The following is a 57,671-nucleotide window of genomic DNA, read 5'->3' on the forward strand; positions in this document are numbered from 1 at the left end:
TCACCTATTGTTGCTATATATATTTCAATTTCCTTCTGTGGCGGAATAGGTACACCCTGACTCTCCATTTCCATTAATAGCCTTTCAATACCAATAGCAAATCCAACAGCTGGAGTAGACGGACCTCCGCAAGCTTGAACCAACCCATCATATCTTCCGCCGCCGCAAATGGTCCCTTGGGTACCTACATTTTCAGAAATGAATTCAAACACTGTTTTGGTGTAATAATCAAGCCCTCTGACTATGTTCTTATCAACATTGTAAACTATCCCTAAATTATCCAGGCCTTTTTTAAGACCTTCAAAGTGTGTACTACATTCTTCACAAAGGTTGTCAAGTATAGCCGGTGCACCAGCAGTAATGGTTTTGCATTTTTCCTCTTTACAGTCGATAATTCTTAAAGGATTTCTTTCAAACCTGTTATTGCATAGTCCGCATAACTTATCAAGGGATGGTCTGAAATAATCCATGAGTTTTTGATTATACTCTTTTCTGCAAATAGGGCAGCCAATACTATTTATATTAAGCCCTACATCTTTTAGCCCCAAGCTGTCAAAAAGCTGCTTTATAAGGCTTATAATTTCCACGTCTATGGATGGTCCCTTTGAACCGAAAGTCTCCACGCCAAATTGATGAAATTCCCTGTATCTTCCTTTAGCCATCTTTTCGTATCTGTATGCAGAAATAATATAATAAAGCTTTACCGGCTGAGGCAGAGATGACATACCGTTTTCGATATAGCTTCTCACTACGCCTGCTGTTCCTTCAGGCCTTAATGATATACTCCTGTTTCCCTTATCTAAAAAGGTGTACATTTCCTTCTGGACAATGTCTGTCGTATCTCCCACACCCCTTTGGAACAGCTCGGTATGCTCAAATACAGGTGTTCTTATTTCCTTATACCCAAAATTAGCACATACTTTGGCAATCTGGCTCTCTACATACTGCCATTTGTAGCTCTCTATAGGTAAAATGTCTTTTGTTCCCTTTGGCGTTTGTGTTAACATGTCTTCCTCCCGACTAATCACATTAATTTCCTTTTGTAGACATAAATAAAACCTCCAATCCCTGGTAAGGGACGAGAGGTTGTTTCCCGCGGTACCACCCTAATAAGCTTTATAGGCTCGCTTTAGCTCATTTAACGCTGAGGCAGGCGGATCTGCCTAATCAATTTCAGCAGACCGACTCCAAGGTGTTCGTTCACTATTCTTTTCCTAAAAGCACTTACAGTCACGATGCTTTCTCCCTTAAGGCAGTGTATAGCTACTTTTCCCTTTCACTGTCGTTCATAATTCATAGATATATAGTATATTTTAATTATGCATATAAATATTGTCAACATCTTATTTAAATTTAGTCATTTCTTAAGATAATTTTGATCTAATTGCATTATTAATATACATGAGCATAACAAGTGATCAATTTTTTACATAATAGTTTCTTTTCTTGCTACCATTTCATCAATCCTTTGTATATACTCATTAACACTTTTTACATTAAAAACACGTTCAATCCTGTTTTCTTCCGGATACACCATCTTTGTTACCGCACCTGCTCCCATAGCTATAATAGGCTGCTTTTCCTCCATAATCTGAATGTTATAAATGCTCTCATGACCCTCTGTACTATACCCTATATTTTCCAGGTTGCCCAATATATTTTTCTGCCTGTATAAGTAATAAGGCTTCATACCCATTCTATAGGCATATTCTGCTGCAGCACCAACCATTTCTTCTATTTCCCCGTTACTGATATCGGTATGGCTGGTTTTATCATCAATCAGCTTTGATCCTCTTTTTATAGATAGTGTATGAACTGTAAGACTATCAGGGGAAAGCTCTAATATTCGCTCAAGACTTTTATTGAACATTTGAGCTGATTCACCGGGAAGTCCGGCTATAATGTCCATGTTTATATTATCAAAACCTATCTCCCTGGCCTTCCTGAATGCCCACTCTATATCCCTTGCAGTATGGTTCCTGCCGATAGCTTTCAATACATCGTCATTCATTGACTGAGGGTTTATGCTTATTCTATCCACTCGGCTGGCCTTAATTATGCTTAGCTTATCAATATTTAACGAGTCGGGACGTCCTGCCTCCAGTGTAAATTCCTCGAGGTTGCCAGTATCAAAAGTACTTCCGACATAACTTAGAAGCCTATTTAAACTCTTCTCGTCTATTGATGTAGGAGTGCCTCCTCCTATATAAATACTTTGCACACTCCATCCATTTCTATTTATGATGGATGCTGTTTTTGCCATCTCAACCATCAATGCATCCATGTATTTTTTTACAATATCAGATGATAAACTTATAGGGTTTGATGTAAATGAACAGTACAGACACCTTGTGGTACAAAAAGGTATACCGATATAAATGCTAACTGAATTGGGGGATGCCAAATCAAGTATTGCTTTCTCCTTTTTTGCTACATTTAAAAGCACCTCTGCCTTATCCTCTTTTACCATATAGTAGCCTTTAAGGCTATCTGATATAGAATCCTCAGTATAGCTCATTTCAAGCATTTCATGGACTATTTTTGCCGGTCTTATTCCTGTAAGTATTCCCCATGGCATTGATTTTCCTGTCAGAAATTTAAATACCAAATATAATTGTCGTTTAAGTTCCATCTTTAATTTCTTTTTATGAATATGCTTTTTTATATCCCTAGGAGTTGAAACAGGAGCAATATTATTGCCGGAATTATATATATTTATACCGTCACGCCACAATTCAATATAAATTTTGTCATCATTTAAACTGTCTTCTTTCTTCTCTGCCAGGCTGCCATCAGCCCCAGCTATCCTTATAAGCACAAAAATCCCCTTAAAATCAGCAGGGAATTCATCGACATAAGCTATATCCTCATTATAAAAAAACAACTTAATAACATCTTCAACCTGATACTTAAAGTCATGTCCTTCCAGCTTTACACAAATCATTTTTATCTCCAAAGAAGTCTAAATAAAATTTATTAACCTTAAACAAGTTTTCATTCGCCAAGTATTAATTATATTAAAAGTGATATGATTTTGTATTACATATCTAAGACCATATTGTTTATTTTTTCAAAGCCTATGGTAGAAGCTTCATTGTGGCCTGGATATACCTGAATCTCATCTGGAAGTGTCAACAGTTTGTTTTTTATAGATTTAATTATATTGTCCCTGCTGCCCCCAGGCAAATCGGTTCTTCCTGTTGAATACTTAAAAAGTGTATCCCCTGTAAATAGAATATTACCTACTTTTATGCACATCCCCCCAGGTGTATGACCCGGCGTGTGTATTATTTCCAAATTGGTATCCGAAAGCTTTAAAACATCTCCGTCCTTAACTTTTATATCAGGTATTCCAAATGTTCTTCCTTCACCAAATACAAATGAACAGTTGAAAACCGGATTGGTTAAAAAATCAGCATCATCCTCATGTATGACTACACTGCCGCCCACCGCTTCTTTAAGATCATCAGTATGGCATATATGATCGATATGACCATGAGTCAACAAGATATATTTTATTTTCAGCTTATGTTCATCCACTCTCTTAATCACATAGGATGAATTAACACCTGCATCAATTATTAAGCCTTCCCCGTTTATTCCTAAAATGTAACAATTAGATTCAAACATACCATTTGGCAAACATTCTAAAATCATATTAAAACTCCCTTTTGCTATCAATTAGTAGTGTAACAGGACCATCATTTATAAGGTTTACATCCATCATAGCCTGAAATTTCCCTGTTTCCACCTTTATCCCATAACTCTTGCAATATTCTACAAATCTTTCATAGAGCATTTCTGCATCTTTAGGTCTGGCTGCCTTATCAAAGCTGGGTCTTTTACCCTTCCTGCAGTCACCATACAGGGTGAACTGGGAAACTATAAGAAGCTCTCCCTTTTGATCTAAAAGAGATTCGTTCATCTTTTCATTGGAATCCTCAAAAATCCTTAAATTTATTATCTTATCTGCAAGATACTGAATATCCTTTTCATCATCTTCATTTCCAATCCCCAAAAAGACCAGAAGACCTTTGTCAATTTTACCCATCAACTCACCATCAACTGTAACACTGGCCTTTTTTACTCTCTGCACAACCCCTCGCATGTCCTTTTCTCCGTTCTTTCCTTATGAAATCACTGTTTATTTCTTGTCACCTCAAAAACCCCTGATACCTTTTTCAATTTTTTAATTATCTTTTCCAACTGCTCTGTATCAATTATCTCAAGTGTAAGATTCATCACTGCAATCTGTTCCTTAGTTGTCCTGGCATTAATAGCTTTAAGAGGAATCCGTGACTCACCTATCACATTGGTTATTTCCATAAGAAGTGCAGTTCTGTCATTTGCCATAACTGTAATATCTGCCTTGTATGCCACATTGTTGGCAGAATACCAGCTAACCTCTATAATTCTCTCTGCAGTATCCGACGCATTAGTTACATTGAAACAATCCTTTCTATGAACCGATACACCTCTTCCACGTGTTATATACCCTATGATATCATCACCCGGAACGGGATTGCAGCACCTCGAAAGCCTGACAAGACAATTTTCTATGCCTTTAACAACAATACCATTTTCAGGTATATTCTTTTTCTTTTTCTCAGGCTTTTGGTTGTTGACCGGTTCAAAAAACTGCTCTAATTCTTCAGGCTTCAGTGTCTTTTTAAATTCCTCTTTTAGTTTGCTTATAACCTTGTTTATGGTTATGCCTCCAAAACCAAGGCTTGCATATAAGTCTTCTATTGAGTTGTAATTATACCTTTTTAATAGCAATTCAACCCAGTCCGGCTTAAAGAGCTGCGAATAAGTTAGTCCGTTTTTCTTTAATTCCTTTTCAACAATTTCCTTACCTCGGATTATATTTTCTTCACGTTTTTCTTTCTTAAACCACTGATTTATTTTATTTTTAGCCTGGGAGGTCTTAACTATCTTTAACCAATCTCTGCTTGGCCCATGGACATTAGAAGCAGTCAAAACCTCTACAATATCTCCATTATTCAATGAATAATCCAAGGGAACAATTTTACCGTTTACCTTTGCCCCCATCATCTTGTTACCAACTGCACTGTGGATGGCATAAGCAAAATCAATAGGCGTGGATGCTGCAGAAAGACTTATTACATCACCCTTTGGAGTAAAAACAAAAACCTCATCTGTAAAAAGGTCAATTTTTAAAGTCTCCATAAATTCTTTTGCATCCCGCATTTCCTTCTGCCATTCCAAAAGCTGCCTTAGCCATGACAATTTATTATCCAGATCACCGTCATTGGATTTGCCTTCTTTATACTTCCAGTGTGCAGCTATACCTACCTCAGCAATCCTGTGCATTTCCCATGTCCTGATCTGAACCTCAAACGGAACCCCCTCATGACCTATTAATGTAGTATGAAGTGATTGGTACATATTAGGCTTGGGCATGGCTATATAGTCTTTGAATCTGCCCGGCATAGGCTTATAAAGCTCATGAACAAGTCCAAGCACTGCATAGCAGTCCTTTACCGAATGAACCAGTACACGAACAGCGAAAAGATCATAGATTTGCTCTATTGTCTTATTTTGCTCATACATTTTTTTATAAATACTGTAAAAATGCTTGGGGCGTCCGTCCAGGTGGGCATCTATCTCAATTTCCTTGGTTTTCTGGGTAAGGGTTTCCATGATATCATGGATAAAAGCTTCTCTTTCTTTCCTCTTCTTTGCGATCTTCTCAACTAATTCATAGTATCCTTTGGAGTCTATGTACCGGAGGCTTAAGTCTTCCAGCTCCCATTTGACTCTTGACATCCCGAGCCTATGAGCTAAAGGAGCATATATTTCCAAAGATTCCTTAGCCTTTTCAAGTTGTTTTTCAGGAGCCATATACTTTAAGGTCCGCATGTTATGTAACCTGTCCGCAAGCTTTATCAATATTACACGGATGTCCTTGGCCATTGCCAAAAACATTTTTCTTAAATTTTCAACCTGTTGTTCTTCTTTAGTTGTATAAGGAATTTTACCAAGCTTTGTAACTCCGTCAACCAGATTGGCAATTTCCTCGCCAAATTTCCCCTTAAGTTGTTCAAAAGTACAGGTGGTATCTTCTATGGTATCATGCAGGAGTCCTGCTATTATGGAAGTGCAGTCCAATTCAAGCTCTGCCAAAATTATTGCAACCTCTACAGGATGAGTTATGTAAGGCTCGCCTGATATTCTCTGCTGCCCGTCATGTGCAGCCTTTGAAAGCTCAAAAGCTTCTTTAAGAAGCTCAAAGTCACAATGTTTATTATATTGCTTAACTTTTTCATATAATCGACTAAAGCCTTCGCTCATGAACCCTGCTCCTCCCAAATATTACAATAATCATTTTACAATTTGAAACAATTGAAGTTTTTTATATAAGCTTGAATTATCAAGGCTTGTTTTTCCTTTTATATCTTTATTGAAATCTATAGAAACATGGTAATCGTTTTTATAATGAGCTTTCAAAAGCCCTAATTCACCAAGTATTTCAATGCTTTTTTTCAGTTTAAAGTAGTTCATATTAATTTTATAATTTAAGGCAATCTTCCTAGCCAGGACAACCATATTACCAAGCAGTAAACTGTTTATAGAGTTTGCCCTTATATACCTGTAAACCACTTCAATATCCTGCCTTTTTAATTCTACATTCATTCCTCCTTGTTTGTCGGTCTTGGATAAAAGGCATATACATTCAGCTTCATGCCCTTTTAATCTATTATATACCAAATCTATATAACCAGGGACTGACCACAACCCATAAAACACTACTCTATCCGCATTAAAACTGTGCAAATGTTCAATACAAGGATTGATAACAAGTATTGTTCCTGCATCATCTTGATCATTAAAACAAGTATAACAGATATTTAATTTCTTTTTAATACACCCGTGCAAATTTTCGTGCATTTTTTTTATTTTTTTAGCACTTTCCATCGAATTTACAAGAATTATTGTTTTTTTATCATCATTAATGAATAATTTTACTTTATCTTCAATTTCCTCTGTGTCTTGGAATGCCATATCACAAACTTGATTATTTTGATAATTATCACCAACATTTTCAACTACAAAACCTACACATTTCTCCAGGCTGTTATAAAATTTTTGCTCACTCACAATGTCCTTTGAGTACTTTATGTCCTTTAAAACAAGCTGGGCCCTATCAACAGAATTCCATGTATTTTTATCCAAAGAGCACACTACATCAACAAAGTCTTCACTCAATAGATCCTTAGAGAGATTTCCCATATTGAATCCTATGCCATCAACTGTAAGGCCCTGATCTTCAAAAACCGCTTTTAGATGCTTATCATTGCCAACAGTCCTTAAATCAGCTATTCTGACATTCTCATACAAAAATAAAGGGCTGGGGTTTCCTACCCCGAAGGGTGACATCATCTCAATTTCCGAAATACTCCTCAAATTTATTTCATTCCTTGCAAGTCTTGCGTCTATTTTAACCTTGGGAACAAGATCTTCTTCTTTCATGTTATTATCAGCAAAATTGTTTAAAAGCCTATCAAATTCTTCAAGGTTTTCTTCCTTTAAGGTAAGCCCCGCAGCCATCTCATGACCGCCATAATTGTCTAAAAGGTTTTCACATGCACATAGAGCCATAAACATGTTGAACCCTTCTATACTTCTCCCTGAACCCTTTAAAATACCATTTTCACATGACAGTATTATGCACGGCTTATAATACCTTTCTGTTACTTTTGATGCTGCAATACCTATAACACCATGGTGCCAGCCCTCTCCTGATACTACCATGACTTTTTTATCTTTATATTTATTGTCCGACTCAATTTTATTCAATACTTCATCTATAATAGCAGATTCTATGTCCTGCCTTAATTTGTTTTCACTGCTTAAAAGGCCAGCGATTTCCATAGCAGTGGTCCTGTCTTTAGTCGTAAAAAGTGTTACTGCCCTTTTAGCATCACCCATTCTACCTGCCGCATTTATCCTTGGGGCAATTATAAAAGCAACCATCCAAGTGGTTATGTCATCATTATTCTTATTGCAGTGCTTCAATAATTCCATAAGCCCTATATTTGTTGTATTTCTCATTATTTTAAGGCCGTTACTTACTATTATCCTATTTTCACCTACAAGAGGTACTACATCAGCGATTGTCCCAATAGTTACAATATCAAGATATTTATAATAGATATCTCCAAGCTGAAGCCTATCACATAATGCTGCCACCAGTTTATAGGCTATACCAACACCTGCCAGCTCTTTAAATGGATATGGGCAATCCGGCCTTTTGGGATTTATAACCGCTAAAGCATCCGGAATCTCTTCCCTGCATTCATGATGATCTGTTATTATTATGTCAATACCATTACTCTTAATAAAGTCTACTTCCCTTATGGCTGATACGCCGCAATCAACTGTTATAACCAGCTGACACCCCAAATTAACTATAGTCTCAGCAGTATCAAAGGTTATGCCGTAACCATCATTTATTCTGTTTGGTATGAAAAAATCCAGATTAACACCTATACTACTTAAAAAGTTATATAAAACAGAAGTGCTTGTGACACCATCCACATCATAGTCACCATAAATTAAAATTTTTTGGCCTTTCTCTATAGCTTCTAAAATTCTCTCAACAGCCTTGTCCATATCCTTCATCAGAAAAGGATCATGAAGCTTATCTTTTGAAGGATTTAGAAAACTCTTTATATAATCCTTATCGTTAATACCCCTGCTTAAAAAAACTTTTGCCAGAAGCGTTGAGACCTGTGCTTCTTTAGATAGCTTTAAAACATCATCATCTTTTACTTCATTGCAAATCCACTTTTTATCAAACATCCAAAATCCACCTGTATTCCTAAAGAAAAATTCTAAAAAAATTACTTCACCCTAATTTAAGTGTGAAGTAAAATCTTATCCCAATTATAATGTATTTAATTTAAAGTTGCAACAAAGCCTTATTATTGTCATTTATTCCTTTCAAAAACAGCTGTAAAATAACTTGTTGTTGAATCGCTATATGTTTTTGCTATTCTTGCAGAATTGTCATGCCCTAAAAGTCTTAACCCATCGGTTCCTGCGTCCTTCATTACAGTAAGGAAAGTCATGATTGAAGGCGGTGAATCCATATTATCATTGGTCATTTGGCTTATAGCATTAATATCCCATGATTTTAAAGCTCTTAATGTAATTTCATCCATCTTGTCGGCCTTTTCTGGAGTAAGATAGTGTGAAAAATCCACCGATGCTATGACCAGTGCTTTCTTTTGGGAAATACTGCTGTAAATTTTGTGTCCCAGCTCAATGGACTTTTTCATTCCATAATTACCATGGAGTATAACAGGTACAATTTTTGCATCAGGCAGATAATATTTGATATATGGCACAATAGAGGATACCGAGTGTTCCACTTCAAGCAGCCTGGTTTTGCTCTCTGATGTCTTTATGCCAGTGATTCTTTTTATCAGATTATCATCGGGCTCTAAAACCCCAAAGGGTGTAGACCAGCTTTCCAAAGCAGTGTTAAGCATTTGGTTGCCTTCTCTTTTATGGTTTGGTCCGATTACTACAACGCAATCATAATTTCCATTTGATACAGTTTTAAAAAATGAAGCGATAAGATCACAAGCTAAAAGATGGTGTGGAACTATACCTCCTACAATATCCCCTTTATAAGACTCTTGCTTGTTTGCAATCCTTATGGATTGCATGAATTCAGCATCATTATAATAAATACATCTTATCATGTCCTTTATTATAGGTGTATCCTTGGTACCAATTTCAGGCACACCCCTTTCAGGGTCCTTTGTGCCGATAGGTTTTATACCTGCTTCAATGTTCCCGGTGGTTTTGCTGCATGCAGCAAAACCACCGGCTATAATTATTAGTGTTAAACATACAGCCATATATCTCAATAATTTATTCATAATATATCTACCTTGTTATTTTGACTTTTATCATATCTGAAATTCCGGCAGCACTGCTTCCATAATGCTTTATAAATGCATTATCTGAAGTAAAATCACCCGGCGAAACTGCTCTTGCAAAGTATTTTATTTCCTTTGGTTTTTCTTTGCTGTTTTTGCTGTAGTAAACAGTGAAGACAACCTTCTGTCCCGAAACTTCATCAGGATAATACCTGTTTTCCACATATTCCTTGCCCTCGACATATCTGAATCCGCAAGGCAGAACATCTGTTATCTCATAGAAACCGTCTGGTGCTGCTTTTGAAAACTCTGGTTTTATAGTTATTGATACTATATCAGATTGTTTGAAAGAAGTATCATTTTTCCCGTTATATTGCCTATTAAGCTTTACTAATTTACTTTCTTCCGTAATAGAGTCTTTTATTTGTCCCTTAAAGGTTGAGGTTACTGCAATTTCACCTTGAATATTGCTGAATTTAATGCCTTCAAGGCTCTTTGAAGTCAATTGAATCCTGAATTTATCAGCCTTCTTAAGCTCAACATCTTTTTTCTTACCATCAAGTTCATAGGTAAACCTACTGGTTTTTTGAGTATCAGGCACCGTATTCATTGCATAATTGATTCTTTCAAGGTTGGTTATTATATCTCTTCCCGAATTTTGAGAAATATACCTGTGAAGTCCTTCCTTTTCAGGGAGATCAAGCTTAAGGGCTACCAATGAGCATAAAGCAGTAATCTCAATTATATCGTCCTTACTAGTTCCAAAATCCATATATGCTAACGGGTCGATTTTCTTGAGCTTGCCCTCTGTTACCTTTGCATATTCCTCTCTGGCAGTCTTTATATCCCCCAACTCTGCAAGGGCCAGGCATAGATATATCTTATCCTTGTATGATATCCCTTTTGATGCCAACAAGTTTTTGACATCATATAGTACAGGCTCATTTAAAGATGCAAGCCCATAGAAGGATGCAGCTACATCTGTCGGCTGTGACTCTTTATCCTCTATTGTTTTATAGAAATACAGTTTTAAGCTGCTTTTGTCAAATTCATCCTCAGAAATAGCACATATTTTAGCAGATAACTCAGGATTGGCACTGTCATATTTAAGTAAAGCTATCCCTCCGTTTTCCAACTGATATTTGGTAAATTCAAAGTTTTCCTCCATGCTATTAACCTGAAAATATTTCTTCAAGAGATCCTGGGAAAGCTTCCTGCAAAGCTTTTGATCAACCCTTTCCCCCCATGTGCAATCTAAAGACCATAGTGTATCCGAAAACTCAGATATAGCTGCATTATAAAATTCAAGAGTCGTAAGGGTTTTGCCCCCTTCAATTTTCAAGCCGTCTGCAAGCTTATATGTTTTGAATTTTTCAGCTTCCAATATATTTTTAACAACCGAAAAGTCCTTTTTAATTCCATCATTGAAGTTTTTACATTTCACCTTAACGGTAACGGAATACTGTCCTTCTTTAAGGCTGCCAAGGGACTGGCTTGTAAAGAGATTTACCTTTCCAACTTTATTAAACTCCTTTTTAACTCCATTATTTCCTTCCAATAATACACTGTAAGTTACATCATCACCGCTCTTAACACCTGTTCCAAAAGCCCTCATTGTTAATTCAGGGTTATCATTTTCCATGAATATTTTATTAAAAATTATGTCTGCAAAAAACGGCAGCTTGACATTAATATTGGTCTTTCCGTTTCCTGCCTTTAAATCATCTGATACACCCTGGTAGGTAATTCTCCATGACGTAAGGTTATCAGGCACCTTAAAGTTTGCCTTAGCTTTTCCGTCCGCCCCGACTTTCACAGTGTCAAAATATGCATTATCTTTAAAGTCTGAACGGATGGTCTTATCTCCTCCCTCACCGCATTCTGCACCGCCAAACCTGTTTAAATCAGTGGGCTGATAGGAGAAATAGCTTGCTTCCTCCCCTTCAGAAATGTTTTTTGAGTATATGGCCCCTAATGTGTCTACAAATTGGTCCTGTATTGCAAAAAATGCTTCATCCACAACACTGATATTCACATCCGCAGGACAGGGGTTTCCTGATTTATCATTCACCTCTATATCAAGGTTAACTGTATCCCCAGGCTTGTAATCGCTTTTATCCGGCTTTACCTCTACATTAAGTTCTTTTTCAGAATAATCATATAAAATATTGGTGTTTCCTGCATCATATACATTTTTACCGTCAAAATATACCGCCTTTACATATATATTCGGAATTTTGTTTTTATCCATTTCGAAGGAGTATTTAAAGTCTTCGGATATGCTGTACCCTGCCAAACCCTTCCTCTGTACTACAAATAACACCCTTGTATCAGGCTTTTTACTAAGGCTTTCACCACCATACTTAACCTCAATCACAGCCTTTTCACCAAGTTTGTATGTGTTTTTCCCATCTTCAGTTACCAGGGAGTATGTTTTAAACTCGGAATTGTAAATGTTGTAGTAGTTATTGATGAATTTGATTTCCTCAATCATCCTGCCTTTGCCGTCGGCTCCTGTAACCTTTACATAATACACCCTATATTCCTTGGAATTCTTTTCAATAGGAACACTGAATTCGTATACGCCGTTTGATGTTGTAAAATCTTCCTCCTTTACAACACTTTCAACCTCTTTGTATTCATACTTTTTCTCAACCCTTTTATTTATGAAATCATAATATTCTCCTATAACTTTTTGCTCCCAGTGCTTTTCGTAAACTTTTGCCTTCAATCTCCTATCTGCAGCTTTCCCCTTATAAAAGCTTTCATCTTGATACACCATTTCGCCATGTTCTTTTGCTTTATCAATATCAATAAGGTTTGTTTCCACCTTTATCCTAGCTGTATTATTTGAAACCTCGGATTTTACCTCTACCATTGTATCCCTTGGAAATACTATTACAGAGCCTGATGAGCTTATAACAGCTTCTTCAGATTGGTTATTGTTTACAAACAAATTAAATGTAGTAGGCCTCCATGAACTGTCGATGTAAAAGCTTTCAGGAATAAAATTTAAACTTCCATGTCCGTCATCTCCACATGAGATAACACCATTTGAATGCCGATTAATACCGGCATCATAGTCAAGCTTTATCCCAGGAACCGGAGAACCTTCAAAAAAGCTGGCCTGTATATCAAAATTAACCTTTTCCCATGCTGCGGCAATCTTCTTATCAGGCTCAACGTTTATTCTATATGCAGGTTTGGTATATTCCTTTACCTCAAAAGAACTTTCAATAATAGTCCTTTTCCCGAATTTCAACATAATTGAATAGCTGCCCGATGCAAGATTATCCAAAGTAATCTCATCCTTTATGAAACCCGAAGGAGTAAGCATGATTTCCTTTGTTTGAAGGCCTGGAAGATCATTTTCCTCAAAGTAGGAGTAATCATACCTGTAAAGAACCAGCTCTGCCTTTTCGGGCATTGGCGTTCCGTCTCTAGGCCTAACCATCCCCCATATCCTGACTGTATCATTAGGCAGATACATTCCTCTATCAAGATACATATATGTCCAGTAAAGATCGTTTACAGGTTGTTCTCCATCTTTATTCATATACCAGTTGGTTTTGGTCACATATGCAAAGAACGTAGGTTTGTTTTTATTATTAATTTTAAATATGCGATAACCTGTATCCTCAGGAATATTAATCTTGCCATCGATAAAGGCAAGACCATCATCTCCCGAAATTGCCTTTTGATTTTCATCTGAGCTAACCGTTACGTCCCCCAATGGCTTACCTGTTATGGAATCATTGAGCCAAACCAGTGTTTTATCCCTGCACACTGAAATATAAGTTGATATATCACTTACCTGTAAAAGTGTTCTAAATGTTCTACTTCCATACTTAATCCTTATAAGATATTGCCCTTCAGGCATCTTTGCCGGAAAGCTTATATAGCTGTAATAGTAGTCATCATTTGTATTTTCCACTTTGGAATTGAAGGATGATATCTTTTCCAGCTTTAAGGAATCCAATTGATCATTACTGTTATCCTTTACGGCCCAGTATGGCAAACTGTTCATTATTTCCACAGACTTTAAAAAGTCACTGTCATTCTGGTACTTCAGAACTTCAATGGATACACTGCCGTCTTTAATCTTATCATATGTATTTACCTGGAGCACAGGAACAACATCTGACGCAAAATTGTATATGGCCTGTGAAAACCAAAACCCAGGTGCAGATTGTTGATTATTGTTTTGAGGATTATTGGTCTGGAATTTAAAAATATAATCCCTCTCCAGTTTATCCTCTCCATCTCTAAGCCCTAATCCCTTCTTTAAAGTAACTGTATAAATCATTCCAGGCTCAAGTTTCTCCGGTACAAAAACAGCTACCTTTTTATGGTATTCAAACCGTCCCTTAACCTTTGGACTTATTTCAAAATACTTGTCAAATTCCTCAAAATTCTCATGACTCATAGTAATCTCAATGCCGGTATTGGTTTCTACATTGGTAGCCATATCCCTTGGCAGGGTTCTGACTACCCTGAAGGTCTTTTTAGTCTGGAATGCCCAGGAATAATTATTTGAAGATTGGCCCTCAGGTATTCCATCTTGCGAAGGCTTAGGCTGAAGTGCTTCAAATTTATATACACTGTTGGGCACTAAAGGCTCATCCGCTTTAACACTGAATGAAGTTGCTGAAAGCTTCTTAACTGCAAAAGACACATTTGGAGTAATCTTAAGAGCCTTTTTAATATAACTCTCATCACACTCTTTTTCACTGGTCACTTTAAAACCTGAGTTAACCTCAACACCTGTTCCGTCATAGCTTAGTGGTTCAATATTAGTTATCTTTACAACTTTTTCAGCTTTTGTAGTCTGTGAATTAAAAGTAAGCTTTTCCTTGTAATCGGATTTAAAAAACAGCCTGTTAACTGCAAACGCTGTTATCGCAACAAATATGACAGTTGCAACAATAATTGCTGTAACGGCAAACTTATTGCTTTTATACAAATCTTTTATATTCATCAAATTCCCCTCCCATTAAATTTTACAATGCTTGATAATTCATTGCAGCTTATAAATAGAGTATATTATATTCTAATATTACTACAAATCTCCACATAATAATTTACAAAATAGTTAAGGATAATAGACAAGTTAATACTCACAGAAATATTACATGCAGACAAAAAGACCTGCATGATCTCTATAGAAGGTCTTCTTGGGTTAGTGTTTATACCTCTTATGTTAATACTTTTTTAGGTTTATAATGCTTTCATTTAGGTTTTACTCGTGCAGCAATAAGCCTCTTAACATCGCCAAGCACACACGTATCTTTCACCTCTACCATGAGCCAGCGTCCTCCGCAAGCAAAGGTTGTTCTAGAATATAAGTCTTTTATATACTGTGTAAAAGTACCTAGCATCATTTCAACTTCTGTTTCTTCCTTGGCACCTACTACAACCAATGCTATAAAGTAGCCTTCCATCGGATACAGGGTACACAATGACTTGCCGCTCTTTTGGTATTTTATATTCCAACCCGGCTGTGCTGCACATTTACTGTACGACATTTTAGGCTGAACATTATATGTACTTTCTATGTACGATAATAGTTTGAGCCATAAATCTGACCCTTGTCCGATGAACTGGTTAACATCGTCAACAGTCGGCCTTTGAGTGTCATTAAAAAGATTATTCCATTTCATAATCATCTTCCTTTTATATTTTATACTGATGCAACCAATACCATCATGAAAGAATTATTCTTATCAAAACTGCCTCCGTTAAAATCTCCAAAAAACTCTATTTTTTCATATCCATTATCAGAAAACACATTCTTTATATCGTCATACAGAAGGGGATAAAGCGGTATTTCATTATCATATTTTTGATTATCTACTGACAAAACAGTTTTAAAATATACTTTATTTTCCACTCTATCATACCTGTATAACCTCTCAAATGTCAACCCTGCTTCCTCATTAAAAATAGTCGGTAAAGACTTTATATCTTTTGAAATCACCCTGTCATAATTAATCACCTGGATTATTAAACTTCCATTACTACCGATAATATCCTTTACATCACTAATAAATTCTTTGATTTGGGTTAAATTGTCCAAATGCACTAAGGAATTACCAATACAAAATACAGTATCAAATTTATTGCCGTGGAATTTCTCCTTCAAGCCAAGCATATTTGCATGCAAAAATTTTAATTTGCCGTTCAAATTTTGGGCTTTGATTGCCAAATTTTCAATCATATTTTTATCAATATCCACTGCCGTTACATCGTAGCCGTGCTTGCACAATTCCATAGAATAACCTCCTGTACCGCATGCAACATCGAGAATAGATTTCGGAGGATTGCCTGAAGTCCTTCGTAAAAACTCTACTGTATTCATAGAGACAGGAAAAATATAATCATAATACTTTGAAATCTCTTCATAAAAAGCCATTACAAACACTCTCCTTTGTTTGAACAAATATATCCCAAAAGATATATATTGTTATTTTAAATACCATACATAGCTTCAATAATTTTATTTCCCGTATCTGTTTTAAAGTATTTCTCTTTAATCGATTTAATAGATATAATATCCAGAGAATCTTCATCAATATTCACTATGAAATCCGCTTCTATAAGAATTTGAAAATCAATGCCGTCTATCTTACTATAACTATGATGATTACCTATCAAGTAACAAACCCTGTTAATAATTGTTTGCTCCATTCCAATTTTCTTTAAAATCCTCTCTGCAATTGGCGGGCCTTCAATCTCCTGATACTTTCCTGCAGAGGAATTATATTTTCTTTCAGCTTCTTTTATCCCTATATCATGCAAAACCGCAGCAAGTTCTATAACTGTCCTTATTTCTTCTGTAACAGATTCCTTCCCACTTATAGTCTTAGCAAAACCATAAACTTTTATAGCATGATTTATCCTTCTAACATCTTGTTGGTTATAATCTATTAAACTTTCTAATGCTTTTGATATCATATAAATTTCATCCTCTCCTAATATTATCAATTGTAAAACTTAAGTTATAAATATCCTCCACTACACTTTGCGATTGGAAATAACATGTAAATTATATACCTTTTTTTGAGAATATGCAGTATCCTGAGATACGATAATGCATCGAATTTCTTAGATATAAAAAAACGCCTTACGGCGTTTTTATACATTAGTAAGTGAAATCTTTTTCTGTTCATCACACATTATCATTTTCCGTTTTTCATCAAGTATGGTAAGAAGTACTACCTTGCCATCCCAGAGATCCTCCACATGCTTCAATGTCTCATAAGCATAGCTTAATTCCAGTTCCCTTCCGTCATACTGGTGCTCCAATACCAATGTGTTGTCCTTCTGAACATATTCCAACACCTTTATGATGGGTATTCCCGACATACCGACTGAACTTGCAAGGGTATCCCTGATCTTCTTCCAGCCTTCTTCGTCTGCAACCTCGGATATTATATAGTCATTGCCCCTCTTATCATATTCAAAAAGATTCATCTCCTGGCACAATTCATAGTTTAGATAACGTCTTAGGAAGGACTGGTCTCTTTCCACTTCCCTGATTTCAAATATCTTCCTCGGATTATCCTGGTAGTTGTTTCTAATGTATTCAAAAATCTTAAACCCAACATAGTACGGATTAATTTGACCTAAATGAGGTCTTATAACCTGGTTGTGCCTTTTCAAAAACTCAAAATGAAGACCTTGGGAAAGTTCCAGTTTGTTAAGTATTGTATAATGCCAGAAGCTGGCCCATCCTTCATTCATTATCTTTGTCTCGATCTGTGGCACAAAGTAGGATGTTTCAAACCTTACTATATCAATAAGGTCACGCTCCCAGGAAGTAAGTTTACCATACCTGGAAACGAACCATAACAAGTCATCATCAGGCTCTATCGGTATCTTTTTGAAATCCGGCACTTCTTCAGGCTGTGTCTGTTTTGGCTCTAAAAGAGGGTACTCACTCCTAGGCTTCTGATACTTCTCCAATAGTGCTTTCCTCTTCTCATCCTCACTAAGACGCTTTATTCCTATCTCTCGGGGACATTGAAATTTTAATGCATGAGAAGCATTTAAAATTTTCTCAACCTTTGCATAACCGATGCCTGGGTCTGCAATGTATTCCCTGACCCTGTCTGCATGATTTTTGAAGGTTTCGATTGTCAATTCAGCTTTGGTTCCATCCCTGAAAAGTCTGTTGTTCTTAAAAAAATCATTGTGTCCATAAACATGGGCTATAGTAAGTATTTGAAGAAGCAGTGTATTGTCCTTCATGAGGTATGCCAGACAGGGATTAGAGTTTATAACCATCTCGTAAGGTAATCCTGTCAGGTTGTATTTATGCAAAGTTTTTATTCTTTCATAAGACTTTCCATAGCTCCAGTGCGGGTAGTGGGAAGGCATACCGACATAAGCCTCATAACCTATCATATCCTCATAGCTGCATATTTCGAATTCCTGCTCATAGTAATCAAGACCTACAGCTTGTGCTATCTCTTCTATTCGTTCATTCCACATCTTAAGTTCATTTATTGTATAGTCAGACATTTAAGACCCTCCCTACACCAAAGAATGCGTAAAACCAATTATCCTTACTCGGAAGTAATATTTCAATTTGTCCTTAATTTGTACCGTCTTTATCAAGCAGCTTCTTTAGGCCGGGCAGCACATCTTCCTTCTTTGTCATGGTAACAATTGAAAAATTCTTATGCTTCACACCCTTTTGATACTCACTTTTAATCGTACTTATAGAGGAATAATAGCCAGGTACAATCTCTCCATATCCAAAAAGGTTGGAAACCTCACAAAGCTTGTTTGCATATTCCACTGCTTTTGCATTATCTTCAGCCCAGTTATCCCCATCACTGCAATGGAATGCGTATATATTCCAGCTTGACGGATTATACCTCTGCTCTATGATTTCAAGTGCCTTTTCATAACCGCTGCTTATATAGGTACCTCCCGACTCACCCTTATGGAAAAACTCATTTTCGCTTACTTCCTTTGCAACTGTTGTATGTGCTACAAATGCCACCTCTACGTTAGCATATTTGAGCCTTATAAACTGATAAAGCAAAAAGTAGAAGCTTCTTGCAAGGTACTTTTTTGATTGGTCCATGGACCCAGAAACGTCCATAATGCAAATAACGACAGCGTTATAGTCCTTCTTATGTTCTTCCCTTACTCTCCAGTACCTTAAATCATCCTCAATAAAAGGAAACCTTTTAGGCACGTTTTCTGTATTTTGAACATCGGAATATTGATTTTGATCGATATTTTCATCAATATTCTCACCTGAGGATGATTTAGCATCCATTTCTTTCATGGTTCTTTCATATCCCTGCTTACGTTTTATTTTTTCAATTATAGAACGTTTTTTTGCAAGTCTGGGCGGGATTCCTTTCCTCTGGAAGCCTGAACGCTTGGCATACCTGATCGACTCAAGCTCCCCAATCCTTTTCCTGTCAAGATCAGGCAGGTTAAGATCATCGAAAAGGTAGCTTATTAGTTCATCTATGGTAATTTCTGTTTCGTAGTAGTCCTCACCTTCCTGATTGCCTGCCTGACCGGAGCCATTTCCCTGACCTTGGCCCTGGTCTTCACCCACCTTATCTCCCCTCTTTTCATTACCTGTTCCGCTTCCTGCTCCGGAAGTATTCTTCCCATATATGAACTGGTATTCCTTTATGCTTTTTATGGGGATCTTGATCTTTTTATCTTTTCTCTGTCCTATTATGCTTTCTTCTGCAATAATATTTCCAATATTCTTCTTAATAGAGTCCTCGACCAGTTGACGATGTCTCCGCCTGTCTTCTGCCGATCTGTCTTTGCCGCTGCTGCTAAACTCCTTGAAAATAGCCATTTTAATCACCCCATCATCAGGTAATTCTCAAAAATAATTTGATATATTATGCGATACACACATTCTTAATCTTTCCACAAATTGTTAGCTGCATATTTTAATATTACATTACAGCAATGGTCGCAATAACCGTAGTTTTTCATCTCTTCAACCATTGCATTGTATTTTTCGCTTTGTTCCTGATCCCTCACCTTGGCCATTGTAACAACTCTGCTTAATTCTCTTACAGACGCAGTAAGCTTTTTCTCTATAGCTTCCTTTAGCGGCTCATAACTATTGAAATCAAGCTTTCCGCCATTTCTAAGAACAAAAAACATATATGCAGTAACATCTGCTCTAAATCCTTTTGCTGCAGAATCTGTAATTCCGATTTGTTCTTCAATTGATCTTAAGAACCTCTCATCAGGTTCTAACTCTTCGCCAGTGTTCCGATCTTTTATCTTTGTTTTATTAACATATGCTTCCGCATGGTCAAGGTAGTTGTTAAAAAGGCTTTCAGCCTGCTCTCTGTAACCATGAATAAATGCCTTTGTTATTTCCTTCTCAAGTATCTTGTTATATTCTTTTCTGATGTTATCCTGTATGAAAGCCAAATATCTTGATTTGTCATCATCAGATATGGCAAGTTCCTTAACTGCCTTAACAAGGGTTTCCATTACCGAAATGGGATTTATACAATCATGTTCCGATTCCGATAAAGCAGTATCGATTGACTTCATTATAAACCTTGTTGAAATACCAGTCATACCTTCCCTTGCAGCTTCTTCACGAAGCTCGAATATATCAATCTTTCTTGCCATTCCCTTTTCAACAATCTCTTCACCATTATATATTTTCAGCTTGGTCATAGGGTCAACCTTAGCAGAAGGTGCAAGCCTTGTAAGAATAGCAAACATTGAAGCAATCTCAATGGTGTGAGGTGCAATATGAGCTTTAAATCTGCTCTTTTTAAGAATCTTTTCATAAATCTTTGTTTCTTCACCCAGTTCAAGGCAGTATGGTATTTCAATCTTTACAATTCTATCTAAAATAGCTTCATTAGTATGATCTGACTTAAATTTGTTCCATTCCGCTTCATTTGAATGTGCAAGAATTATTCCGTCAAAATAGATCATTGAACCTTTACCCGGTGACGGAACTGATTTCTCCTGGGTTGCAGTTATCATTGTGTGGAGGTATTCAGTCTCATTTTTGAAAACTTCTATAAACTCTACTATACCTCTGTTACCAACGTTAAATGCACCATTTAAGGACAAGACCCTTGGATCATCTTCTGGATACATGTCAATTTTCGATATATCAACCGATCCTATAAGAACTGATGTGTCCTGGTTATTAGGGTCTACAGGCGGTACTACGCCTATTCCTTTTCTCGATCTGATTGAGAACCCTACTGTTTCAACCGGGAACTTTTCATATTCGCCGTTAAATTCATTCTTAAGCCTGTAGCGGCATATAGGACAAAGGTCACCTTCTATTTTTACATTGAGTATTTCCTCAAATTGCTTTCTAAGATGTTTTGGAATCAAATGCAGAGGCTCCTCCCTTATTGGGCAGCCTTTTAATGCATATACTGGGGAACTCATTTCAAGAGCCTTTTTCAAAGCTTCCATAAGTGATGATTTTCCTGACCCAACTGGTCCTACAAGATATAGAACCTGTCTGGACTCCTCTCCTGCCATTGCAGCTGAGTGAAAATACCTGACAAGCTTCATTATTGTTTTATCAATACCAAAAAAATCATCCTCAAAAAACTTGTACTTTTTTACAACATCATTCCCATAAATTCTTCTTAATCGAGGGTTTTCATCAGTTTTAATGACTTCAACTCCCGGATTTGTTATAAGATTATACATTCTTTGATGAGCTAACATGGAAATATCAGGATTTTGTTTTAAAATCTCAAGATAATCCAGAAATACCCCTTTAAAAACACCGTTTTTTCTCTCTTCCCTATCCTTTTGAATAATGCTAGAAATATCTACCTTTCCCATAATAATTACCTCCTTTTTAATAGGATATGTTGGTTCATGTAGCATACAAACGCTGGTTCAATCTATATAAAATCACATCATCTTTTATATCAATTCCTAAGCAATTTATATATAAATTATAATATTAATAAAGGTCATTTATATTACCTTTATTAAATAAATATTTCTACATTTATTGTACTGGATGAATTAATATTAAATTACCTTAAATATTTACCGGAAAAGAAGAAACTTTAAACAAAAACTTCAAAAGTGCTTTAAATTTATAACAACTAATTGTTTTTTATATAAAGTTATCCTGAATTTACTATTGTTAATATAATAATTTTATCATATTTAAAGCAAAATAACTATATCCAACTTTGGTCTTTATGCTCAAATTTTACCATTATAACGGGTTTGTATTTAATGATATAATAATTTTGCCATAATCCCAGTTTTCGAAAGGTATGATTATTATTAAAACTCTAAAAGAAAAAATCAATAAATGTTTATATATATTAATAGCTGTCACTGCAGGATTATGCCTTTTTTTGCTGACTTGTTCCATAACCCTTGAAAAAAGTATTATGAATCCTGAATTTCATGATGAACTGCTAAAAAAACATGATTTGTATTCATATACCCAAAAACAAATAAAAAGTTCATTTGAAACCTTAAACCTTAATGCAGGATCCGATGCAGACTCCGACCAGATCTCAAACCTTTTGATTTCTCTAAAAAAGTCTATCACTCCGGATCTAATAAATATGAATTTAGATAGCCTTGTAGATGGTATGTTCCAATATCTTAACGGAAAAAGCAACTTTCTTCCCGACATAGTAATAAATACCGATTCTATAAAAGATAATATTAATCCTAACGATATGACAGACCATAATCAAAAATACTCATACGCATTGTCAAAAATAAAAAAGATAAACTTAAGTCTTATCCTTCAATATTTTGACAGAAGTGATATAACTGACAGTTTGTCAATAATAAAGCTGTACTTTTATATCATTAATACTATACCTATTTTTCTTGCCCTGCTGGCAGTAATGCTTTTTATTGTAGCTGCAGCTTTTTCAAAAAGCATAATTAAAATTGTTAAATGGCTAATACTGTTATCTTCTGCCTGGGCTGCATTATTGTTAGTGTCTGCCATTTTCATTATTTATAAAAGCCATACACTGGAAAATAGCATCTATCCAATTACTTCATCCATACCGCTTCCTGCTGATATTACATTATCCTATATAAATGATCTTCTGAAAGGTGTATGGTCAACCTTTATGGTCCTTGGGTTTATTATTGGTTTAATCTGCCTGTTTTTATTAACTATGCTGAAAACTAAACACATCAACCTTGCAGAGAAACAAATATCCGGCGATAAAACCAGGCTCTTTAGCTCTATTAAATACGGAGCCTGTATTTTCTTATTTATGTTAGTTATATCGGTATTAATAAATAAATCTTATATAGTTAAAAAGGAATTTCTAGAAAATAATTTCCCTGTAATTATTAATAAGCTTAAAAATTACAGCACTGTAACCAAAATTATTCCCGCCAAAGATACATCAATATACATGCTTCTCTTAAAACTTGTCGACAAAAAAGATAAGACACCTATAGCTGACATAAAAATGCATCTTACAGGTGAAGCCTCTTCACGCAAAATAAATAGTCTTGATATTGTTTCTGACGAAAACGGTGATGCCAGATATATCCTGGATAAAGGTAAATACAGGCTTAGCTTTGATTCAGAGAGCTTTCCTAAGTCATACCAAATGCCCTCATCTGTTTTTTTCGAGCTTAAATCAGCAGGAACAACCATAATATCAATTGAGCTTGATAAAAACCAGGATACCGCCTTAAATAAATGGGGCATCGCAGAAATTGAAATTTTTGATAATGACAATATTCCGGTTCATAATGTTGAATTATATGTTGAAGGTATCCCATCAGCACCTGGCAACCCAGATACCTTGAAGGCAGTGACAAATTCTGAAGGAATTGCTGTATTCAGGCTTAATGAAGGAACTTACAAAATCGGCTTTACAAATACAACCTTTCCGGCAAATTATAAAATTCCTTCTCCCATAGATATTAGTGTTATGGCTAACAGTATTGGGAGATACAGTTTAAGATTATCTTCGGAATGAACAATTTATTAGCAATGCCGGCCCATCCTGTAACAATAAAATATCGCCTGGAATATTATAAACCATATTAAATTAAATGATTAATCATTTAATTTAATATGGTTAAAAGTATTTTTTGCAGGGAGGAAAGAAATAATGCCTTATTTTGGATACTCATTCTCTAATGGAGGAAATGGAAAGAAGAGTAGTGAAAAGCCAAGCAATACCATACCCGAAGCACAGGAAATTAAAGGAACTTCAAATAATCAGGCAGCTAAAGAGTCTATGGAAGAGAAACCTTTAGAAATTAAAAAATCACTAAATGATATCAACCTATCAGCTGCAGAAATTCCTCTGACTTCAAATAAACCGGTTAATCCACAAATGTATGGAATGCCTCAGATGCCCTATATGCAAAATCCACCTATACATACCTGTCCATATTTAATGTATTCCCAAATGCTCCCGGATATCTATAACACAGCCCCTTTATATGCAATGACACAAGATTTCCAGAATGGAAATGCCATAAGGCCGGCTGGTGACCCTCCGCCTATATTGAGCGACAACCCTCCGGTCCTAAATATAGTTATGTTCAAGGAACTTACTGGATATCCCAATTATGGCAACCCTAGCAGAAATGCCGATATTCTTTATACTGGTAACAGGGGCACCTGGACATTCCAAATGCCGGGTTTTCAGCAGATACCATTTATTCGGTCTGCCCAGATAATAATACGTGCAGTGCTAGATGACCATAACAATGTTCCTATAAATAGGTATTCTGCCAGAATAACAATAAATGAGAGAGTTGTTCATAACGGACCAGTACCATTAGATCATGGTACTCCTACCGGATCAATGTTCACTAACTGGAGGCCGTTAACCTTTACTGTTAATAACATCAGAAGAATGAACAGAATAACAATCGAGAATACTTCGAGAACCGGTCCTGATGATTGGATGGCTTTTGACTGGATTGAGATAAGAGTTAATGAAAGGTGAAATGTTTGTAAAACCTAAGGCTGTTTTGGCTTTATTACTTAATCAATAAGTGCTATACTGTTATAAGAGAAAACAACATAAAGCAAAAATTATTTATATGTTTTGCAATAGTTTAGAGCAATTATCCATACGAAAAGTAATTATTTGTTAATATCTAATCTTACTATTGCAAAACATATTCCTTTATAGTGTTTTATTTAACAGCAAATTCAAAAATTTAGAGGAGTGACAACATTGCCATTTGACGGTATAGTAGTAAAATCCATAGTGGAGGAGTTATCCGAAACACTTACAGGAAGCAGAATAGAAAAAATATTTCAGCCCGAGTCCGATGAAATAATAATAAATATACGTGCCAAAGGCCAGAACTATAAGCTGTTATTAAGTGCAAGCCCAAACTACCCCAGAATCCATTTTACCGATTCATTAAAGGAGAACCCTGCCGTTCCTCCAGTTTTTTGCATGCTGCTCAGAAAACATTTATCAGGCGGAAAAATAACAGGGGTTGAGTTTCATGACTTTGAGAGAATAATTAGCCTTTATGTCGAATCATTAGACGAGCTTGGCGATCTGACGAAAAAACACCTTATAATCGAAATAATGGGTAGACATAGCAATATCATTCTTACAAATGATGAAGGCAGAATACTTGATTCCATAAAGCATGTAGATAATGAAGTCAGCCGAATTAGAGAAGTTATGCCTGGAAGACAGTATATTATGCCACCGGCACAAGACAAATCAAACCCTGAATGCATTGTTCCCGAGAAGTTTATTGATGAAGGGGCATTAAACTGCCAAACCAATGTGGATAAATACCTTTTAAACAACATAAAAGGCTTCAGTCCGCTCTTATGCAGAGAGATAACCTTTCTTTCTGGAATAGATGACAGAGTATCTTTTGCCAACCTGCCAAAAGAAAAAAAAGACAGTCTTATAAGTGTGCTTAAAAACACTTTGGAAGCAATAATTACATCGGACTTTAAGCCTTGTATAGTATTTGATTCTGAAGACATGGCGAAGCCTGTTGAGTTTCATTGTCTAGATCTTAAACAGTATAATTTTGTAAGGCATTATCCTACAATGAACCAAGCCCTGGATGCCTTTTACAAGGAAAAGGACAGGGCTGAACGAAGCAAACAGAAAAAATCCGATGTTTTGAAGGTAATAAACAATAACCTGGACAGATGCAATAAAAAGCTTTCTCTTCAGCAGGAAAAAATGCGGGAGGTATCCGACCGTGATGAATTAAAACTTTATGGGGAATTGTTGACTGCAAATATATACAGCATACCCAAAAACACCAAATCAGTATCCCTCTTAAACTATTACAGTGAAAATAACGATTTTATTGAAATTTCACTTGACCCTGATCTCACACCCCAGGAAAATGCACAAAAGTATTTTAAACAGTACAATAAGGCTAAGAGTGCATATTTATCCACCAGTAAGCAGATGGAAGAAACAGTTAAGGAAATGGAGTACTTAGAAGGTGTTCTTCAAATGCTGGATAACTGCAGTACTCTCCAGGAAATTAACGAGGTAAGACAGGAACTGGCCGAGGAAGGTTATCTATCAAAGAGGAACAAGAACAGCATAAATAAAAAGGACAAGCCTTCTAGTCCTCATCATTTTAAATCCTCAGACGGTTTTGACATATTGGTAGGAAAAAACAACAGGCAAAATGACCTTTTAACATTAAAGCAAGCTTCCAGCTGGGATATATGGCTTCACACCCGTAACATACCCGGCTCTCATGTGATAATCAAGAGCAACAGGCAAAGCATACCTGACAGCACCCTGCTAGAAGCTGCAATAATTGCTGCATACCACAGCAAAGCAAAGAATTCATCCAACACCCCTGTTGACTATACCACTGTTAAGAACGTTAAAAAGCCTCCTGGTGCAAAACCTGGAATGGTTAATTATGATAACTTTAAAACCATTATTGTTGCACCTGATGAAGGCTTGATTAAAAAGCTCCGAGCTGATTAAGTTCCAATAAGCTTAAGTTATTTTTCATCCATGCCTAAACTGATGACATGGACAGGCCCCTGTTTTTAAAGGTCTCAATGGTCTTATGCATGCCGTCTTTATCAACACAAAATTCAAGGGCATCTTCAAAGGATATTCTATCCTGGGCAAGCAAATCCGCTATTGATTTATCAAGAAGCTGCATGCCTATTGTCCCTCCCATTTGTATTGAAGAGTTTATGGCAGTGGACTTTCCTTCCCTTATCTGATTGCTTATGGCAGGTGTAACAACCATAATTTCAAGGGCAGCTACCCTGCCTTTACCTGTCTTATCAGGTATAAGTCTCTGTGATATAACCGCCTTTAATGCTGTAGAAACCTGCACCCTTATTTGCTGCTGCTGATGTGGAGGAAAAACGTCTATCATTCTATCTATGGTTTTTGCAGCACCAAGGGTATGAAGTGTGGAAAGTACAAGGTGGCCTGTTTCAGCAGCGGTAACGGCAATACTTATTGACTCCTGATCCCTCATCTCACCGATAAATATAACATCAGGGTCTTCTCTTAATGCCGCCCTGAGTGCATTATTATACGTCTTGCTATCATGGCCTATCTCCCTTTGATTTACTATGCATTTGTCATGGTTGAAAACATATTCTACAGGATCCTCAAGCGTAAGTATATGTCCATCTATTGAGGAATTGATCTCATTAATGATGGATGCAACAGTGGTTGACTTACCGCTTCCTGTAGGACCGGTAACAAGTATCAACCCTTCTTTTATTTCACTAATCTGTTTTACTACAGGAGGTAGGTTTAATGCTGATAATGATGGTATTTTTGAAGCCAAAGCACGGAAAACCAAGGCTATTGATCCTCGCTGGAAAAATGCATTAACCCTGAATCTTGATACGTCAGGCACTGTTATGGAAAAATCGGCTTCGCCAACAGATGTTAAGTGTTCCATTTTTTCCTTATCCATACACGCCTTTGCATATTGCATTGTATCTTCAAAAGTCAGCTTATCTGAGTCAATCTGCTTCATATGTCCGTTAATTCTGAAGCTTGGTGCCCTTCCTGCTGTTATATGGACATCTGAAGCCTTACTGTCAACTGCCATTTTTAATAATTGATTAAGCTCTATAACCATAGGCATCTCCTTGATAAGGAATTGGCAAGATACATCTTCCGCTTTATAAAATGTGATTTATAGGTTAGATAAGATCATTAATTTACATATAAAAAGCATTATTAATTTTACATTTTGCAGAGCAAATAATGGAAGCATCAATAAGATTTATAATAGACAAATATAAAATTAATAGATTTATCACTTTTAATATAGATTTGAAATGGCCTAAGAATTATAAGCAGAATATATATCCATTCATCCCCAGATTTTCTTATCCCACTATCGAGACATATGAATGTAGGAATAACTAAAATATTATTTAAGTCCTTACAAAGATATTTTAATCATTCCTAAATCAAATTATATATCGGCATTTCTTATCAATATATTTAGCAGTTTTTATTGTGCCACATTTCCAAGCCTTTTTAGCTTATTCCATCCAACCTTTACACCCATCAATGCAGAAAGAATGGATTTATAAACAACATAGGTCATAAGCTGCCTGTATACAATCCTCTGTATAAATAGTGTTATGAGAGGCCTCTTTTTTTCTCCCTCCAAGTGGAAAGCATAACATGTTATACAAAGATCAATCAAAAAGAAAGCTATATAGGTTATAATGGTATCAATTCTATGTCCTCCAATAAGTCCAAGGAAAAATAATATATCTGTTAACGGGGATAAGGATTGAAACACAACTTGATAAAGCCAGGTATTAGGTAATGCAATAAACCCTAAAGTTTTTTGGTTCTTGGAAAACAGAGCATCCCTGTGCTTCCAGAGGCATTGGAGAGTACCGTATGACCATCTTACCCTCTGTTTTAATAAACTTTTAAGATCCTCAGGAGCCTCAGTAAATGCCTTTGCACCTTCTTCATATACAATTTTATAACCCTGTCTTAAAAATGTCAGGGTAATATCAGCATCTTCAGCAAGTGTGTCCTCCTTATAATACCCTGCCCTAACGACCAGTTCCTTCCTCCAGGCGCCAATTGCTCCCGGCACTACAGTTATGCAGTTCAATGCATCAAAAGCTCTTCTCTCAAGGTTAAGTCCTGTTACATACTCCACATGCTGCCAGGTTGTCCATATATTCCCCACATTACCAACCTTCACGTTACCTGAAACAGCTGCAACATTTTTATCGACAAAATGGCGAACCAGAAGTGATATGGCATCTCTGGATATAACAGTATCCGCATCGAGAACCACTACAATCTCTCCATTGGCCTCCATAAAACCTCTATTAACAGCTGAAGACTTTCCTCCATTAGCTTTGTTTATGAGCCTGACTTTCTTTACAAGTTTATATTCAGCCTCCACAACACCTGCTGTATTGTCCTTTGAACCATCATTTACAACCAATACTTCGAGATTTTTGTAATCACTCTGCAAAAGAGAGTCTACTGTCTTACAAATAACCTTTTCTTCATTATATGCAGCTACCACAATACTTACCATGGGATTAAAGCTGCTTACATTATCAAACTTTTTTCTTAAATAGTTTCTTCTCTGCTTTGTGGCAAAAAATATTAAAAATACAAACCTTAATAATCCTATTGCTGTGGCAAGGTAGAAAAACTTTGTTAAAACTTCAGGAATCACCTTAAGGACTTCATTTACAAATGAAGATATCTTACCAAGGGATAGGTTAAATGCATCAGCCCCAGGCATTACCTCCTTTTTATCCATTCCCATCAGCTGTCCCACAGACACAAAGTTAATACCCTTATTTCTTATCATTTCAATTACAGTGGGAAGTGCTTCAACGGTAGCAGTACGATCCCCACCGCTGTCATGCATTAACAATATGTTGCCGTTTTCCATACCATTCTCAATATTTTTAATTATTTCTGCCTGATCCTTAGCTTCCCAGTCTAATGAATCGATATAGTTTCCAACCATTTTATATCCGAGGCTGTTGATACTGATAAATGTATTTAAAGATTTCTCCTCAGATACATCCACTCCGCTGTCATAAGGCGGGCGAAACAATATTGAACCGTGTCCCGTTGCATTTTCAATAATACGATTAGTCATTTTTAATTCTTTTTGAGTTTTTTCAAAACTTTCCATCACTGTATCTATGTGATTATATGTATGATTGCCTATTTCATGCCCCTCACTGTAAATCCTGGATACAAGGTTCGGATATTTCTCTGCATTAGATCCAACTACAAAGAAAGTTGCCTTTACATTATATTTTTTCAGTATATCCAGTATATAAGGTGTATAGGAAGGATCCGGCCCATCATCAAAAGTCAATGCAACAGATTTATAGTCCTTAATTGATATACTTGATACCTTGCTTGGCTTTGGGTAGGAAATATAGTTTTCTTTTTCGATATATGCCTTGTCATCAAACTTAAAAACTCTTATTCCATTTGTTTCAGGAACATAGCCCTCTACAATTTCCCCATCACCTTCCATGAAAAATTCTTCAACAAGCCTTGGTCTTACAAAGCTGTCTATATCAACATTGTTTGAACTAACAGTGCGTAAATAATCCCATATGCTGGCATCCTCACTTCCAAGCCTCCATAATCCAATTGAGTATATCCCGTTTTCTGCAGCAACCCTGAAATGGTTATAAAAAACAGAAGCATCGTTGAAATAAACTATATGTTCCTTACCTTTAATCTTATACTCTAAAACCGGTGCCTTATTTCTTGAGTCCCATGAAAAAGATGCTTTATTATCATTAGCTATTTGCATAATTTGATTAAATGTAAGACTCACTCCAGGCTCAGTTGACCCTTTCTGCCAATCATATCCGTACATTCCCATTCCTGCAATGATTTTGCTCTTGTCTATTTTGTATTTAAAAAGATTGCGTTTAAACCAATCGCCGGATGACACCGGTCCTGGACGGGTAGAGTTGGTATGCTCGTCATACAGCATTAATATTATCTTATCGGCTAATTTTGATAGTGCAACATAGTCAAAGGCTTTGTTATTAATCTGTACATCTACAATGAGCTTCAAGCCTTGTTTTTCAAGAGCCTTCTTAAATTTTCCGATAAATTCCGTGTAATTCTTTTTTAGTTTTGGATCTATGCTCTCAAAATCCAGATTAAGTCCTTTATAACGGTTTTTTAACAATACCTCGGTAACCTTCTTAATAAGCTCATTCTGCTGTTTCGAAGACTTTAACAATTTATTTACATAGGCAGAATCCCATTTATCAACAATATAATTACTAAGTGACGGAATAATGGTTATATTGTTTCTTCTAGCTATCTGGTCAATTTCCTTTTGAGGTTTGTATTCCAATACAAGTTTTTTGTTAATAGACAGCCAGTCAACTATCACAACATTGATTTTATCAACATTCTTCTCAAAGGATTTTCTGCTTTTCCCATCCCATTTTACATAGAAAGCATAGACCTCCAGATCGTTGCCGAAAGCGGGATTGCTTGGCACCGATACTGCTTCCTTGTGAGATTCTGATGCATCAAGGCTTACTGTATAATTATCTTTTTTATCTCCTGATTCTGCATATGTTCTAGAGCTAAGTCCAAAAAGAAATACAACAGTCATTATTAAAATAAAAAATGCAGTTGATATTCTCTTTACCAGCATCCATCTTGTGCCACTGACATCATGGAATATGTAATTGCCTTCTTCAAGCATATTATTGTGGACAAATCCAAATAAAACCCGAACCCAGCTGTAACTGCCAATTATAACAAGTATCATGAGTACAATCAAAGAATATGTAAGGCTTTGCTGTGCATAATCCATACTAAAAATATCATTTAAGGACAACCTGCCTGTAAGAAACTTTGACACACCATATGTGTTATCACAGCTTCCAACAGTTAAAATTGCATATTTAATGACAGAACCGCTGGTTATAATACCTGTAATATATCCAAATATATATGACAATATATTAAACCTGAATAAAAGTACTATTATACCAAGCAAGACCAAAGAATACTTTGATATTGGGAATGCTCCCACAAATAGGCCTGCTGAAGCTGCAATGGAAAGTTTTAAAGTATTTTTATCTTTTTTAATTATCTTTTTTGTAAAGAAATCAATAATTAAATAGAACAAACCAATAGAGATAATTGAAATAATAAAATTTAATATAATAAAAAGTGCCGCTTCGTTTTTGCTGTATTGCTCCACCGTAAAAATCCCATTAGTAAACAACATGTTTGTTAACCCATAGATTTTATCAGATGCTGCAATATTCTCCCATAGCTTCGTAAACACAGTAAAGGTAAACGGAATTATGAGAGAAACTCCAAACCCTAAAACAACTGAAATTATATTGAGTTTCATAAAAAGTATTGCCAATACCATTAATATTCCTCTAAATCCATAGAAGGGCAATACCCCAATTGCCAGCCCTATACATACAGAAACTGCAATTTTTTCAGCTGACTTAAATGAAAACAATGATGAAATAAACCTTCTTATCATAATACCCCCACCTCAAAATAGTAATGTCTAAGAAATAGCATTCGATTCTCATCATCCAAAACCCCGTTAAAACGTCGGGATTTGTCCTCTAGAATACGAAGTTATTTCTAAGGCATTCCTTAAATAAAATATAAACGGGATTTTGCATCCTCTTATCTAGTTCTTTCCGTTTTTACTTCCCTGGCCTTTGCTGCTACTGTCGCTGTTTTTTTTCACTTGCCCAGGTGCTGTTTCATTACGTCCGCTATTATTCTTACCGCTGCTTGCAGTTGGGGCCGGAGTACTTATAACAGCCGATGGAACTTGAGACGTATTAACTGATGGTGATGAACTAGAGTTGCCTGCATTAGTCACAGGAGTTGCTTTAGGTGTAGCATCGGATACTTCAGGTATCGGTGTGATTGCCGCAGGTTCAGGAGTATGCTTGTTGTTATTCTTTGTGCTATTTTCCTTATTACTGTTTCCATTTCCATTGTTACTCTTATTGCTGTCTTCATTGTCGTTTTTGTCCTGCGGTTCCTTACTTTCTGTTTTGTTTTCTGAAGGCCTACTAATGAGCGGCGTTGGAGTTTGAATTTGTGCAATAGCAGTAACATCACTCTTCCCCCTGTTTACAGGTGTACTATCAGGCTTATTTTCATTATTCTTTTTATCATTCCTGTCATAATTTATATTCCCATGAGTAGCTCCAGGCGTAGGTTCAGGTGTAGCCGTACTAACACTTTTACTGCTGTTATTATTTTTTGTAGCAGGTTCTTTTGTAACCGTACTATTGTTTCCTTTTGAATTTTTAGTCGAACTTTCACTCTTGTTACTCGCAATCTCTTCATCCTGCTGTTTATTTTTACTTGAAACCTTATCATCTTTAATTATTTCCTTTATTTCCTCTTTATCAATTGCTTCCTGCCTTTGTTCCTCTTCGAAGTAGGTATAATCCTTAGTAGGCAGCAAGTTAAAAAGATCAGAAATTTTGAGTTTTTTGGCATCTTCCAAAGCCAGCTTTATACCTTGATTATCAGCATTGTCATATAATGAATAACGACCAAGGGACATGTTCTTTACATGAGCTTCTTTTAACTTAATCGGGGAAGTGTGAAATGCAACCAACTGTACTTCCTTATTTTCGTGCTTTATCTTATCCTTTATATTCCCAATCAAATCTTCCATTTCCTTATTTAACTTTTCATACTTTTCCGTGGACATTTTCCCATCTACCTGCAATGCACCTGCCACCAGGACAAGCCTGTTCTTATCCTTAAAATACCCTAATTCCGCTGACCTATTAATGATCTCAACTATGCCGTTCTCCACTTTTTTACCTATGAAATCAATGCTCTGACAAAGTTTTTCTCCATCCTTGTTTAGGCTCTTTACGCCCACAATGCTGTTGCTTTTGTTAATTTTAAATTCTACGCTTGGGTTTATATCCACATCAATGTAAGCAAAAGTTGAACCTAATGCCTGCCTTGATATTATTGCAAATAATGCTACTATAAATATAAACACTGCAGCACTGCCAATGGCATATGCAATTTTACTGTTCTCCCTCAAAACCCTTAAAAACAGTGTTTGTTTTTTATTTATAACATCATTCTCCGTATACTCTACTAAAACCCCAGGAATTAATTTATTATTCTTTTTAATCCTTATATAATTCCCTTCATTATTTATTACAACAGCCCCTATCTTATCTATTTCCAAAACAATACCTTTAGATCTCATAATCATACTCCCCCTTCAAGATCAAGCAAAAATCCCTTTACAATTTCCAAATCACTTTTTATTACCAAGCATGCAGCAATTATGTACTTCCTGTTCCTTTCAAGCGTTCTCTCGCTGACATCTATATTGCTTAGTATATCCTTAACCGGAAGATTCTTTTTTTCTACCAGCCTGCTAAAAAGACTTATATCAGATGTAATAAACTTTGCAATCTTTATACAACTGATCCGTGCATCTTTATGTTTAGGACTTACATTTATTAAATCTTCAAACCTTATATCAAACTTTCCCAAATCCTTTTTAAATTGCTCAATTTCTGACCTGGTCTCGACCTGATCAAAATGTATTATCATGGAATCGTTCTCAATAATGTTCATTCCTTGGTCCTCATTTGATAAGTAATTTGTAATGGGTATAACATTCTTATGCTTTTGCTCTTTCTTAAGGTAATTCTTTACACGCCTGTCAATAACCATTTCTGCAAAAGTCAAAAAATGGGCATTTTTATTTGCTTCATAGCATTCAATTGCTTCATTGAAGGCTATAAGTCCTATGCTATATTCTTCGGAATTATATGTATCAATAAACTTTTTTGAGGTTTTTGAAACACATTTTAGAATAAACGGTTTGTAATTCTCAATAAGTAATTCCTTTAGCTGGCTATTGCCAAGCTTTATCTCTTTTATCGTTTCTTCTAATGAACCAGTTTGAATTTTCTTGTTCCTTTTTATACCAAACACTCATTACACCCCTTTCTATATGGTTTCCATGAACCAGTAAATTTTGTGACGGGGTTAATTAAGGCATGAATGAAAAATTACTTCCGCTTTTGGGCGGGTGTTGACGAGCTAAGTCAACACATGAGCGAAGTTTATAGCAAAAGTTATTTTTTGATCATGACTAAATAATATTAAAAAATATTTATAGATAAATGGTTAGGTTTGAAATCTGTACTATTTGTTGACATTTTTTTAGAATTAATCAGTCGATTGATTTGATAACCAGAAGCAAGCCTTTATTAACAGAAATCTCTGCAATTTCACCTGTAAATTCGTTACTTACTCCTCTTGAAGAACCAAGTTTGATATGGTCATTATCCAAAGGATATAAAAGTCCCTTGGAAGTTACACCTTCCACACTATCAGTAAGCGAAAGAATGGTGAGCTTCATATTGTTTTCATTTTTAAGAATTATATGATCTTTAATGAGCTGTATTTCATTGCGTTCATTCGCTATGATACAGTTAATATTTTTATCTGACATCTTTTTTAATAAAAAGATATTTGAAAGTGAATGATCAAAACGTGTACCCAAACATCCAAGCAAAACTATTGAATCAACGCCTTTATCTACAACGTACTCCAATGCAAGCTCCGTATCAGTCATATCTTTTTGAGATGGATACCTTATATCAATTACTCCTGCGTCCTTAAAATATTGGTAATCTTCTTTTGACACTGAATCAAAATCCCCGATCATAATATCAGGGAAAATACCAAGTTTTCTAAGATGCCGAGCACCTCCATCAACACTTACAACCATAGAGCATCCGGCAAAAAACTTTTTATGGTAATCATAATCCTCAACGCTACCACTACAGACTATGACAGCTTTCATTTTTCCTCCTTATAAGAGTTTTCTCTAAGGGTTTTTATCATTTGTGCCATATCCGGTGCATTGTAAATGGAAGAACCCGCTACTATTACATTTGCCCCAGCTTCAGTAACCTTATATATGTTATCCGGCCTTATACCGCCGTCAACCTCAATATCAATGTCAAGTCCTCTTTTAGTAATCATTTCTTTTAATTCTCTAAACTTCTCAGTAACGGAGTCTATGTACTTTTGTCCTCCAAAACCCGGGTTAACTGTCATTAATAGAACCATATCAATATCATTAAGTATCCATTTGATATGTGATAAAGGTGTGGCTGGATTTAAGACAACACCGGCTTTAATACCTTTCTGCTTTATACTTTGTATGGTACTGTGCAGATGGGTACATGCTTCCACATGAACAGAAATTATATCCGCACCTGCATCATAAAATTTGTCTATATATCTGTCGGGCTCCTTTACCATCAGATGTACGTCCATCGGCAACTTTGTATACGGTCTGATTGCCTTAACTACAGGTGGTCCCACAGTGATGTTTGGAACAAAATATCCATCCATAACATCTATATGTATAATGTCGGCACCTGACTTTTCAGCTCGTGCGACCTCATCACCAAGCCTTGAAAAATCTGCCGACAATATCGACGGTGCAATTTTAATCATTTTTCGTCCTACTTTCTATATCTCTGGTCTTTTTGTTTCTTCAATAAACTATAAAAATGAACAAATCTTTCGTATCTTTCATTATCTATATCGCCATTTTCTACTGCTTCCTTTACTACACAATCAGGCTCATTTATATGGCTGCAGCCATTAAACCTGCATCTTCCCAAATGATTAATAAACTCAGGATAATGAAGCTCAAGATCATTAAGCTCTACCCCTGTAAGCTCAAAGGAACTGAATCCGGGAGTATCTACCACTAGTCCCCCATTAGACAGCTCAAGCAGCTCCGCATGCCGTGTAGTATGCCTTCCTCTTTCAATCTTGTCGCTCACTTCTCCTGTTTCCATAACTGCAGCCCCTGCAAGCCGATTAAGAATTGTTGACTTACCTACTCCCGACTGCCCAGCAAAAACAGTTATATTTTCCTTTAAAATGCCCATCAGGTCATCAAAACCTTCATGGGACTTGGCACATAGAAAAAACAAATCATACCCTGTGTTTTCATAAACCTTTTTAATTCTTTCAATGTCCTGTCCGGAGCTTCTATCTATTTTGTTAAATAGTATTATAGGCTTGATATTCTTAAGGCTTGCAGTGATAAGCATCTTGTCCAGCAATAGAAAGTCCGGCTGCGGCGATTTAACAGCAACAACAACTACAAGCTGTGTTACATTTGCTACAGCAGGCCTTACAAGCTCGGAGGACCTTGGTAATATCTCCTCTATGAGACCAGTATTCTTATTAGTATCAATAATAGAAAAAGAAACCTTGTCCCCAGGCAAGGGAATTATATCATCTTTCCTAAAAATTCCCCTAGCTTTGCATTCAATTATGCCATGGAAGGAGGATTTTATATAATAAAATCCTCCTATTCCCTTCATTACAACACCTAAAGGCAACCTACCTACCTCCCGGATAATCGACATTCATATCTGAATTAGGTTTATTATCTACATATACTTTAATATTTGTACTTCCATTTTCAGGTACAGGTACCTTAACTGCTAATGGAAAATCCTGCTTATTAACCGTGCCATCCATAATCACCGTACTCTTTTTTGTATCGCTCGGTGTCATTTCTATAAGTACTCTCACGGTTTCACCAAAAGAATCTGCGTTTTCCAATGGAATACTTACAGAAACCTCTGATGCCTTTAATGGGGTAGGCGTATGGTTTCCATTTGGTGTTGCACCTTGGTTCGGAATCTGAGTATTAGTGTTTACAGTTTCAAGAGTTATATTTACAGCTGACCTCTCAGTAACAGTTGTGTTTGGAGGAGGATCCTGGTTTACAATCTTGTCTACATGGTTTGCACTATCCTCCGGCAACACCTTTCCTAATGTAAGCTTATTGTCTGAAAGGGCTTTTTGTGCCTGAACCCTGGTAAGTCCTATAAGGTTTGGTACAACCGTTTGAATAATTTCCGGTCCCTTACTAAGGTAAATTGTAACTGACGAACCTGGCGAAACTTCTTCATCAATACCCGGCTCAGTTCTAACAACCAATCCGCTTGTAATAACATCACTAAATTCATCTTCCACCCTGGCTATAAGATTATAGTCTTCTAATATTTTCTGTGCTTCTCTTGACGTCTTCTTGCTTAAGTCAGGAATTTTTACCATTTCCGGTCCATTGCTAACTGAAAAAGTTACAGGATTATACGGGTCCGGCTTAATCTTAGTCCCTTCCTTTGGCTTCTGTGTAATAATGATGTCCTTTTCCACACTCTTGTCATTCTTTCTTTCCACAACAACGGTTATTCCTTCACCTTCAAGTGCTTGCTTAACATCGTCGATATTCTTTCCTTCATAGTTTTCAAGTACAAAATCCGACTTTGCAGGAGGCATTATACTTGGGCCTATAAACTTAAATGCAATAAAAACAAATATACCTATAATAAGCAGAGATGTAGCTATTGCAAGTATCCAGGTAACTCTGTCCTTCTTTTTATTCTTCATATCATCAATCTCTTCCTCTTGAGTTTCTTTTGCAGGTACTTCTTTAACCTGAGGCTCTTTTACAACGGTTTCAATAGGCTTATCAGGCTGTACTATTTGAATCCTTCGTGTTGGCGAATTATCAATGTCTATTTTAGTAGATGGCACACTTGAAGGATCATTCAAAACCATTCTCAAATCGTTAAGTAGTTCTGTCGCAGTACTGTACCTATTGCTCTGCTCTTTTTGTATTGCTTTCATTATTATGCTGTTGACACCTTTTGGAAGATCACCTTTTATATTGATAGGTTCCTCCGGCATCTCCTGCAGATGCTTTAAAGCAATTGCAACAGGGGTCTCACCATCAAAAGGCACCTTGCCTGTAACCATTTCATAAAGTGCTATTCCAAGAGAATATAAATCCGACTTTTCATCTGTAAAACCGCCTCTGGCCTGTTCAGGTGAAAAGTAATGCACTGATCCTATTGTACTTCCAACCATCGTTATGGTTGACGATGATACCGCCCTTGCAATACCAAAGTCTGTGACCTTAACAATTCCATCTTTCGTAATGAGTATGTTGTGAGGCTTTATATCCCTATGTACTATACGCTTTTTATGTGCATGCTCAATTGCAGAACATATTTGCAATTCAATATTAACAGCTTCTTTCCAATCTAAAGCACCCTTTTCTGCTATATAGTCTTTTAGAGTCACTCCCTCTATGTATTCCATAACTATGTAGTGTATATTTCCTTCCTGACCTACATCATATATGGAAACTATATTTGGATATGACAGGCTTGCCGCAGACTGTGCTTCTATCCTGAATCTCTTTACGAATTCCTGATCATTCGTAAACTCCTGTCTTAATATCTTAACCGCTACAAACCTATTAAGCAAACTGCATTTTGCTTTATATACAAGGGCCATCCCGCCCCCACCTATTTTCTCAATCAATTCATACCTGTTTCCAAGAATCTGACCTTCCACAATCAATCCTCCTTAATCCTCACATTGTAACAACAAAATATAACTTCCGCTCAAAATCGGAAGTAATATTTTAGTTACTTCTTAACAAAAATAATAATATAACTATTTCCACATTTTTACCTTATTCTTTGAAAATTATAACAGTTATATTATCCTCTCCACCCATTTCATTAGATTCTCCTACCAGCTTTTCACAGGCAAGATCCAAGTCATCGTAATTTTTCACTATTTCAAGTATTTTTTCTTCATTTAACATATTGGTTAAGCCGTCTGTGCACATTAGTACAATATCGTTTTCCATTATATCATATGTATAAGTATCAACTTCTAATACTTCACCACACCCCAAAGCTCTTGTTATAAGGTTTTTATTGGGGTGTTTTTCAGCTTCCTCCTTGGTTAGTGTACCATTTCTAACCAGTTCTTCAATATACGAATGATCTATAGTAAGCTTTTCTATTTTATTATCACGTATCAGATATACTCTGCTGTCCCCTACATGTCCAATATACAGCCGCCTATTAACAACGACAGCCGCAATAAGGGTCGTACCCATACCGGAATCTGTTTCATTTTCAAGGGATTTTTTATAGACATCTATATTGGCCTTCTCAATAACTGATTTGATAGCCTTTTCAATATCCTCTCCCTCTTTAAAGATATCAGGATTTTCAGATATATTCTTACTTATTGATTCTACAGCAGCCTTACTTGCTATTTCCCCGGAGTTATGTCCACCCATCCCGTCCGCAATTATAAACGTAACAGGAATACCCGGAAGGCCCGCCAATATATTGTAGCTGTCTTCATTAATCTCTCTGACTTTCCCTTTATCACATCTGACCCCGAATTTCACCAAACCACTCCTTAGCATGGACAATTTGTAAAAATTAAATCGCTTGCATTTTTGCAACCTTGGTTGTTGTCGTGAGAAATTTTGGTGTAGTATACGCTATAATTTCTCAGACATAAATAAACTATATTTCTTGCTTCCTTAAGCCATCTGTTATGCTTTTCCTTAGCTGTCCACATGCTGCATCAATATCACTGCCGAGTTCCCGTCTTACAGTTGTCTCAATTCCGTGCTTTTCAAGAATATTTTTAAATTTTTGTATTTTATCCATCCTGGCTCTTCTAAATTCATTGCCTTCAATTGAATTAACCGGTATGAGATTTACATGGCATAGCATCCCTTTAAGCCTTTGGGAAAGCTCTTTTGCATTTTCCGGCGAATCATTTAGATCCGATACCATTGCATACTCAAATGTTATTCTTCTACCAGTTACCTCTGTATATATCTTACATGCTTCAATCAATTTGTCAATAGAATATGCTTTATTTACAGGCATTATTTTTTCTCTTATTTCGTTATTAGGTGCATGCAAAGATATGGAAAGTGTAACTGGAAGGTTTTCCCCGGCAAGTTTAATAATTTGCGGAACAAGGCCGCAGGTTGATACCGATATATGTCTCAATCCGATATTAAGACCTTCCTTATGATTTACCAGCTTTAAAAACTTAATGAGATTCTCATAGTTATCCAGGGGTTCTCCAATGCCCATAATTACAACATTACCTACCCTTACTCCCTGATCCCTTTCAATTGTAAGAATCTGGTCTACCATTTCGCCGCCAGTAAGGTTTCTGCCAAAATCTATACCTGTAGATGCACAAAATTTACACCCCATCTTGCAGCCTGCTTGTGAAGAAATACACGCTGTAAATCCATGTTTATAACTCATAAGAACACTTTCTATAATGTTGCCATCAGCATATTCCAAAACATATTTTACTGTTCCATCTATATTAGAAATCAGCCTGTTACGGATCTTAATCCTGTCAAACCTGAACCTTTCCTTCAACGCCTGCCTTAAATCCTTCGAGATATTTGTCATTTCATCTATGGACATAACACCCTTGTGACACCATTGAAATATCTGTTTCGCCCTGAATTTAGGCTGTCCCATTGATATAAGTGCTTCTTCCAATTCTTCTATTGTCAAATCAATTAGATTAAGCTTTTTTCCCATGCTATCCTCTTTTTCTCATCTTCGCTATAAAAAATCCATCTATTTTGTTTATGTTGGGGTATAATTCAATATATCCATTCCTTGAATATTCTTTTAAAACATCCGGCAATAATTCACCAAATTCCTCGTAACTAAAATCTTTATTCACTGCCAGGAATCTTTCTACCAAATCCCTGTTTTCTTCCTTTCCGATTGTGCAAGTACTATATACAATAAAACCACCAGGCTTAACATATTTTGATGCAGCATTTAATATCTTAAGCTGAAGGTCAGTTATCTCTTTGATATCCGACATGGTTCTGGCCCACTTTATGTCGGGTTTTTTTCTTATTATACCATATCCTGTACACGGTGCATCAACCAGCACCCTGTCAGCCTTCTCCAGTAAACTGTCATCCACCATAGTTGCATCATAAACTTCTGCTTTTATTATGCTTATACAAAGCCGCTCTGCAGCTTCATTAATCAGATCAATCTTATGTTCATGAATATCCCTGGCTATTATTTGGCCTTTATTTTTCATCAGCTGTGCCATATGTGTTGTCTTACCGCCAGGTGCACTGCAAACATCAACAACCAAATCACCTGGTTTTGGGTCAAGAATTTTTGCAGACAACATGGAACTTTCATCCTGCACCTGAAAATGACCCATTTTATATGAATCCAGTTTTAAAAATGACCCGGGATTTTTAAGTATTAGTGCTTCTTCTACAGCTTTTCCCGCCTCTGCTTGTACTCCATTTTCCGATAAATTTGCAATTAGCTCTTCCTTTGATGTCCTAAGTGTATTTACTCTTATTGTAAAGTCAGGCACCTCATTATTACTTATAAGCAAGTCTTCAGTAAAATCAAAACCAAAAGCAGATATCCATTCCTTTACCATCCAATCGGGATGGGAGTACTTAACGGACAAATATTGAGTTGGATCCTTTTGCTTGTCCGGATATGTAATGCTCTCCTTCTTCCTTGCTATATTTCTTAAGACACCGTTAACAAAACCGCTTGAAGCTGCATGTCCATACTTTTTAGCCAGCTTGACGCTTTCGTTGCATGCTGCCGACTCCGGAATCCTGTCCATATATAGTATCTGATAAACTCCAATCCTAAGTACATTAAGTATCCAGGGCGAAATTTTCTTTAGCTTTGTGCTGGAAAAACTGCTTATGACATAGTCAATGGACAGCTTCCACTTTATTGTGCCATACACCAATTCCGTTATAAATGCCCTGTCTACATCCTTAAGAGTATTGCTCTCAAGCTGCTTGTTTAAAGCAATGTTAGAATAGGCACCTTTTTCGTTTATATCGTAAATTGTTTTTAACGCGATTTCTCTCGGTAAATCTATAGCCATATTAAGTCTCTCTTTTTAAAATTTTTTACTTACTCTTGTTGTTATTAATAATTACATCAAAGCATGAATGAAAATCATGACTAAGCAATAATGCTAATTAACTTATTCCTAAGCGTTTCTACATCTACAAATGTGTCTTTGCATGGGCCATTAGGCCTCTCGTTTGTTACACCTATCACACATAAATTCTTAACATCAAATATACCACTTATAAGGTCTCTTTCACAAGCTACTGCTACTACAATTTTAGGTTTCTCTTTCACTATGATATTTCTGGCTGCAGTACCTCCTGTGACAACCATAACCTTTATTCCCATATCAACAGTCATATTTTTAATATCTCCAATGGTGCAAAGACCACAGTTTTTACAGTTTCTTATGTCAGCGGTTATTTTAATTTTACATTCAAAATTCTGAAGACAATGGGGTAAAATCAATAGCACATCTTCGGGCTTAAACTTTACACCTGCTGACTCAGTCAATATATTGTTGATATTTATATAAAATCTCCGAATAGTATCCTTATTATTCCTTAAAAATTTCAAAAAAACAGATATAAGCGGGAATAGAACATTGAGGCTCCATTTGGCAAAAACAGCCATTGAAGGGTTTATTATTTTAGTCTTGTAAGCTATAAGGATAATAGGTATAGATAAAGCCAGAAGGGTTGTTACTCCTCCGAAAGTAACTATAGTAAGAAAAATTATGAAATTATAATTGGAAATAGTAAAATTGCGGTAAATAAATGCCATGCCCGAAATTACCAGGCATAATGCAAATATAACCGCTATAGAGAAATATATAAACTTCTTCAAATATTTATCCAATTACTTCACCTTCATTAATCTTATGTCCACACAGATATTCTTCAATAGTCATTCTCCTGGCTGATTCAAGCTGTATCTCGAGTATATTTATAATGCCTTCTCCGCAGGCAACAACCAAACCGCTTTTACTGCTTCTAATTATTGTTCCTGGCTTATATCCTTCGTTTTTACCATCTAAAAACATGGTCTTCCACACTTTCAGCTTGGCACCGCAATACTGAGCATAAGCTCCTGGCCAAGGATTTGTGCCTCTTACCAGATTGTGTATTTCCCATGCACTTTTCGTCCAATCAATTGCTCCCGTCTCTTTTTTCATCATAGGTGCATATGTGGCTTCCCCTTCCGGTTGTTTTTCCCTTTTCAGATCTCCTTTTTTAAGGACTTCCAGGGTTTCCTTAAGAACCTCTGCCCCTACTATGGACAAGCAGTCATGAAGTTCTCCTGCAGTCATATCCACCGGAATTTCCATTTCACGCTTTATAAGCATATCCCCTGTATCCATACCCACATCAGTGTACATGGTTGTTATACCTGTTTTTTTCTCACCGTTGATAACTGCCCACTGAATTGGTGCGGCTCCTCTGTATTTTGGCAGAAGAGAGCCATGGACATTAATACACCCCATTGGTGGAAGCTCAAGGATATCCTGAGGTAGAATCCTCCCATAAGCTACAGTTACAAACAGATCTGGCTTTAAAGCCTCCAACTGTTTATAAAACTCACCTGTTCTTATTTTTTCAGGCTGCAGCACAACTATATCATTTTCCTGTGCATAAACCTTAACAGGAGGTGGTGTCATTTTATTCCCTCTGCCCTTCGGCTTATCAGGCTGCGTAACGGCAGCCACTACATTGTAATTATTCTCAACCAGCATTTTGATGCTTGGAACTGCAAACTCTGGAGTCCCCATGAAGACTATTCTCAATACTCTCACTCCTCATATCCTGAACAAAATCCCATGTGATTTTGTCACTCTTGATTCTTTCCTAATCTATATTATCTTTTTTCTTTGATTTTTGTCTTCTTTCACTGTTCAAGTCGCTTTTATTTATTATCTTTTCTGCTCTATCTGTAAACAATATACCATTAAGGTGGTCTATTTCATGACATAATGCTCTAGCTAAAAGCCCTTCTCCCTCAACAACTATGTCCTGGCCTTTTAAATTTTTGGCCTCTACAGTTACCTTATAAGGCCTATTGACTTCACCTACCACATCAGGTACACTTAAACACCCTTCAATTTCCGTTTCTTCACCGTCTTCTTTAACAATTTTTGGATTTATAAGCTCAAGGAGTCCTTTACCCACATCAATTACTACTATTCTCTTTAAAATTCCTACTTGTGGCGCTGCAAGTCCTACACCATCGGATTCATACATAGTTTCCGCCATATCCTTCACAAGCTCAACTATTCTTTCATCAATAGCACCGACTTCCCTTGCCTTCTTCCTTAAAACTTCATCCCCGTCTTCCCTAATAATCCTTATTGCCATAAAAGATCTCCTCCAAAAGTTTATACATAAAAGATTAATAACTTTTAATATATATTAAATTCACATTTTAAAATTATAACATATTAAACGGATTTATATCCATACTCATTTCTACAAAGTATTTTTCGAATTTTTTGTACAATTTGTCTCTAATCAAGGTAAAAGCATCGATAATATTGTCTATATCTTTACATTTAATGATAATTCTCCATCTGTACTTCTTTTTTATGAATGCAAGGGGTGCTCTCATAGGTCCGTAAACCTCAGGCTTTTCATCACAGCCCTCCATAAACTCAACAATTGTTTCTCCCACTTCTTTTGCATTAGTTGATACAATTTTATCATCCGGGCCGCTGATAATAATTACGCCTATATTGGTAAAAGGCGGATAACCTAGTTTCTCCCTGAGCAATATTTCATGTTTGTAAAACCCCATATAATCATGGTTACAAGCAGTTAATATACTAAAGTCTTCTGTATTATAGGATTGAATTATAACTCTTCCCTTAAGCTGTCCACGGCCTGCACGTCCAGCAACCTGGGTAATAAGCTGAAATGTCTTCTCAGATGCCCTGAAATCCCCAAGGTTCAACATACTGTCCGCCGCTAATACCCCTACCAGTGTAACATTTGGAAAATCATGCCCTTTAGCTATCATTTGAGTTCCTATCATTATATTTATGTTTTTTTCTTTAAAAGTGGTAAGTATTTTTTCATGAGAGTCCTTAGCAGCAGTGGTATCCATGTCCATCCTGATAACCGAACACCCGTCAAATGTCTTTCTTACTTCATCTTCAATTTTTTGTGTACCTGTTCCAAAATGCCTGATACTCCTGCTGTTACACTTAGGACACGATACAGGATTTTTAACAGTAAAACCGCAGTAGTGGCATATAAGCCTTTCATTATTGGCATGATACGTCAGGTTAATACTGCAATTGGGGCATTTCATGGTAAAGCCGCAGCTTCTGCATATTACAAAGGATGAATAACCTCGTCTGTTCAAAAAAAGTATTGTTTGCTGCTTAAGCTCAATATTCTTTTTGATTTCCTGTGCAAGTTTATTGCTAAACATAGACCGATTACCCTCATTGAGCTCGTTTCGCATGTCAACAATTTCTACCTTTGGTAGAACAGCATTGTTTGGCCTATCAAGCATTTTATAAAGCACCATTTCGCCCCTTGCTGCCCTATAGTAAGTCTCAACAGAAGGTGTAGCTGAACCATAGAGCAACAAGGCATTATTTGCACTACAACGCTCTCTGGCTATGTCCCTAGCGTGGTATTTTGGAGTTGTTTCAGATTTATATGAGCTCTCATGCTCTTCATCGATTATTATTATTCCCAACCTTTCCAAGGGAGCAAAAACAGCTGATCTGGCACCTACAACGACCCTCTTCTTACCGTCCCTTATAAGCCTCCATTGATCATATCTCTCTCCCGCCGAGAGCCTGCTGTGCAGGACTGCCACCTCATCCCCAAACCTGCTTTTAAACCGTTCAACCATCTGAGGTGTAAGGGAAATTTCAGGTACTAATACAATCGCACTCATACCTCTATCAAAGCATGCCTTAATTAGCTGTAAGTAAACCTCAGTCTTTCCGCTTCCTGTTACCCCATGAAGCAATGCTTCGTAAAATCCTCCGGTTTCAATTTTTACCAATGCATCCTTTAGTACTTCTGCCTGCTCCTCCGTAGGTAAGAAAGCTTCTGATCTTTCATAGGTTCTACCGGTATAAGGGTCTCTTTTAACTTCAACCTCCTTATAATATATATACCCATGTTTTTGCAATGTATTTACAGAACTTGAGGAAGCACCTGAAAATTTCGTGATATCTGCAACTGAAAGGTACTCAGCTTCCTTTAATATTTCCAATACTCTTATCTGCTGAATACTTCTTATTTTATTTCCATTTATGGCTTCATCAATAACATCAATAGGAAGTGCCAAAGAGGCCACTCTCACCTTCTTTTCCTTTGCCTTATTGATAAATTCCTCTTTTATCAAAATTATTTGTTCTTTTTCCATCTGCCTGATGTATCTACTAAAAGTTGCCTTATCGATATAAGCAGCCAGTTCTTCCAACCCACACTCTCCGCCATTTTCAATAAGAACATCTATTATTTCACATATGGTTTGGTTATGGTGATCTGTATTCTTTATAAGAATTACAGATTTTATGCTTTTTACACCTACTCCAGGAGGAAGCATACATTTTAATGCATCATAATAAGTGCATATATACCTTTTCCTCATCCACCTGCATAATGCTATTGACCACTGATCCAGCCATTTTATGTCATCTAAGACCTTTTTAATATATTTAAGACGATATGATGTATTAAGCTCTTTAACATCTTCTGTACCCATAATAAAGCCTTCAGCATTCCTATTGGAATTTCCAAAGGGAACAATTACTCTGCTTCCGGGATGGACCTCCTCAATCAGGTCCTCAGGCACAAGGTATGTATATTCCTTATCATATTCTCTTGATGAATCACTTAAAACCACTAAAGCAATACGGTTCATCAAATTCCTCTCTTCATAAGGCATGATTGAAATATTACTTACCGTTTTGAGCGTGTGTTCACGAGTTAAGTTAACACGAAAGCGAAATTATACGGGAAGTTATATTTGGAGCATGCCTAAGTATATAAAAATGAATGATTTAATATATATTAATCGGAAGAAATATTTTAATCATTTCTTATATAATATCATAATTCTCACGACATAAACAAAATCCCTTGGGATTTTTCCGCATATTAAAAAAATTACCTGCCCAATCAGGTAATTTTTTTATATATTTATGTCCTACCGTAGACCACAATATCAATTATAAATTTTTCAGATATGTACTATATATTTATCAATCTTCGTAATTATTGCCGTCTCCGCTGTCTACATTGTCATTTGCGTCAATGTTATCTTCCTGATCATCATCTTTGTCCTTGCAAATTTCCATTTTTGAAACGGAAATCTCATAAGCTACCTTTGTCACCGCATCTCCTGACTCCTGCTTCTTTTGGTAACTTCTGCTTTGAATTCTTCCCCAAACCTTGATGTTATCGCCAATTGTAAGGCTCTCAGAAAATCTCGCATTTCTTCCCCATGTTATACAGGGGATATAATCGGATTTATTGTAGTGCCTGTTTACAGCGAGCAATATATCAGTTATTTCACGGCCAAATGGTGTCATTCTGTAAATAGGTTTCTTACATATATACCCGTTCAAAAAAATCTGATTTGGATTCTTTATTCTCTTTTCATCTTCGAGAAATACAATCTCCCTGGCGAAAACAGTTAAAACCAATCTGTTTCCTTCGTTATTATAACTGTTATAGGATCGGAACTGTCCTTCGATTTCCACTACTTTGCCAATCTCCAATTTTTGCTTGGAAGTTAGTCGTTCAGAAACAGTTACAGGAATTCTGTCATAGCTATCACTAAGCCGGGGAACGTCCAGCATAAAATAATAAAAACCCTCACCATACACTTCATGACTGAACTCCAAATTCGTAACAATCGTACCGGATATGGTCACCATGTTGTTCTCAATGATGTTTCCGACCATCCGCCGCCCACTCTCCTCTCTAATCCACCGTACATCTTTATATTTTATCTAGTGTATATCTATTCGCCAGGATCAAAATTTAGAAGTATATTATTTTGCTTTGATCTATTTGTTCCGCCAAATGTAAGATTATTAACACATTAATCTATATAAAAAGCACTATGAATAACTTACACTATATCAATAGTTATTAATTATTAAAATGTAACTTAATGCTAATTATATATTATATTATATATTTTAAGTCTTGAACATACCCGAATTTTATCCAAATATTAAAACTCCAAATCAAAAGCAATAAACGAATGATTTATTAACACTTTTAATATAGTCATATTTGTACAGTATTATTAATTCTTTAATCAATAGAGCTGTGATGCTTGATTGCAGCATGATATGGCATATTATCCTTTGAGTAGGATGTTAATATGGCTCCTGAATAAATGGCAAAGGCAGCTGCCGCCATAACATAATAAGGGTTAATGGAACCTGAACTAACTTTAATTTCAAATTCTTGCGGCTCTATTATGCTTCCATACTTTGTTAGTAAAGTTCTCTGCAAGCAGCAGATAAAATTTTCCCTGTATATACCTTCTCCTATACTTGAGGCTGTTACACTTGCTTTGGAATTAAACCCATAGGTAAGAACGGAATAACGTTTCCCCTGCAAAAGGGAAATTCTTTCATAGTCATCCGCATTTAAGATAACAGTCCCCTTGTCATCTGTTAATAAAAAGAGTTTTTCTATCAGCTCTTTTTTATTAACATTACCAGTATCATCCTCAACTATTTCATCGGCTTGATTGAGAAAAATTATTACATCAAAATTAAATCCTAAAAAAACATCGTGCATTAAATCATCCAATTTAACACCGATCATAAGAATATCAACACCGTTTTTTTTTAATTCCTTTGTATATTCAGGAACTTTTCGATAATCTAACCCGGTTAAGCTTCCTGAAGTAATTATACTGATTTTTTTGTCTGAATCATTAAATATTTTACTTATGAGGTTTAATGTGGTACAATCATTTCCGCTTTCAATTATTCCTGCAATTATCACCTGTACAACCCCATTTCATATATAGAATGAGTATATAAGAGCAATTGCTCCATGTACATTTTATAATGTGCTTTTAAATGAAAATTATGCGGCTTCTATTTATTAGCAAATTTATATTTGTAAAAATCAGCTTATCCATATATCACTAATTCATCCTAATATGTGTATTTTTTTTGTCCAACCTTTGCATTCCCTTGGCTTGATAACCATCTGGATATATTTTACTATATCAATTATAAATTTTTACTTGTATCTATGTTAATCTCATTCACTTTCTTTACCTCCAATAGGTATTTTTTTGATTTTTATTTGTATATAATGTTATTATTTGATTAAATTTGGCAATTCTTACATTTTCACTTTATTTGTGAATAAATTAATATATAATGATATTGGTAATTTAAACCTTGTATTCAATTAATAAATATAATATTTTTTATATTTTTCTTTCCAATTTATATTAATTGCATGTATATATATTTTTTCTTCGCACACTTACTATATGATCTATATTCGCTGTAATTGCTTCCAAATCGATAATCCCATATACAATGGGTAAAATAAATATTCTTATTTGAGGAGGTTTATATATGATTCATAATGGTGTTGAAGATACAAGACACTTTAAGATTCATCAATCAGATGTTATCTCAACCATTGAAAAGTTAAAGGCCAGTCAGGGAAAACATTATGATGCATCCTACTTTTTCAATCTAGCCATTGAGTTTTGCCTGGAAAAACAGCAGATTGAAAAAAGGCCCATTATTTCCATCATGGGTTTGACATTCCCTGAAGAAATTATTTATGCCTTTGGGGCACAGCCTTTGTGGATTTTAGGAGGGAGCTTCGGTTCTGCGTTATATGCGGACAGATTCGTTCCCCGAGATACTGACTCAGTTACAAAAGCTTCTCTTGGGTGTATCAGAGGCGGAATGACGCCATATAACGATGATCCTGACTTACTGATAGTACCAATTACAACTGACAGCATGAGAAAGGTTGCACATATGCTATCAAAGGAAGTAGAGGTATTTCCTGTTGATGTGCCGCCTATAAAGTCCGATAGGTACTCAAAAAAGAAATGGATGTATCAGATTAATTCATTGATACAAGTTCTTGAAAAAAAGACAAAAATGCGATTATCTTACAAAAGGCTTTATGATGCATCTATGATGGTAAATGCTGCGAAAACAGAAATGCAAAGACTATTGTATTACAGCACATCATCAAGCGGATTTATTCCGGTATCGCTGGTTATGTTTATCATAAATACCTATTACTTTGCCCCTAACATTCTTGAGTGGACACAAAAATTAATGATACTGAATGATAAGTTCAAGTCATGGAAAACTCGCAATATTGATGGTTCTGCCTTTTTTGCCCATAGTGTTAAACCCAGTATAATAATTGCAGGATCCCCTATATATTTCCCCAACTTTAAAATTCCATTACTTTTTGATGAGTATAATGTTCATGTTGCAGCATACGTCAATGAGATGACAAGAAGGGCTTACAGTAAAACAGAAATATTTGGCATGAAAGTCGGTTTGGACAAATTGCTTGAAATAGTTGCCCACACCCACTATATGGAAGATAGCTCTCCATCTTTTCCACATAACACCAGCCGAATGAAGTTTATTACCGATGCAGCAAAAAACAATGTTATTGACGGTGCTATATACCATGTTTTGAAAGGACAGATAGACTACGATTTTGACCTTATTTATCTTGAGGAGTATTTTTCAGCTAATAAAATTCCTGCATTCCGCCTGGAAACAGATTACAACTATCAGGATATTGAACTGCTACGCATAAGGACAGAAGCATTTATCGAAATGATAAGTGCTAAATATGAAAATTCGATAAATTCAGATTCTGAAAAGATGAGGGCTTAATCATGAAAAACAAGAAAAATAAAGTTATCAGATTTAAAAAGAGAAGTCACTTTAGATACCTAATATCTAAAAGGCTTATTATTACAATCATATCCAGTATTCTTATTTTGCTGGCAGTATATTTTTGCATGAGTTTTCCTTTTTATCTGCCGGAATACGGCATTGAAAGAACCAGCATTACAGTTGAAAAAAACAATCATCCATTAGCTCCCTATGATTTATTGTGGTTTGATAATAAGGATGAAGTTATAAAACTAAATGCCAATATGCTCACTGACATAAGCCAGTTAAAATTTTATTCATTAGGATATGAGGGGAAGGTATTTCCGCTTACGCATCAAGGTTCACCAATAGCCATGAATAAAGGAATGACAGGCACATATGCAGCTATATTGCCAACCTTTAAAGCAGATATCGATAATAACGGAAAAAAAGATAAAATAAGCCTCTCTGCCAAATTTGACTCAATATTCACTCAAAGTTCCGAGTTTATGTTCATGAAGCTATTCGGCGTTGTAAGAACAAATTTTACAATGAAGGAAATACCCTTAGAAATTTTCTATATAGAGGGAAGCAAAGTTATGATCTTTTATGACCAGAAACCTCTTGCCAATTCAAAGATACAGCTCATTTCAAATAGAGGTCTGAATAAAACCGTCAAGACTGATGCTGCAGGCATGCTTCCCAGCATGAACAAGAAAGATCTACGCAAGGGAATCCAGGTTGTATATGTCTCCGAAGATGGCACTTATAATATATCAAGCTACACCCTTGAAGGCGAAAAATTTTTTACAGGATATTATTATAAAGCTATGCTGCCCTTTTTGAAAGTGATGTTTTATTCTGCCATTTTAATTCTGGTTATTCTGATTGTTAGAAAAATGTACGCTTATATAAATAATAAAATGAGAGACTACAAAAATAGTCCGGAAAGTATTTAGGAGGGCAAAATGAAAATCAAATTTTATTATATAAGATGGTTTATATTAGCCGTTAGCTTTGTACTTTTGACCTTTGGAGTTCAAATTTTCGGATTCAGAACAGACAAGGTATATATTCCAACATTAGCATGCCCATTTACCTTTGAAGGTATTATGCACTCATCATGCTACTATTTGATACACCCCCAGCAGTTTTTTGCTATTCCCGCTGTCCTTGTAAGCGTAATCGTTTCATTTATAATATTTTCCATTATATTCGGCAGGATGCTTTGCGGGTTTGCCTGCCCCTTCGGCTTATTACAGGACATACTTTATAAAATAAGACAGCTTTTTAGGATAAAACCAATACGTTTTTCAGAGAAGCATTATAAATGGATATCATTTGTGAAATGGGTATTACTAGCTATATTTTTAGGAGGTTTTTATTTCGGAATCAATTTTTGTTACTTTTGCCCCGCTATGGTTACCACGCCGGCGTTTGCAGGTTCGGTAATTCCCATATACCTTTCCGGTTTTATAGCAATTTTTTTTGTGGCAGGTTCATTTTACAAACAAAGACTCTTCTGCACAATGTGTCCATTCGGTCTATTAATAGGGCTGTTCTCAAAAATATCCTTTTTCCGTTTAAAAAAAGACTGTACAGCATGTACAGAATGCGGTGCATGTTATGAAGCATGTCCTATGGGAATCAAAGAAATATATACTGAAAGAGAAAAGACTGACATTACAACCCATAATTGCCTCTTCTGCGGTGAGTGCGTAAGGTTGTGCCCGGAAAATAACGGTCTGGCCCTGTCATTCTTCAGGAAAAAGTTCTATATTGCAACAAGAAAGGACTTTTTCAAAGAGCAGGGTTTAAAGAACGAGGAAAAGGTTAAGAAGGTTGATTTATTAACCAAAAATATAGATTCGCTATTGAAGGTGGAAGGAAAGGAGAAGTCACATGCAGGAAACAACAGCGGCAAAAAATCAAGAGGAGCTTAAAAATCAAAGGAGAAATGAAAGAATTGTCAGAAATATGCAGCATGTTTCTAACAAATATCTTCGCCGCATTTACGAAATTCCGATAGTTCCTCAATCATTAGAATACTTTTCAAACATATTAAAAAGAATATTTGTGGAAAACAAAAGTGTAGAACGGGACAACGGGGTTAAACTTATAGGTACCTATTGCGTCATGGTACCTCAGGAACTGATTTATGCAGCAGGCTGTATTCCTGTCAAACTATGCAGTGGAAGCTATACCGCTTATAACATTGGTGACGAGTTTACACCGAGGGATGCATGCCCTCTTGTAAAATCAAGCATAGGTTTTGCATCTATGAATCTGGTACCGATTTATGATGAATGTTCCATGGTAATAGTACCAACTTCATGTGACTGTAAAAAGAAAATGGTATCTATCCTGGCGAAATACAATGACAATGTTATCCCTCTACATGTTCCAACAATAAAGCTGGACGACGAATTAAAAAACAGTTATATAGAAGATATATATGCACTTAAAAAAGCCATTGAGTCCATATCACCAAAGAAAATAAGCTACTCTAGATTAAAAGCCGCCACAGAAGCAATTGCTGTGGCACAGCGTGAAATATACAGGTTGTATTCATTAAAAATGCACTCCCCTTCCGTAATCAAAGGAACCCACGCAATGATAGCCATGAACTCCTACTCATATGACCGGATTGACAGGTGGGCAAAAGCATTAAGGATTCTTAACGATGAGCTTGAACTACGAATTGAAAGCAAAAGATATGTTGCAAAACCCAATGCCCCAAGAATAATGGTAACAGGCTCCCCAGTAGTCTTTCCCAACATAAAAATACCATTGTTGATTGAAGAAATGGGAGGCATATTTGTTGCTGACGAGACCTGTATGGGTGAAAGAGGCCTATATGACCCGGTAGCCGTTACTGAAAACTCTCTTGACGGACTCATTAGGGCATTGGCAATCAAAGCAATCCTGCCTTGCTCCTGTCCTTCTTTTGTCAACAATGACCAGCGAATTTTTAAACTTAAACAAATGATAGAGGATTTTAAAGTACAAGGCGTTATATATCATGTTCTAAGAGGCTGCCTTGTATATGACTATGAATATTTTGCAGTTGAGGACGCTTTAAGAAGTATGGATATCCCAATCATTAGAGTGGAAACAGATTATAACGAGGAAGATGTAGAACAGCTTCGTATTAGAATTGAAGCCTTTGTGGAGCTTATCAAATTTAAAAATATGGAGGATTAAATTTATGAATTATTACGCAGGTATTGATGCAGGTTCAACTTATTTAAAATCTGCACTTATTGATGATAAGGGTATAGTATCAACTAAAGTAATTGCTACCGGTATTGATAATTCAGGCAATGCGGAAAAATTAATTTATCAGATCGCAGAAGAATCGGGAATAAAAAGGGATGATATAAAATATATAATGTCTACAGGCTACAGCCGAAAGGCCATAGATATAGCAGATGATGATATATCTGAAATCACTGCCCATGCATACGGTATCCGCTTGACCGCCCCCTCAAATGTAAAGCCAGGTCTCATAATTGATATAGGAGGTCAGGATAGTAAACTCATATACCTTGATGAATTTCACAGAGTAAAGAACTTTACAATGAATGATAAATGTGCCGCAGGAACCGGCAAATTCATGGAGGTTATTGCACAGATTCTTGAAACAACCATAGATCAAATAGGCCCCATATCCCTCGAAAGCAATGCTCCATGCGACATAAACAGCATGTGTGTTGTTTTTGCACAGTCTGAGGTTATATCACTTATAGCCAGAAAGTTTTCCAGGAAGGATATACTTGCAGGCATGCATATCTCTATGGCAAAAAGAATGGTTAAAATGACAAGAAAGTCGGAAATCAACGGAGATATTGTCATGACTGGTGGAGGAGCATTGAACGTTGGTCTGCAAAAAGCTTTTGAAGACGAATTAATGACAGACATCTATGTTGCAAACCATCCTCAGTATAACGGTTCACTTGGAGCTGCACTTATTGCAAGAGAACGTATGACAAAGGAAAAGGCAGTGTAATGGATAATATATTATCAAACTACGCAAGCCCATTTTTAACTGCAATTGCAGTAGGATTTAGCTGCGGGGCAGGCTGCAGCCCTGTGGTCGCTCTATTCCTTACAACATATATAATGGGTAATTCAAAAAATGTGAAAAAAGGCCTGCTGTCATTTTTATATTTTTTCTTTGGGAAGACATCAGTAATCATAATACTGGCATTATTATCCGCACTATTTGGGGGTGCCGTTTTAGGTGATAGTGGTAAATTGGCAGGCATTAGCACCACGCTTGTATTAGACATATTTTTGATACTTACAGGCCTTATTCTCGCTGTAAAAACTCTAATACCAAAGAAGAAAAGCGGATGCTCTGACTCATGCGGAAAAAATTCACTTTCATCGGGATGTAATTCTTGCAAAAGCCATCTGAATCCGCCGAAATCTAAAAATGGATTTGCAGTTTTTGCTATTGGTGCAGCTTATGGAATAACACCATGCCCACCTCTTTTAATGGTATTGGCTTTGGCTTCTTTAGCCGGTGCATTCAGCAGTATAGCTATAGCTTCACTTTTTAGTATCGCAAGTTCTGTATCACCATTAATTGTTTTGGCTGCTCTAGCAGGTTTTTTCTCTAAAAAAATGCATAATGAGATTCCCGAACTTATAAAGGTTTTTCAATTATTATCATTCGTAGTATTTATCATTGCAGGTATAATTTCGTTGTATTTACATCTATCCTGAATTTCTTGAAAACTTAATTTTATACAAGGAAGAGGTGAGAAAGATGAAATATTATTTTGAAACCATGATTGATGTAATCACCAGGAACGCAGCAGATGAAAAGTGCGTAACGTTTATCGGCAAGAATTACGAAAAGACTATTTGTTATAATGATATCTACAAAAGAGCACTCAGGGTTTTGTATAATTTACAGCAAAATGGCTTTACCCCTGGTAACCGGGTAATTATTCAAATTGACAACAACGAAGATTTTATTTATTCAATATGGGCCTGTATTCTTGGTGGAATGACCATTGTTCCTTTATCAACTGATGTTACGCCCGAGAATGTCAGATTGTTAACCAGCATAATTGATATACTTGAAGAACCTCGATTAATAATTTCAAAACAAATATTTAAAGATCTTAGAACTTCTCTGAATAAAAGCTTTTTACCCATGTTAAAAAAAATGGAGCATAAGCATGCTTTTTGGGAAGATATTATGGACTCCCCTGTTCTGTCTGACAAAATATACAATGCCGATAAAAATGAAATAGCAGCTATAATGTTTTCTTCCGGTTCCACGGGTGCACCAAAAGGAGTTCCGCAAACCCATGATAATATAATTAATGCCATTTATGGTGCTGTGGCTTTACATGGTATTACCAATAAAGACACTTTTCTTGGATGGCTGCCATTAACTCATATAATCGGGATTCACCTGTTTCATTTCGTTCCATTATCAGTGGGTTCAAACCAAATAATAATGGACAAGAGTTATTTTGTTCAAAATCCTGTGAAGTGGTTAGAAACAGCACATAAATACAAAGCAACTTTTCTGGTATCCCCCAATTTTGGCTTTAAACATTTTTTACAATTTTTTAAAAAAGGACAAGCAAAAGATTGGGATCTTTCACATATAAGATTGATATTAAATGGAGCTGAACCTGTTTCTGAGACAATTGCAAATGAGTTTACACATACTTTGTCTGAGTTTGGTTTGAATAAAAATGCAATGTGTCCCTCATACGGTATGACAGAAGCAACTATAACAATAAGTTCATTTATTGCATCCAACGGTATATCATCAATTAAAATCGACAGAGAAAGTCTGGCTGTAGGCAGCGAGATAGTTGAAACAGATGAACAACCAGCACCTTCTTTTGTTAGCCTGGGCTGCACTGTAAATAATCTAGAGGTAAAAATATGCGATGATAACAGTCAAACGTTAAAAGAAAATTTTGTAGGACATATTTGCATAAGAGGTACAGGTGTTGCCAATGGCTATTATAACAACGAAATTGCAACTAAAAATGCATTTACAACCGATGGTTGGTTTAGAACCGGGGATATTGGGTTTATAAAAGGAAAAGAACTGTATATAACCGGAAGATCC

41 protein-coding genes and 1 other annotated feature (2 of these 42 running past the window's edge) are annotated in these 57,671 nt (G+C 36.1%); of the genes, 10 read left to right on the plus strand and 31 right to left on the minus strand.

Annotation, left to right across the window (positions count from 1 at the left end):
• From hisS to Bccel_RS16250, 14 genes are all read right to left on the minus strand, one after another.
• Nucleotides 1-1,007: the 5' portion of a histidine--tRNA ligase gene (gene hisS, locus Bccel_RS16185; RefSeq protein ID WP_036939153.1), read on the minus strand. 253 nt of this gene lie to the left of the window's left edge; only the first 1,007 of its 1,260 coding nucleotides appear in the window; its start codon is at nt 1,005-1,007; the stop codon falls past the left edge of the window.
• A 64-nt stretch (nt 1,008-1,071) separates the two neighbouring features.
• Nucleotides 1,072-1,289: a binding site (T-box leader), on the minus strand.
• A 137-nt stretch (nt 1,290-1,426) separates the two neighbouring features.
• The gene (gene hemZ, locus Bccel_RS16190; RefSeq protein ID WP_036939154.1) at nt 1,427-2,944 is read right to left on the minus strand and encodes a coproporphyrinogen dehydrogenase HemZ; all 1,518 of its coding nucleotides are present in this window, start codon (nt 2,942-2,944) and stop codon (nt 1,427-1,429) included.
• A 95-nt stretch (nt 2,945-3,039) separates the two neighbouring features.
• Nucleotides 3,040-3,657: an MBL fold metallo-hydrolase gene (locus Bccel_RS16195; protein WP_036939155.1), complete on the minus strand. Its 618-nt coding sequence runs from the start codon at nt 3,655-3,657 to the stop codon at nt 3,040-3,042.
• Nucleotide 3,658: 1 nt separating this feature from the next.
• Complete coding sequence (gene dtd / locus Bccel_RS16200; protein WP_036939156.1) at nt 3,659-4,108, minus strand: D-aminoacyl-tRNA deacylase; 450 nt, start codon at nt 4,106-4,108, stop codon at nt 3,659-3,661.
• A 29-nt stretch (nt 4,109-4,137) separates the two neighbouring features.
• Entirely contained in the window at nt 4,138-6,315 is a 2,178-nt protein-coding gene (locus Bccel_RS16205) for a RelA/SpoT family protein (RefSeq protein ID WP_036939157.1), read from the minus strand.
• A gap of 30 nt (nt 6,316-6,345) precedes the next feature.
• A complete protein-coding gene (gene recJ / locus Bccel_RS16210; protein ID WP_036939158.1) occupies nt 6,346-8,826 on the minus strand; it encodes a single-stranded-DNA-specific exonuclease RecJ in 2,481 nt (826 codons plus the stop codon).
• 128 nt (nt 8,827-8,954) lie between these two features.
• The gene (amrB, locus tag Bccel_RS16215; protein ID WP_036939159.1) at nt 8,955-9,914 is read right to left on the minus strand and encodes an AmmeMemoRadiSam system protein B; all 960 of its coding nucleotides are present in this window, start codon (nt 9,912-9,914) and stop codon (nt 8,955-8,957) included.
• Nucleotides 9,915-9,921: 7 nt separating this feature from the next.
• On the minus strand, nt 9,922-14,892 hold the full coding sequence (locus Bccel_RS16220; protein ID WP_036939160.1) for an Ig-like domain-containing alpha-2-macroglobulin family protein: 4,971 nt from the start codon (nt 14,890-14,892) through the stop codon (nt 9,922-9,924).
• 250 nt (nt 14,893-15,142) lie between these two features.
• The gene (locus Bccel_RS16225; protein ID WP_036939161.1) at nt 15,143-15,574 is read right to left on the minus strand and encodes a DUF3788 domain-containing protein; all 432 of its coding nucleotides are present in this window, start codon (nt 15,572-15,574) and stop codon (nt 15,143-15,145) included.
• A 20-nt stretch (nt 15,575-15,594) separates the two neighbouring features.
• Nucleotides 15,595-16,326, minus strand: coding sequence for a class I SAM-dependent methyltransferase (locus Bccel_RS16230; RefSeq protein WP_036939162.1), 732 nt, complete (start codon nt 16,324-16,326; stop codon nt 15,595-15,597).
• A gap of 56 nt (nt 16,327-16,382) precedes the next feature.
• Nucleotides 16,383-16,868 (minus strand): HD domain-containing protein, encoded by a 486-nt coding sequence (locus Bccel_RS16235; RefSeq protein WP_036939219.1) that lies wholly within the window; start codon nt 16,866-16,868, stop codon nt 16,383-16,385.
• Between the two features lie 180 nt (nt 16,869-17,048).
• Nucleotides 17,049-18,437: a SpoVR family protein gene (locus Bccel_RS16240; protein ID WP_036939163.1), complete on the minus strand. Its 1,389-nt coding sequence runs from the start codon at nt 18,435-18,437 to the stop codon at nt 17,049-17,051.
• 73 nt (nt 18,438-18,510) lie between these two features.
• Entirely contained in the window at nt 18,511-19,752 is a 1,242-nt protein-coding gene (gene yhbH, locus Bccel_RS16245; protein WP_036939164.1) for a sporulation protein YhbH, read from the minus strand.
• A gap of 65 nt (nt 19,753-19,817) precedes the next feature.
• A complete protein-coding gene (locus tag Bccel_RS16250; RefSeq protein ID WP_036939165.1) occupies nt 19,818-21,746 on the minus strand; it encodes a PrkA family serine protein kinase in 1,929 nt (642 codons plus the stop codon).
• Nucleotides 21,747-22,279: 533 nt separating this feature from the next.
• On the opposite strand from Bccel_RS16250, the gene Bccel_RS16255 reads away from it, so the two are divergent.
• The 3 genes from Bccel_RS16255 (at nt 22,280) to Bccel_RS16265 (ending at nt 26,869) form a co-directional block, all read left to right on the plus strand.
• Nucleotides 22,280-23,890 carry a phage holin family protein gene (locus tag Bccel_RS16255; protein WP_160317738.1) on the plus strand — a complete coding sequence of 537 codons (1,611 nt, stop codon included), beginning with the start codon at nt 22,280-22,282 and terminating at the stop codon, nt 23,888-23,890.
• Between the two features lie 135 nt (nt 23,891-24,025).
• The gene (locus Bccel_RS31610) at nt 24,026-24,874 is read left to right on the plus strand and encodes a hypothetical protein (protein ID WP_242853087.1); all 849 of its coding nucleotides are present in this window, start codon (nt 24,026-24,028) and stop codon (nt 24,872-24,874) included.
• Between the two features lie 234 nt (nt 24,875-25,108).
• Nucleotides 25,109-26,869: an Rqc2 family fibronectin-binding protein gene (locus Bccel_RS16265; protein ID WP_036939167.1), complete on the plus strand. Its 1,761-nt coding sequence runs from the start codon at nt 25,109-25,111 to the stop codon at nt 26,867-26,869.
• Between the two features lie 34 nt (nt 26,870-26,903).
• On the opposite strand, the gene Bccel_RS16270 is transcribed toward Bccel_RS16265, so the two are convergent.
• From Bccel_RS16270 to Bccel_RS16350, 17 genes are all read right to left on the minus strand, one after another.
• On the minus strand, nt 26,904-27,998 hold the full coding sequence (locus tag Bccel_RS16270) for a type IV pilus twitching motility protein PilT (RefSeq protein WP_201781967.1): 1,095 nt from the start codon (nt 27,996-27,998) through the stop codon (nt 26,904-26,906).
• Nucleotides 27,999-28,379: 381 nt separating this feature from the next.
• Nucleotides 28,380-32,414: a polysaccharide deacetylase family protein gene (locus Bccel_RS16275; protein WP_050753549.1), complete on the minus strand. Its 4,035-nt coding sequence runs from the start codon at nt 32,412-32,414 to the stop codon at nt 28,380-28,382.
• 156 nt (nt 32,415-32,570) lie between these two features.
• Nucleotides 32,571-34,136: an anti-sigma-I factor RsgI family protein gene (locus Bccel_RS16280; protein ID WP_036939168.1), complete on the minus strand. Its 1,566-nt coding sequence runs from the start codon at nt 34,134-34,136 to the stop codon at nt 32,571-32,573.
• A gap of 2 nt (nt 34,137-34,138) precedes the next feature.
• Nucleotides 34,139-34,876, minus strand: coding sequence for an RNA polymerase sigma-I factor (sigI, locus tag Bccel_RS16285; protein ID WP_036939169.1), 738 nt, complete (start codon nt 34,874-34,876; stop codon nt 34,139-34,141).
• 241 nt (nt 34,877-35,117) lie between these two features.
• Nucleotides 35,118-35,753 (minus strand): thiamine diphosphokinase, encoded by a 636-nt coding sequence (locus Bccel_RS16290; RefSeq protein WP_036939170.1) that lies wholly within the window; start codon nt 35,751-35,753, stop codon nt 35,118-35,120.
• Entirely contained in the window at nt 35,750-36,415 is a 666-nt protein-coding gene (rpe, locus tag Bccel_RS16295) for a ribulose-phosphate 3-epimerase (RefSeq protein ID WP_036939171.1), read from the minus strand. Before rpe ends, Bccel_RS16290 begins: the two co-directional genes overlap by 4 nt.
• 8 nt (nt 36,416-36,423) lie before the next feature.
• Entirely contained in the window at nt 36,424-37,317 is an 894-nt protein-coding gene (gene rsgA / locus Bccel_RS16300) for a ribosome small subunit-dependent GTPase A (protein ID WP_036939172.1), read from the minus strand.
• Between the two features lies 1 nt (nt 37,318).
• Entirely contained in the window at nt 37,319-39,349 is a 2,031-nt protein-coding gene (gene pknB, locus Bccel_RS16305; protein WP_036939173.1) for a Stk1 family PASTA domain-containing Ser/Thr kinase, read from the minus strand.
• Nucleotides 39,350-39,470: 121 nt separating this feature from the next.
• On the minus strand, nt 39,471-40,205 hold the full coding sequence (locus tag Bccel_RS16310; RefSeq protein WP_036939174.1) for a Stp1/IreP family PP2C-type Ser/Thr phosphatase: 735 nt from the start codon (nt 40,203-40,205) through the stop codon (nt 39,471-39,473).
• Between the two features lie 121 nt (nt 40,206-40,326).
• On the minus strand, nt 40,327-41,379 hold the full coding sequence (rlmN, locus tag Bccel_RS16315; RefSeq protein WP_036939175.1) for a dual-specificity RNA methyltransferase RlmN: 1,053 nt from the start codon (nt 41,377-41,379) through the stop codon (nt 40,327-40,329).
• Nucleotide 41,380: 1 nt separating this feature from the next.
• Nucleotides 41,381-42,730: a 16S rRNA (cytosine(967)-C(5))-methyltransferase RsmB gene (rsmB, locus tag Bccel_RS16320; protein WP_036939176.1), complete on the minus strand. Its 1,350-nt coding sequence runs from the start codon at nt 42,728-42,730 to the stop codon at nt 41,381-41,383.
• 80 nt (nt 42,731-42,810) lie between these two features.
• On the minus strand, nt 42,811-43,557 hold the full coding sequence (locus Bccel_RS16325) for a DUF116 domain-containing protein (protein WP_036939177.1): 747 nt from the start codon (nt 43,555-43,557) through the stop codon (nt 42,811-42,813).
• Entirely contained in the window at nt 43,550-44,482 is a 933-nt protein-coding gene (gene fmt / locus Bccel_RS16330) for a methionyl-tRNA formyltransferase (protein WP_036939178.1), read from the minus strand. Before fmt ends, Bccel_RS16325 begins: the two co-directional genes overlap by 8 nt.
• A 61-nt stretch (nt 44,483-44,543) precedes the next feature.
• The gene (def, locus tag Bccel_RS16335; protein WP_036939179.1) at nt 44,544-45,050 is read right to left on the minus strand and encodes a peptide deformylase; all 507 of its coding nucleotides are present in this window, start codon (nt 45,048-45,050) and stop codon (nt 44,544-44,546) included.
• Nucleotides 45,051-45,123: 73 nt separating this feature from the next.
• Nucleotides 45,124-47,580: a primosomal protein N' gene (gene priA / locus Bccel_RS16340; protein ID WP_036939180.1), complete on the minus strand. Its 2,457-nt coding sequence runs from the start codon at nt 47,578-47,580 to the stop codon at nt 45,124-45,126.
• A 340-nt stretch (nt 47,581-47,920) separates the two neighbouring features.
• Nucleotides 47,921-48,625: a single-stranded DNA-binding protein gene (locus Bccel_RS16345; RefSeq protein WP_036939181.1), complete on the minus strand. Its 705-nt coding sequence runs from the start codon at nt 48,623-48,625 to the stop codon at nt 47,921-47,923.
• A gap of 358 nt (nt 48,626-48,983) precedes the next feature.
• Nucleotides 48,984-49,688 carry a Mur ligase family protein gene (locus Bccel_RS16350; RefSeq protein WP_050753550.1) on the minus strand — a complete coding sequence of 235 codons (705 nt, stop codon included), beginning with the start codon at nt 49,686-49,688 and terminating at the stop codon, nt 48,984-48,986.
• Nucleotides 49,689-50,278: 590 nt separating this feature from the next.
• On the opposite strand from Bccel_RS16350, the gene Bccel_RS16355 reads away from it, so the two are divergent.
• The 7 genes in view from Bccel_RS16355 to Bccel_RS16385 are tightly spaced (at most 43 nt apart) and all read left to right on the plus strand, a layout consistent with a single transcriptional unit that may run on beyond the window.
• Entirely contained in the window at nt 50,279-51,583 is a 1,305-nt protein-coding gene (locus Bccel_RS16355; protein ID WP_036939182.1) for a 2-hydroxyacyl-CoA dehydratase subunit D, read from the plus strand.
• A 2-nt stretch (nt 51,584-51,585) separates the two neighbouring features.
• Nucleotides 51,586-52,524: a hypothetical protein gene (locus Bccel_RS16360; RefSeq protein ID WP_036939183.1), complete on the plus strand. Its 939-nt coding sequence runs from the start codon at nt 51,586-51,588 to the stop codon at nt 52,522-52,524.
• A gap of 9 nt (nt 52,525-52,533) precedes the next feature.
• Nucleotides 52,534-53,508: a 4Fe-4S binding protein gene (locus Bccel_RS16365; protein WP_050753551.1), complete on the plus strand. Its 975-nt coding sequence runs from the start codon at nt 52,534-52,536 to the stop codon at nt 53,506-53,508.
• Nucleotides 53,468-54,769: a 2-hydroxyacyl-CoA dehydratase family protein gene (locus Bccel_RS16370; RefSeq protein WP_050753552.1), complete on the plus strand. Its 1,302-nt coding sequence runs from the start codon at nt 53,468-53,470 to the stop codon at nt 54,767-54,769. Before Bccel_RS16365 ends, Bccel_RS16370 begins: the two co-directional genes overlap by 41 nt.
• Nucleotides 54,770-54,773: 4 nt before the next feature.
• Nucleotides 54,774-55,574 carry an acyl-CoA dehydratase activase gene (locus Bccel_RS16375; protein WP_036939184.1) on the plus strand — a complete coding sequence of 267 codons (801 nt, stop codon included), beginning with the start codon at nt 54,774-54,776 and terminating at the stop codon, nt 55,572-55,574.
• The gene (locus Bccel_RS16380) at nt 55,574-56,296 is read left to right on the plus strand and encodes an urease accessory protein UreH domain-containing protein (RefSeq protein WP_036939185.1); all 723 of its coding nucleotides are present in this window, start codon (nt 55,574-55,576) and stop codon (nt 56,294-56,296) included. Before Bccel_RS16375 ends, Bccel_RS16380 begins: the two co-directional genes overlap by 1 nt.
• Before the next feature lie 43 nt (nt 56,297-56,339).
• Nucleotides 56,340-57,671, plus strand: the 5' portion of a protein-coding gene (locus Bccel_RS16385; RefSeq protein WP_050753553.1) for a non-ribosomal peptide synthetase. The gene runs 4,971 nt beyond the window's last position; the window shows 1,332 of its 6,303 coding nt (coding positions 1-1,332); its start codon is at nt 56,340-56,342; its stop codon lies off the right edge, out of view.

Origin of the sequence: Pseudobacteroides cellulosolvens ATCC 35603 = DSM 2933 (assembly GCF_001262605.1) — a bacterium.
Lineage (GTDB): Bacteria > Bacillota > Clostridia > Acetivibrionales > DSM-2933 > Pseudobacteroides > Pseudobacteroides cellulosolvens.

Bases quoted from the DNA above. Each gene is read 5' to 3' on its own strand.
- hemZ (WP_036939154.1), bottom strand. From the start codon at position 2,944: ATGATTTGTGTAAAGCTGGAAGGACATGACTTTAAGTATCAGGTTGAA.
- Bccel_RS16195 (WP_036939155.1), bottom strand. From the start codon at position 3,657: ATGATTTTAGAATGTTTGCCAAATGGTATGTTTGAATCTAATTGTTAC.
- dtd (WP_036939156.1), bottom strand. From the start codon at position 4,108: ATGCGAGGGGTTGTGCAGAGAGTAAAAAAGGCCAGTGTTACAGTTGAT.
- Bccel_RS16205 (WP_036939157.1), bottom strand. From the start codon at position 6,315: ATGAGCGAAGGCTTTAGTCGATTATATGAAAAAGTTAAGCAATATAAT.
- recJ (WP_036939158.1), bottom strand. From the start codon at position 8,826: ATGTTTGATAAAAAGTGGATTTGCAATGAAGTAAAAGATGATGATGTT.
- amrB (WP_036939159.1), bottom strand. From the start codon at position 9,914: ATGAATAAATTATTGAGATATATGGCTGTATGTTTAACACTAATAATT.
- Bccel_RS16220 (WP_036939160.1), bottom strand. From the start codon at position 14,892: ATGAATATAAAAGATTTGTATAAAAGCAATAAGTTTGCCGTTACAGCA.
- Bccel_RS16225 (WP_036939161.1), bottom strand. From the start codon at position 15,574: ATGAAATGGAATAATCTTTTTAATGACACTCAAAGGCCGACTGTTGAC.
- Bccel_RS16230 (WP_036939162.1), bottom strand. From the start codon at position 16,326: ATGGCTTTTTATGAAGAGATTTCAAAGTATTATGATTATATTTTTCCT.
- Bccel_RS16235 (WP_036939219.1), bottom strand. From the start codon at position 16,868: ATGATATCAAAAGCATTAGAAAGTTTAATAGATTATAACCAACAAGAT.
- Bccel_RS16240 (WP_036939163.1), bottom strand. From the start codon at position 18,437: ATGTCTGACTATACAATAAATGAACTTAAGATGTGGAATGAACGAATA.
- yhbH (WP_036939164.1), bottom strand. From the start codon at position 19,752: ATGGCTATTTTCAAGGAGTTTAGCAGCAGCGGCAAAGACAGATCGGCA.
- Bccel_RS16250 (WP_036939165.1), bottom strand. From the start codon at position 21,746: ATGGGAAAGGTAGATATTTCTAGCATTATTCAAAAGGATAGGGAAGAG.
- Bccel_RS31610 (WP_242853087.1), top strand. From the start codon at position 24,026: ATGCCTTATTTTGGATACTCATTCTCTAATGGAGGAAATGGAAAGAAG.
- Bccel_RS16270 (WP_201781967.1), bottom strand. From the start codon at position 27,998: ATGGTTATAGAGCTTAATCAATTATTAAAAATGGCAGTTGACAGTAAG.
- Bccel_RS16275 (WP_050753549.1), bottom strand. From the start codon at position 32,414: ATGATAAGAAGGTTTATTTCATCATTGTTTTCATTTAAGTCAGCTGAA.
- Bccel_RS16280 (WP_036939168.1), bottom strand. From the start codon at position 34,136: ATGAGATCTAAAGGTATTGTTTTGGAAATAGATAAGATAGGGGCTGTT.
- Bccel_RS16290 (WP_036939170.1), bottom strand. From the start codon at position 35,753: ATGAAAGCTGTCATAGTCTGTAGTGGTAGCGTTGAGGATTATGATTAC.
- rpe (WP_036939171.1), bottom strand. From the start codon at position 36,415: ATGATTAAAATTGCACCGTCGATATTGTCGGCAGATTTTTCAAGGCTT.
- rlmN (WP_036939175.1), bottom strand. From the start codon at position 41,379: ATGGGAAAAAAGCTTAATCTAATTGATTTGACAATAGAAGAATTGGAA.
- rsmB (WP_036939176.1), bottom strand. From the start codon at position 42,730: ATGGCTATAGATTTACCGAGAGAAATCGCGTTAAAAACAATTTACGAT.
- def (WP_036939179.1), bottom strand. From the start codon at position 45,050: ATGGCAATAAGGATTATTAGGGAAGACGGGGATGAAGTTTTAAGGAAG.
- priA (WP_036939180.1), bottom strand. From the start codon at position 47,580: ATGAACCGTATTGCTTTAGTGGTTTTAAGTGATTCATCAAGAGAATAT.
- Bccel_RS16345 (WP_036939181.1), bottom strand. From the start codon at position 48,625: ATGGTCGGAAACATCATTGAGAACAACATGGTGACCATATCCGGTACG.
- Bccel_RS16355 (WP_036939182.1), top strand. From the start codon at position 50,279: ATGATTCATAATGGTGTTGAAGATACAAGACACTTTAAGATTCATCAA.
- Bccel_RS16360 (WP_036939183.1), top strand. From the start codon at position 51,586: ATGAAAAACAAGAAAAATAAAGTTATCAGATTTAAAAAGAGAAGTCAC.
- Bccel_RS16365 (WP_050753551.1), top strand. From the start codon at position 52,534: ATGAAAATCAAATTTTATTATATAAGATGGTTTATATTAGCCGTTAGC.
- Bccel_RS16370 (WP_050753552.1), top strand. From the start codon at position 53,468: ATGCAGGAAACAACAGCGGCAAAAAATCAAGAGGAGCTTAAAAATCAA.
- Bccel_RS16375 (WP_036939184.1), top strand. From the start codon at position 54,774: ATGAATTATTACGCAGGTATTGATGCAGGTTCAACTTATTTAAAATCT.
- Bccel_RS16380 (WP_036939185.1), top strand. From the start codon at position 55,574: ATGGATAATATATTATCAAACTACGCAAGCCCATTTTTAACTGCAATT.